This window comes from Mesobacillus selenatarsenatis SF-1 (genome assembly GCF_000813125.1).
Lineage (GTDB): Bacteria > Bacillota > Bacilli > Bacillales > Cytobacillaceae > Mesobacillus > Mesobacillus selenatarsenatis.
The window spans coordinates 1-44,355 of sequence record NZ_BASE01000081.1 but is presented as its reverse complement, the minus strand read 5'-3'; the positions used below and the strand labels follow the sequence as shown (position 1 = coordinate 44,355).

Here is a 44,355-nt window from a genome sequence, read left to right as displayed (position 1 = left end):
GGCTTTTCTTGACAGCTTTTCCGTTTTCACCGCCAAACCTGTCACAATTCCGGGCTTTTCTTGACAGCTTTTCCGCTTTCACCGCCAAACCTGTCACGATTCTGGGCTTTTCTTGACAGCTTTTCCGCTTTCTCAGGCAAACCTGTCTTAAATCCGGACGATCCAAAACATCTTTGCCGTCCAAACCAGTCTGGGACCCCTTGATTGCGACCGCTTCCCCTCTTTTCCTTTAATAACCAGCCCAATCATCCTGGGCAACTAAAAAAGAGACAAGCCGCTAAGCTTGCCTCTCCACACAGGAAAACATCCGTTTTTATTTTATGGTTATGTATAAGGCCTGCTGGCAGGCCAGGTGTTCGGTTACAAAAAAACGCTCTTTAAAGAGCGTGCTGTTCATTTAGAATTCGATAAGACCTAAACTTACCTGAAGGGCTTCATCCACTTTTTCCATCATTTCGTCATCGAGATGGGTAATTTTATCGGTTAGGCGCTGTTTGTCAATTGTGCGTATTTGCTCCAATAAGATGACCGAGTCTCGTTCAAAACCGTACCGCTTCGCATCAATTTCTACATGTGTTGGAAGCTTGGCTTTTTGGATCTGTGCTGTGATCGCTGCGATAATGACTGTGGGACTAAACCGATTCCCGATGTCGTTTTGGATGACCAGGACAGGGCGAACTCCGCCTTGTTCTGAACCAACAACTGGGGATAGGTCCGCAAAATAGACGTCACCACGTTTGACAATCAAAGGATTATCCTCCGCTGACTAGACGTTCAACTGTGTGTTCTGCCTCGTATTCTGCTTGAAATGCTTCAGATGCAATGGTCAGATTAATTTTGGCCATTTCCATATAGCCACGTCTCATGGATTCACGAATTTGTCTCTTTTTCTTCTCACGCAAGAACATTTTTGTTGCCTGATAAATAAATTCGCTGCGGTTTACGTTCTCTTGCTTAACAAATCCATCTAGTTCACTTAAAAGATGCTGCGGTAACTTTACCAAAATCTCCGTTGTTGCGCTGGATTCAGACACAAACATACACCTCCACCATCATCACTACATACCATTATTAAGTTCGTTATCTCTCTACCATTTCTAATCTTATCACTATTTATGCAAGATGCAAAGATAAATCCGCAATTCTTCAGTATTATCCGCCCAAAAAATAGTGTTTTATTCAGGTTTTTAGCCAAATTGAACAGCTTTGTTAATTATTGGATTTTTATTATAACAGCGAATTGTTTAAATCGACTACTTTGCCGTCCTGCCTGTACAGACGCGGGACTCTTGAAGATATGATGCACGGAACTTCGTAGTTGATTGTTTCTAGCTTGCTGGCAATCTCATTGATTGAGATTGACTCTTCTCCCTGGCTGCCGATCAGGGTAGCGATTGTCCCGACTGGAACTTCATTCGGAAGCTTCACCATGCATTGGTCCATGCAAATACGCCCTATGATGGGGGATCTTTTGCCATCGACCAGTACTTCCTGTCCCTGAAGTCTGCGTATCCATCCATCAGCATACCCAATTGGAAGCGTCCCTACCCAAATTTCTTCTGGTGCTTCATAGGTTGCGCCGTAGCTGACCTTTTCTCCTTTTTCCAGCCTCTTTACGTGCACAAGCCTCGAATGGAGCGTGAATGCCTCCTGCAAATCCACCGGTAACTCGGGTGCGATCTCCATCGAGGGCGCTAGTCCATACATGGCGATTCCTACTCTTACAGCGTTAAACTGTGCATCTCTGTGCATCAGGGCTGCTGCACTATTGCTGCTGTGGACGACCGGGGGCAGCTTTTTCATTGAGCTCAGCATTTCCCTGAACAAGTCGAGCTGCTTGTTAAAATACACATCATCCAATTCATCAGCTGTCGCGTAGTGGGTGTAAATCCCGTGAAGCTGTAATCTCGCATCTTCTTCAATCAGTCTTTCTACTGCCTTCAATTCCTCAATTGACCGAATCCCGATCCGGCCCATTCCTGTATCTATTTTTATATGAAGCATAAGGGTTGAATCCTTTTTCAATACACCCTGCGCTTTTGCCAGCCATTCCTCCTGGAAAACGGTCAGAATAATCCCTTCTTCAGCGGCGATATTCACATCCTCTGGTCTACTTGCACCAAGTACAAGAATCGGAGCAGTAATCCGTTTTTTTCTTAACGCAAGCGCCTCATCCATGAATGCCACCGCAAGCATTGATGCTCCCGCTTCCAACGCCGCCTCTGCCACTTGGGAATCCCCGTGGCCATAGGCATTAGCTTTCACAACTGCAATAAATTCAACATCTTCAGGCAGATGACCCTTGATCTCTTTTACATTCATCTTGACTCGATCCAGGTCAACTTCCGCCCATGTATCACGGTAAAAAAATCCTTGCTCCTCCAACGAAAACTCCACTTCCTTCAACCCGAACGTTATTTATATTGTTTTATTATCAAACCGAAAGAACTCAATGTCAAATGGATATTATATACGAATTTTTTGAACAGGAAGTTCGTTCGTGGGGGAGAAACGCGGATTTGAGCTGCGATACCCGGGAAGTTTCTTTAAGCCTTAAAACCTGGTCGTTAATATTCATTTAGTTTTAGCCCTTAATCCATAAAAAAACAGGCCCAGGTTACACTGAGCCTGCATTTGGAATCTTATTTTTCCATATCAGCCAAGACCGATTTAGCTACCATTTCCAATTCTTCTGGTGATAGGTCTGTTGAAGCCAGCATATAATCGACTCCGAGGTGTGTCCAGGAAACCGAGGTTTCGTTCATAGCACCGATTGTGAATCCGAGGTCGACAGGCTTTCCCGTCATGTTGATCGCAGAGGACATTGCAGGCATTGCGTCTGCTTTCTCCTGGATCAGCGTGAATGATTTTTCGCCGTCATATGTGAGTACCACACGCTTTCCGTTCTCTGTCGTGATTTCTTTTTCATCAATTAACGTCACGCCAGGGATTTCAGCGACTGGATATTTTACAGTGAATTCCTTGTCTTCTACATCCGCCATAACCGGCACCTCAAGCTGTGCACCTGTCATATTTTTCTTCATATCAAACGCATCTTTGTCGAAGCTTGCGTCGAATTTCACATCCGAGAACTCAACCGTAACCAATGAATTCCGGTCTGGGTCCATCACCTTAACGCTGACCGGCGCCAGGTTCTTTTTGTTCAGCTTGATTTCCTGGATCGGAAGCATTTTGTTGTTCTGGTATCTTGTTTTCGTTTCGAACACATAATGTTCCTTGGTTGCCGAGAATTTCGCTTGCTTATCCTCGAGAATATCCATGATTAAAGATTCGTAAAGGTACGCCTGGCTGCTGTTTTTCGGCCAGTCGCTCTGGAATTTGAAGCTTTTGTTAAGGGCAGGCGTCAAAACAAATACCCCTTCTTCATTTCGCAGAATCATCTGGCTCTGGTCCTTCTGGGCATTCTTTAGGTTCACACGGTAAAATGACGGATCTTTATGCCAAATCTCCACATCGTACACTTGCGGCTCGGTACCCATTTGCAATGTCATCTTTGCCTTAGCCTTGTAGCTCTTCAGATCTTCGAGCGTTCCATCCAACTCCTTAACCACAGATTCCTGTGATTTTGTACCGCAGGCAGCCAGAGCAAAAATAACCATGAGCCCGGCGAGAAGCAACAATAACCTTTTCTTCATTCTTCCAACCCCTTTTAGTCTCATTTAAACGTGTAAAGGGAAAGAAAGGACAGGAATAAGACACTGGCTGCAAAATTGCTTGAGTAGTCTTCGTGCAGCCTTGTTCTCGCCGCCCTAGCCTTGTCTCCCTTACTGCATTATGAATATATGAGACAACCTGGGCGAATATGCCCCCGGGACCCGACAAGCATTTAAATTTTTTCGATTACCACTTGCGCAATAGCGTATTGTTCACTGTGTGAAATGGAGAGGTGAACTCCCTCCATATAAGGCTTCGTGACAAGTGGACGGCCATGCGGATCGGATTCTATTTCGATATCCATGAAGGACAATTCCTTTCCGATGCCAGTCCCATTTGCTTTTGAAAAAGCCTCCTTCGCCGCCCATCGTCCGGCAAGAAATTCAATTCCTCTCCGTTCATTATATTGTCTGTAAACTTCCCTTTCTTTTTCCGTTAAAACTCTTTCTGGAAAACGCGGCTGCGATTCCACAAGCTTGCGGATCCGGCCAATTTCCACGATATCGATTCCCGTTCCAATGATCATTTTTCCAGCTCCCTTCTAAAAAAGATGAATGCCGCATAGAAAATAGTGTACAACTTTCGCCGATTAGGGCTATCCTTAAAATTAGGACTTTTACGCATAACGAACTCATTATTTAAAAATATCCGATCCTCACGATAATGAGGACCGAGGAGGTTCCAATGTTTACAAGAACTGAAAGCTTGCGTGACTTCATCAGGCTTTACCCGGTTATTTCAATCATCATTACCATCCATATCTTATTATACTTGCTGACGGCATTGCCAATTTTCCCGAGTAAATACCTGTTTGGACTTTTAGCAGGTGTGAACCTGTACGTTGTGAACGGTGAGTACTGGCGGCTTGTCACACCGATTTTCATGCATGCAGGTTTTGCACATATGCTGTTCAACAGTTTTTCACTCGTCCTGTTCGCCCCGGCACTCGAGCAACTGCTTGGCAAAACTAAATTCATCTTGCTTTATCTTTTTACAGGCATCGCCGCAAACATCGCTACACTGATTCTCGAGCCGCTGACATACACACATGTCGGCTCAAGCGGGGCAATCTTCGGGCTGTTCGGTTTCTATATTTCTATCATTATGTTCCGAAAAGCCATGATGTCGCGTGAAAACTCCCAGACAATCATGACCATCGCCATCATTGCCGTGATCATGACATTCGTCCAGTCGAATATCAATATTACCGCCCATATTTTCGGCATGCTCGCAGGCTTCCTGACGGGTGCCGCGATTTATCGAAGATAATTTAATTTTAAAAAGCGCCTCATGGGCGCTTTTTTCGTTATGGATAAATACATGTAATGTTTTCTCAGCACCAAAGCTTTTTCCTCGTCACTCAACTGTTTCATGTGAATACCAATGATACATCGTGTCCACATGCTTTTTCTCAAGGTCAATGACTTTGCCGCCAGCCCCGCCATGCCCGGACTTGACAATTGCCTCGATGGTGGCCAGCTTCTTTTTCCGCTGAAAAAAGCTTTCTTTGACACTGAAAGACTGGACCTTATTTTTCCTCATATACACTGTGTTCTTGACAATATTTCGGTATCGGAAGGTAAGCATCCCCTGGTCGAGACTCCAGCCTGCATCTTTATAATTAAAGTAAGACCATAATGCCGAGACTGGAAGCAAGAGCAGTGCGCCAAAGCCCCATGGTCTCAACAACCAGATGGCCCCAATGATGATCGGCAGCGTGAACAGCCAGCTCTTCAATAAATATCTGCTGTATGCCCGTTTTGGTGCTGGTGATATGTTGACACGGAAGTGGTACTCCGTCAGATGAGGCTCAAGTAGGCCGGGTATTTTTCTTTTTTTCACGATCGGCAGGATAAGGACCTTTGAACTTTCCTGGTCAAGCGCCGAGCCTCCTGCGCTTTCTACATATGCCGAAGCATAACCTAGCGGCTGCCTGATGAGGTTCTCACTGATGCGGACAGCCTGGATCCGATTAAGTGGAATTGTGAACTGGCGTTTTTCCAGCAATCCACGTGTTATGACAAGATCATTATCCACTTTTCTCACGGTAAAATTAGCGTATTTCAGCATCGTGCCAAACAGCGCGATCATCCACGCAAGCAGGAACCCGAGAAATACCACGACACTGATAAAAACAACACCGTTTTGGACAAAGTGCTCGACCCCATCAAAAATCTGTTCATAAGGAATGAATTCTTCAAATTGGAAAACGAACGCAAACACCGCGGAAATGACAACGCCGACTCCGCCAGATGTAGTCGCAAGCATCAATAACTCTGAAACCGACATTTTATATAGAAGGTCATCGGATGATTCTGGCTCTTCTTCTCCTTGCAGTATCTGCCCCGACTTTTTGATGGATACCAAATAGTCATGGATTTCCTGTGCATCTTGCTTGGTGATCGCCGTCAGGACCGCCTCGCCATCCTGCAGACCCATCCCGCCAGAACCGGCTGTCTCGACCTTCACCTTCACAAGACCGAACAGCCGCTGTAAAATTCCTTCTGACAGATCAAGGCTTTGGATCCGGTCGAACGGAATAAATCGCTTTTTCCTGACAATCAATCCGTATTCAATTCGCAGTTCACCTTGCTCGATGCGATATGTAAATCTGTACCATGACAAAACTCCATAAACTAATACCAGCACTACAACACCAATCGAGCCAAAGAAGTAAAACAGATCCCAATCCGTTCCCCTGCTCCCGAAAACGACAAAAATCAGGAAAGGGATGATCATTTCCTTCAGCTGGCGCAGCGCATTGACGACAGCGGCAATCGGATGAAGCCTTTTCGGATCAGACATCCTCATCCGCCACCCTTGCAAGTCTTGAAATGGAAATCCTCAAGTTTTCGGCTTCCTCCATATCAAGCGCAGGTATTTCATGGACAGTCGCAGCGGTCGAAACCGTCACCGTCGATAAACTGTATTTCCGGAGTAAGGGACCTTGTTGTGTATCAACATGCTGGACACGGATCATCGGAATGAGCGTCCTTTTTATGATAAATACACCGTATTGAAGCTCAATTTCCTGTTCCCTCACTTCATAACGCCAGCGTTTCCATCGCAAGGTCGGCAATAAAAAGATAAATAAATAGCTATATACAGCAGCCACAGCTATGGCTGCAGCGATAATCCATTTAGGAAAATCAAATAATATCGTAATGGCGATCAGACCGCCCGCTAATACCCATACCACCAGGGAATGAAGGCTTGCGGCAATTTTCCAGACAGTCAATGCCTGCTCGGAAATCCGCTTTTGCGGCTCAGAAATCGTCATAAAGTCTCCTCCCATTTTTCCAATTAATAGCACCTTCTAAGTATACAACAACAACACGCAAGTATGGCACTAAATTGGGAGGAATATGAGAGACCCGATTATTTTACTAGGAAGCTGCTGCCGTCAATGGCTTCTACTTCAGGCATTTGATTTAGATCCTCAACCAGCTTGAACAGGGCAAGATCCTTCTTTTTCGCTTCAATCATGCAGTGTATTTCCGGTATGGAACCTTTTATGCCGTTAAGAAAATCCATGAACATGTACGCATCCACATATTCAGCGTGCGCCCGGAACTCTTTTTCCGAACGCGGACTTGAAATATGCATTTTCACCGGCAACTTCGAGTTCTCCCATGTCCCGACAATCCGCCCCCATTGCTCCTGCCAGTTTATGTTTTCATGATGGGCCAGGTGATGGTGATAATCGAAAACCAGAGGAATCCCAAGCTTTTCACAAAGGTAAAGCGTATCGTGTAGCGTGAACGATGTATCATCATTTTCAAGGATGATCATGTCTTGCAGCCTTGTTGAAACCAGTCCCCAATTATGGATGAATTGCTCCAGCGCTTTTTCCCGATTCTCATAAACGCCGCCAACATGGAGGACACATCGATGCTCGGGGTCGATTTCCATCCCCTTCAATAATGCATGATGCATCGCAAGCGTCTTGATTGAATTGTTCAACGTCTCAGTTTTCAACGTATTCAGCAGGACAAAATGATCCGGGTGAAAATCAACACGCATCGGATTTTCCTGTAAAAAATCCGCTATATCCTTTAAAGGTTCTTTTAACGCACGCATATACTTCCAGTCTGAAAGCTCTTCATGATTTGCAAGAGGAATCAACCTCGAGCTCAGCCGGAAAAAGTGAATCTCGTTCGCTTTGCTGTGCCTTAAAAGGCGCAGGCAGTTCTCAAGATTGGACACCGCGATTCTCTCCAGCTTATTAATGGCCGCATCCCTGTCTTTGATTCCCTGGAATTGCTTAAACGTCATCGTTTGAGACGGAGAAGCATTCTTCAGTTCCTCGCTCATCGCCACATAACCAAGCCTGACGATTGTCATTTCAGCCACCCCCCCGTTTTTATTGGTAGTATGCCCAGTTTCGAGGGATGGAGACTGGCAAAATTACTGCTCAAATGGAGTTGGTCGATATATTGTTAAATGCGGTCGATATATTCGAAAAAGTGGTCGATATATCCCGATTGATGGTCGATAAATTCAAAAAAGTGATCGATATCCTGACATGTGGTCGATAAATTTTGGAATATGGTCGAATTATCTTGGAATGTGGTCGAATTATCCTGGAATGTGGTCGAATTATTTCGGAATGTGGTCGAATAATCCTGAAATGTGGTCGAATTATCCCAAATAACAGCTGCGTATTCACCATTCGGTTGATGCGAAGCCGCTATGACAGCTAAATTTAGTGATTTTGGATGAAAAATGATTCATTTAAATGCTTAATGCATGTAAGAAGTTCAGCTTTCAGTAAAAAATCCCATAAAAAAACCCCGGTTTTGTTAAAAACCGGGGGGGGGGTGGTTTATTTTAGCGTGATGATCTTGATTTGTAGCTGCCGCCTTCTCTGCTGCCGCCACCGCCGCCTGTGCGTTTCGTTCCAGAGCGTGGCTTGTAAGGCTTTTTATTGCGTCCATCGCTGCCTCTGTTATCGAATCTTCTGCGGTCTCCTTGAGGTTTCTTGTCTCTTCTGTTTGGAAGAGGCTTTTCCTCAGTAAGCTTAACAGGAGTTGTATCAGGCTCTTTAGTCAGCATTTTCAATACTGAAGCAACGACTGTTTGAGCATCATGGTTTTTCAATAGCTCATCCGCTGCCTGGCGGTAGTATTGAAGGTTATTTGACTCGATTGTTTGAGTAATCTTGTCAACAACTGCTCTTTGCTGGCCTTCAAGCGCTTGGTCAACGGTTGGAGCAGTCATTTTTTCCATGCGGCGTTTAGTCGTTTTTTCCACTACATGAAGGTAAGAAGTCTCTCTCTGTGTGACAAACGTGATTGCCATACCCTCTTTACCTGCACGGCCAGTACGCCCGATACGGTGTACATAGCTTTCAGGGTCTTGTGGGATATCGAAGTTATAAACGTGAGTTACACCAGAAATATCAAGTCCACGAGCCGCCACGTCTGTCGCAACTAGCACGTCGATTGAACCTTCCTTGAACTTTCTTAAAACAGACATACGCTTTGCCTGAGTAAGGTCGCCGTGGATTCCTTCAGCAGTGTAGCCGCGAAGGTTCAATGCTTCAGCAAGCTCATCAACACGGCGCTTCGTGCGTCCGAAGATGATTGCCAATTCTGGAGATTGGATATCAAGAAGTCGTGTAAGAACATCGAACTTGTTCTTCTCCTGTACTTCAACATAGTATTGCTCGATTAAAGGAACTGTCATTTCCTTCGCTTTGACACGAACAACTTCCGGATCCTTCATGAAGCGCTCAGCGATCTTGCGGATCGGTCCTGGCATTGTTGCCGAGAACAATAATGTCTGGCGTTCGCTAGGGATTTTTGCAAGGATTGCTTCGATATCTTCGATGAAGCCCATGTTCAGCATTTCATCTGCTTCGTCAAGGATGACTGTCTCTACAGTATCAAGACGGATTGTTTTTCTGTTGATATGGTCAAGAAGTCGTCCTGGAGTTCCGACGATGATGTGAGGCCCTTTTTTCAATGCACGGATTTGGCGATTGATATCCTGGCCACCGTAGATTGCAAGAACGCCCAGTCTCTTGCCAGCACCGATTTTATATAATTCCTCGGAAACCTGGATTGCTAATTCACGAGTTGGCGCGATGATGATTCCTTGAATGTTATGGTTTTCTTTCTTGATTTTTTCCACTAAAGGAATACCGAAAGCAGCAGTCTTACCTGTACCTGTCTGCGCCTGGCCAATCACATCTTTATTCAAAAGGCTGATTGGAATCGTCTCTGCTTGAATTGGAGTTGCTTCCTCAAAACCCATATTCTTTACAGCTTTTAATGTTGCGGGGCTAATGCCCATGTCTTGAAACATTGTCAACTTTGCTCATTCTCCTTTATATTCACATTTATCCCGCACCGGTTCTTTCGATGCATCGTTTATTTAAGTGGCTGTTTAAGGATCCAAACCATTTCTGATTCTGGTTAGTTTGTCGTACCTTTACGGCGAAATAGGTGTTCGCACCTTGTGTTTTAAGCAGGGCTGAATCAGCAATTACAACACGCTGAAGCACAGAACCTGAAATATTAGACAAAAAAAGACATTCTCCATCACGGGAGTATGTCCGCTTAAAGGATTTTCTCAGTTAGACACTCAATATTCATGATACCATCTTTAGGAAGGAAAAGCAATTTTGAATAATTGCTTCAGCTTCTGATTTCTTCTATCGGTTTAGAAGTCAAGAAATCATATACCTCGTTAAATAAGTGTTCTTTTTCATCACAATGACAGATCAGATGTTTGGAGTTCTTATAAAAAATCAGCCGTTTTTCTTCAGCGCCAATATTTTCATATAAGTAATGGGCGCTTTTCGGAGGGACGATGCCGTCACTCTCGCCTTGTGCGATCAATGTAGGCACTTTCACATCGTTGAGAATAGGCTTGGTTTTGCTCACAAGCCTGCGAAACTGCAAGGTAGCGGTCATGGGTGTTTCTTTGATTTTTCTTGTGTAACGCTTGAATAACTCATTTTCTTTTAATTTTCCTTTTACCGTGTCCCTCATCATTTCCTTGATGTCAGAAGCAAGCTGTTTTGGATTTACATAATAAGCAGCCGCACTAAGCAGGACAAGCTTGTCAACCCGATAATTCGAGGCGAGATAGCTGGCAATCAGCCCGCCCATCGAGAATCCGACAACATACACGGTGTCACACTCTTTCAATAGCGCCTTAAGTTCATTCTCGGCATGGTCGAGCCATTCATTATGCTTAATTCCCTTCAATCTGAGCTCATCGCCATGGCCAGGCAGTGTTGGAACAACTATTTTCCAATCGGCCCTCTTCCTCAAGGACTGGGCAAGTGGTTCCACTTCGAACGGTGAACCGGTAAAACCATGTATTAACAGACAACCTATCATAACCAATCACCCATTAGTTTTTCTCGTATTTAATCTTTCCCCATTTTAAATCATTTAACCCGATTTTTCCTGAATATAGCCTTTTGTAATCATACTGTTAAATGCAACAAGATGCCCTTGCTTGCAGGACATCTTGTTGCGGTCTTTTATTTCTGCAATGCATGGACGACTTCTTCAAGCGCCATGCCACGAGAACCTTTTACAAGGACGATTGTTTCACCTGTTACGTATTTCTTCAGTTCATTGCTCAGCTGCTGTTTATCCTGGAAGGAAAATGCTCTGTCGTCGCCCAGAACTTCTATTGCCCCTTTGGTGATGGCTTCGCTCAGCTTGCCAAATGTGAATACATAATCAATTTTTCCGGCATCGATGGAAGAGCCAAGCTTGTAATGATACTCTTCCTCCAGGGGCCCAAGCTCAAGCATGTCACCGAGCACAAGAATTTTGCGATTGTAGCCTGACAGATTGGCTACGAGGTCGATTGCCGCTTTCATGGATGTCGGACTCGCATTGTAGGCATCATTTATGATCTTTTCACCATGAGCGCCTTCAGAAATCTCCATTCTCATATTCGTCAGCTTTAGGCTCGCCAAGCCGGCATTCATTTTTTCAAAAGGAACGCCCAGGAACTCAGCCGCAAGCATCGCTGCCAGTGCATTCAGAATATTATGGTTGCCAAGTACCGGCAGATAGAAGGTTTCATCACCGGCATTCGTCTTGAATTTGTTACCATTTTCGACCGACTCGATGCTGACCGGATAAAGGTCATTATCCTTGCTTGCCCCAAAGGTTTTCAGCTGACCATTACCTGTATAATCCTTCAGTCGTTCTAGCAAAAGCGGCTCGTCCCCATGGAATATAATCAGTCCGTTTTCCTGAAGACCTTCGATGATTTCAAGCTTAGCATCAGCAATCGCTTCCCTTGAACCAAGATCAAGCAGATGAGATTCACCGATATTCGTGATGATCACGGCATCTGGCCGGCCCATTTTCGTTAAAAATTCAATCTCACCTTTGCTGCTCATACCCATTTCAAGCACGGCAACCTCTGTATCTTCACGCAAGCGAAGAAGCGTCAGCGGAAGGCCCAGGTGGTTATTGAAGTTCCCCTCGGTCTTTTGCACCTTGTACTTTTGCGCAAGCAAGTTTGCTGTCATGTCTTTCGTCGTCGTTTTCCCATTGCTGCCTGTAATGCCGACAACCTTGATATCCAGCGAGTTGCGGTAGCTTCTTGCCAGCTCCTGCAAGGCGGTTGTTGTGTCTTCGACAATGATGATCGGCAAATCCTCCGGCGGATTCGGAACATCCTTTTGCCATAATGCTGCCGAAGCTCCGCCATTCTGGATGACATCAGCCACAAAGTTATGTCCATCTGTCCGCTCGCCCTTAAAAGGAACAAACAAATTCCCTGCTTCAATTTTACGAGTGTCGATTGAAACGCCCTTGACGATTACATCAGCAAATTTGCTTACATCATTCAACGCACTTGCCATTTGGGCGATCTCTGATAAAGGTTTTTGAATCATGCTAATATCCTCCCGAAATAAAGGGACACGGCCATGCCTATGGCTGCCGTGTCTCCCTGGATGATTTATATTTTAGAAAGTATACTTGATCTTCTGTTTTTCAGCGTGGCGCTGTATTCCAAGGTTCACCAGCTTTTCGATTAACTGCGGATATTCTACGCCGGTATGCTTCCACAATAGCGGAAACATGCTGAATGGCGTGAAGCCAGGCATTGTATTAACTTCATTGATCAGCAGCTGGCCATCCTTTGTGAGGAAGAAATCTGCACGGACGAGACCTGAACAATCCAGTGCCTTGAAAGCAGTAATTGCCATTTCTTTTAGATCAGCATATTGCTGATCTGTGATTTCAGCAGGGATGATCATTGCTGTATCGCCATCTTCATACTTCGCTTTGTAATCATAGAAATCCTTCTTAGGGACGATCTCGCCAACTACCGAGCATTCTGGTTCATCGTTGCCCAGTACGCCGATTTCGATCTCACGTGCGACGACACCCTGTTCAATGATAATTTTACGGTCGAATTGGAAGGCCTCTTTGAACGCTTCCTCAAGCTCCTGCTTGTTGGAAGCCTTGCTGATTCCTACGCTGGATCCAAGATTTGCAGGCTTTACAAAGCAAGGGTAGCCAAGTCTTTCTTCTACTTGGGCGTAAACTTTTTCACTGTCCTTTTCCCATTCGGTTCTAAGCGCGGACACATAGTCAACCTGAGGTAGGCCCGCCTGTGCGAACACATTTTTCATGACGATTTTATCCATGCCTGCTGCTGAGGCAAGAACGCCATTGCCGACATATGGGAGGTTCAATAATTCAAGCAAGCCTTGTACTGTTCCATCCTCGCCGTTCGGTCCGTGAAGCAATGGGAAGATGACATCAAGAGTCTTCCCGGATTCTGCACCGCCCGCCTGGAATAATGCCGGTGTAAATGAAGGAGTAGGCAGGTTCGAGTTATCGGAAAACTCAAGTGCCTTTACATTCTCTGCAGGAGCACCCAGCTGAGGACCCTTGACCCACTCTCCCTCCTCCGTTATGTATATAGGATAAATCTCGAATTTTTCAAAATCCAATGCCTTCGTCACAGCCAATGCTGTCTGCATCGATACTTTATGTTCAGCCGATTTGCCGCCGTACAGCAGCCCGATTCTTGTCTTCATAAAAATAGACCTCCAATAAAATTCAATCCGTTTATTATTTTACCACTTTATTTTTTAATTAAGGAATTGTTATAAATATTTAATATTTGCTCTCCAGCTATACTATTTCCTGTTTTAACAGCATGAAACCTGCTTGGAGTTAAAAGTTGGCATCTGCTGAATAATTTCTCTTTCAAAAGCCTTCTATAGGCAATCAACCCAATTTCAGCGCCTAATTTACCATATGAATTAATTTATAATTCTGTGAATAAGTGAGTCTGTTAAAAAATAATGCCTGGCTGAGCGCCCGGTTTTTAAACTGGGAAAAATCGAGATTTATTTCCAATTCGCTATTATATTTGGATTTTCGCTATAATAAGTATTTTTTCGCTATAATATCTGGATTTTCGCTATAAAAATAAATTTTCGCTATAAAATTTAAAATTTCGCTATAAAAAATTTCCCGCGCCAGGATTTAACCAATAGTTCCACTCAAATTTTATCTTTAAACATTTTTTACAGGCAAATTATACTGCTTTCCGAAGTAATCAGCCGAAAAAAAGCAGTCAAATCATTGAAATGATCTGACTGCTGATTATACGACTTATAGTTAGCTATCTTATTTTACAATTAGAACAGGTGCTTTTACTCGCTTAGCGACTTTATGGCTGACGCTGCCAAGAACCATTTCCTGCAGGCCATTCAACCCCCGGCTTCCGAGGACGACGACATCAAATTGATTTTTGTTGGCATAGTCGACAATTGACGGTCCTGGTTCACCGAGCAATTTTTCATACCTGAAGTTCAAGCTTGCCTCTTCAAGCATGTTTGTAACCGGTTGGAGCCTGATTTTTCTTTTCTCTTCGACCACTGTTCGGTCTGTATTGTGAAGGACATCTTCCTTGGATGTCTGTCCATCGACAACATAAACTACTGTTATTTCACTATCGCCGGTAAGCTTCGCTAATTCTACTGCTTTTTTTGCCGCGCGCACTGAATGGTCAGAACCATCAGAAGCTAACAAGATCCTCTTAAACATCAAATTCCCCCTACATTTATTTCCATTATCTAATTATATAAAGAAAGCACGCTGATTCGTCAACGTGCTTTCCCAAAATATATTTTACGTTTTAATGTCCGGACAGCTTGGCACCTTCCTGTTTGTGGACGGCTAGCTTGTCAATCAAGTGTGAACTTGGTTCATTCAGGCCGTGCAAGCGGACCAATGTTCCATTCTCTCTTAATTTAATGACGATTTTATCAATTGCCGCAACGGCTGAGTCATCCCAAACATGGGCATGTGTCAGGTCGATTACGACTTCTTTGGCTGATTCTTTCAAATCGAAGGATTCAACCAAATCCGTTACTGAAGCGAAGAATACTTGTCCAGTTACAAAATACGTACGGCGACTCATTGCTACATCGAATGTTGATGTGATTTTAACCTTGGAGATTTTCGCTACGAAGAAAATCGCGCTCAAGATGATTCCGGCAAATACACCTTTTGATAGGTCATGGGTGAAAACTGTTGTTACCGTTGTGACAACCATGACAATTGAATCTGTAACAGGAGTCTTTGCCATGCCTTTGATTGATGACCAATCAAATGTTCCAATCGATACCATGATCATGACCCCAACCAGGGCAGCCATTGGGATTTGGACAACAATATTACCTAAAACAATAATCAGGAACATCAAGAAAGTACCTGCGACAAGAGCAGACAATCTGCCTCGGCCGCCAGATTTAACGTTAATTACAGACTGTCCAATCATTGCGCAGCCTGCCATACCGCCGAATAATCCAGCAACGATATTCGCAATACCCTGGCCGCGGCTTTCTTTGTTTTTATCACTAGAAGTATCAGTCATATCATCGACGATCGAAGCGGTCAGCAATGATTCAAGCAAGCCGACAATCGCCAAAGCCAATGAGTAAGGGAAAATAATTTTTAACGTTTCAAGGTTAAAAGGTACATTTGGAATCAAAAATGTTGGCAATGCTGAAGTCAGATTCCCCATATCGCCAACTGTTCTTACATCACTCTTTGTCATAAGTGCTAACACCGTAATGACGATAATCGCCACAAGCGGGGACGGAACAGCCTTAGTAATACGCGGGAAGAGATAAATGATCGCAAGCGCGCCTGCTACCATTGCATACATTACCCATGTTGCGTCTACAAACTGCTCAAGCTGTGCCATGAAAATCAAAATTGCAAGTGCGTTAACGAAGCCAATCATAACGGAACGCGGAATGAACTTCATGAACCTCGCTAATTTAAACACACCAAACAGAATCTGCAGGAGACCTGTCAAAATCGTAGCTGCCATTAAATATTGCAAACCATGATCAGCAACAAGCGTCACCATCAGCAGCGCCATCGCACCGGTCGCTGCTGAAATCATGCCAGGACGGCCGCCGACAATCGCGATTGTCACAGCAATAGCGAATGATGCGTAAAGTCCTACCATTGGGTCAACACCAGCAATAATCGAAAAGGCGATTGCTTCAGGAATCAAAGCAAGCGCAACGACGATTCCTGCAAGGATATCTCCTTTGACGTTGCCAAACCATTGTTCTTTAATTGTATTAGTATTCAAGTAAACACCCCTTAATAGTTTTTGTGGCTTCCTACTCTCAAGCAAGCCGGGTCCGATAAAAACAGGATTTATCATAACATATTTATCAAAATGAGCAACCAGCATTGTAAGCGCTGTATTTCATGTTTTTCTCCAGATATCGATTGATATCTACGTTTTTCATATAGGTACAATAGAAACCTTATAATGTAAAGTCACTATTTCTGCCCTGCGTCTTGTAAGCTTTTAAAAGCATAATTTTGTTATGATGGTTTGGGAGGTTTTCACATGAATACATCAGGTTCTTCAGCACCATTTAAGACGAATTTCTACTACGGCTGGGTCATCGTTTTCATCGCTGGAATGGGTGTGTTTTTTTCAGGACCAGGACAAACGTACTCGGTATCCGTCTTTATTGACTCTTACATAAAAGATTTCGGCTGGAGCCGCTCGCATGTATCGGCGGTCTATTCACTTGCGACCCTCGCTGCCGGGATTTGCATGTTCTTTGTCGGCCGCTTCGTTGATAAATGGGGACAAAGAAAAATGTCAGTTATTGTTGGCATCGGGCTGGCGCTGGCCAGCTTCTGGAACAGTATGGTCGTTAACACCGCGATGCTGTTCATCGGCTTTTTCCTGATAAGGGTCCTAGGCCAGGGATCGATGAGCCTGATACCAAACACCTTAGTCCCACAATGGTTCATCACAAAACGAGGGAAGGCGATGAGCCTGATGGCCATCGGCGGATTTGCCAGCTCAGCTGCACTACCGCCATTAAATGCCTGGCTTGTTGCGACGTGGGGCTGGAGTTTTTCTTGGAAGGTATGGGGAGTCCTGCTTCTCGTCGTTTTTGTTCCGCTGGCCTATTTTTTAATTAGAAACAAACCGGAGGATATCGGCGAATATCCTGATGGAGTGAAGCCTGATTGGGCAAACGATCCTGCTGATCCTAACAGAACAATCAAGCCTTTTGAAGAGGTGAATTGGACGGTCCAGGAGGCAGTTAAAACACGAGCCTACTGGCTGTTGCTGTTTTGTGTCGGAATTCCGTCCCTCGTCAACACTGGGCTGACTTTCCACCTAATCTCTATTTTTAAAACAAACGGGATTTCTCCTGCGATTGCCGCACTTGTGTTAAGTTTGATGGCTTTAATCGGTTTTCCGGTAACTCTGATTGCAGGACCATTACTTGACCGCGTAAAAGTGCAATACGTGCTCGCAGGGATTTTTACAGGGGAGATCATTTTCATACTCGTGCTGCTGGCAGCTGATCAAACAGCCATCGCGATTGCATTCGGGGTATTATGGGGAATCAGCGGCGGATTTGAAAGGATTACCTTGAACTACGTCTGGCCGAGCTTCTTCGGACGAAAATCGCTTGGCAGTATCAAAGGTTCGGCGATGACCGTCACCGTGCTTGGTTCAGCGTTGGGGCCATTGCCATTCGGGCTCGCCTACGATTATTTCGGCGGGTATGAAGAAATTCTGCTGATGTCCATTGTGCTTCCAGTGTTGGGGATGATAGCCTCACTACTTGCGAAGAAACCGGTGAAGGAAGCAGCTTAGTTATGTTTTGAGCTTGACCCAGGATTGTGTACAGGAGAAAGAGCTTCTATGGAACCTTTTCGGTGCTTGAAACCTCTTTTGGGCTCATAGAATCTTTCTATAAGACCTTTTCGGCAGTTGAAACCTCATTCGGGCTTATAGAGCTTTTCTATAGGACCTTTTCGAGGGTTTTAACCTCCTTTGGGCATATAGAATCTTTCTATAGGACCTTTTCAGCGATTCCTACCTCATTTAAGGCTTACATGGAACCTTTTCTGGGGTTTCAGTTTCTTCCCGGCATAAAGAGATCAATTACAAACAAAGTCCTGCAAGCTCAATAAGCTGCAGGACTTTGTTTTACCCAATCGGAGTACAGATTTCTATGTAGTGCCCATCTGGATCAGCTGCGTAGGCAACAACCTGGCCCCATGGTTTCTCTGTTGGCTCGAGCAGGATCGGGACACCTGCTGAACGCAGTTTTTCCACTGTGCCTGCAACATCCTCTGTTACGAATCCGAGCTCAAAGGTTTGCTCATTCCTGACTTCATCTGGAATCGGCAGGTTTGTAATCTCGCGGCCGCTTTCTCGTGTGTTCATCGACAGCACCGTGTTACCGGTTTCGTACTCAATATAGGTGCCAAATTCATTACGAAGTTTCAGGCCAAGCAACTCACCGTAAAAATGCTTTGTTTTTTCCAAATCAGCGACATATAAAATGACATACCCCATTTTCAATTCCATCATCATCACCTCTTAAACAAGAATTCGAGACTAAACGATGTAATTCCTTCATTTAATGCTTGAATGCTGCTTTACTGGATCTATACTTCAATATCGCTTCCTTCGTGCAAGTATAAATTCCTTCACTGATCAGCTTGCCGAGCGGGGTGGCAGTGCCGGCATAAGCAATCGACTCCCCCTGCTGGATTGCGGCGATGCATATGCTGTCTGTCGAAATGCCAGCTGACTGTCCAGCGCTTCCAGCCCCGCTTCCCTCAAGCTCATTCAAAACGCTTATTTTCGCTTCTGCCGCAGTCATTGCGCTCTGGATAAAAGCCTCCTCGGAAATCTTGCCATTAATGAATAGCCATGTATTGATATTCCGCGGTCTGTCACGATGAGTATTCCCGGCAGAGACAATGATAAAAATGGAAAGGTCGCCATCCTCAAACAGCTGGTATGATGCTGTCTCTGCAGGAACAGCTGTCATCATCCCAACCGTCTCGCTTGGCAGGAAGCCATTCTCCTGCAAATACTCAGCCATTTCCGCCTTATGGTCGCTGCAGTCATATTCCATCGGTACAACTCTGTGCACGAACGAACTATGCCAGCCAATCCCGGCACCGGTGATTCCGGAAGACATCGTCCTCAAGTTCATCGGTGACTGCAGGACAATCCTGTCCTGTCCTACATCAAGAAATCTGGCATCTATTTTAAAATCAGCATCATGACCGCCGTCCGCTTCGGGAACCAGCAGCAATTGCGGCTTGGCAATTTCCGGGTGCGGATGGTTTTTGATCTGAGTTTTATAGACTTTTTTAATTCTTTCTTCCTTTAATACCTCTGCAGGAGTGTCAACTATCAAAACTTCACCATTTTCCATCAACAGCAGCCTGTCACAATATAATGAAGCCAGATTCAAGTCATGAAAAATCGAGACAACCGTCAATTCCTCTTCCGCTGCCCACTTTTTCAGTAGGTCGAGCAGTTCCTTTTGGAAACTGAGGTCAAGGTGGTTCGTCGGCTCATCAAGCAAGAGGATCCTGGGCTGCTGAGCCAGCGCCTGCGCGAGAAATACCCGCTGTTTTTCACCGCCGGACAATTCCACGATCGATTTATCCTGAAGGCGAGTTATCCCTGTCTGTTCCATCACCTTCTGGACAATCTGTTCATCCTCATCATGCCAGCTATTGAACCAGCCTTTCTGGTGTGCATAGCGCCCGAGTGAAACGGTTTCTTTTACCGAATAAGGAAAGGCCTGTTCACCGTGCTGAGGCAGGACAGCCATCATCCTTGCAAGCTGCTTTGGCGAGTATTGTGTCAACGGACGCCCTTCCACGTCGATAGAACCTTCTCTGAAATTCAGAGCTCCGCTGATCATTTTTAAAAGCGTTGTTTTTCCGCTGCCATTGGGGCCAAGGATTCCAAATAACTCCCCCTCGCAAACCTCAAAGGAGATTCCCTTCAACACCTCTCCGCCTGCATATCCGCCTGTCAAATTCTTCACTGTAATCATTGGCCAGCACTTCTTTCCTTACGATTTCTCATTAAAATCAATGCAAAAATCGGAGCTCCGATCAAGGCTGTGATCACGCCGATCGGTAATTCTGATGGCGCGATAATTGTCCTCGATACAAGGTCGGCAAGAATCAGGAAGCCGCTGCCAATCAAAACGGATAGCGGCAGCAAATGTCGATGATCCGGTCCCCAGACGGTCCTTGTCAGATGCGGGATGACGAGGCCGACAAAGCCGATTGTCCCTGATACCGCGACCGCTGAACCTGTTAAAAGAGACCCAGACAATAAAATCAGCAGCTTGCGGCGTTCGACATTGACACCAAGGTGCTGCGCCCGTTCCTCACCGAAGGACATTGCATTTAACTCCCTGGTATTTGCTAGTAAAATCACCAAACCAATAATAAAGAAAGGGAAAATAATTTTGATGTATTCCCATCCGCGCATCGAGACACTGCCAAGCAGCCAGCCAATGATTTGCCGCAGTTCCTCGCCAGATAGGGCGATCATCAATGAAATGAATGATCCAAGAAATGAACTTAAAATGATTCCAGTCAATATAATCGTCTCAACCCTGAGCAGCCTGTCGACTCTCCGGGCAAAAAATAGAACAAACAGCACGGTTGCGAATGCGAACAAAATGCTCAGCACCGGCAAGGTGAATGCCCCAACTAACGGCAATGAGATTCCAAAAAACAACGTGATGACTGCGCCGATTGAGGCCCCTGAAGAAATCCCCAGTGTATATGGGTCAGCCAGTGGGTTACGGAGCAGTCCCTGGAACGCCGCACCGGCAATTGCCAGGGACGCACCGACGAGTCCTGCCAGCAAAACGCGCGGCAGCCTGATATCCATAACTATGCTTTCATGCATCGAATCGATTCCCTGTCCCTGAAAGCGGAAAATCTCAGCACCAATAATTTCAATAATAGCGGGTACAGGGATGGAAACCGTTCCGATCGATATGCCCAACAGCATTGAAATGATCAAAAATGCTGTCGAAATGATATATGCTAATCCTTTATTATTTAAAAACGTCCGGATAAATGGCTTTTGCAAGCTCCTCTGCTCCTTCAGCGAGCCTTGGGCCAGAACGGGTTACGAGGTCAGAGTGGACATCGAATACCTGCTGGTCCTTGACCGCTTTTACATTATTCCAGCCTTGCCGCGCAAGAACCTGCTCGATCGGCTTTTCTGTGTAGTAACCATAGGTTGTCACAATAACATCGGGATTACGCTCGACGATTGCTTCTGGGTCAACCTTTAGCCAGCCATCCATATCGCCGGCAGCATTCTTGGCGCCAATCAACTCCAGCATCTCATTAATGAAAGTATTTTTGCCTGCTGTGTAGATTTCCGGTGCAGGAGAGACCTCGACAAATACTGACTTCTGCTCTTCTGGTTTAATTGCCTCTGCTTTCTTCTTCAGTTCCGCAAAACTGTTTTTCATATTTTCAATAAGTTCATCTGCCTTTTCCTGCTCGCCAATTGCCTGGCCAATCATTTCGATTGATTGATACACTTCTTCAAATGACTGCGCATCGTTCACAACAACAACATCAATTCCTGCGTCCTTCAATTGCTGAAGACCTTCTTTTACAGTGTCCACTGTTGATCCAGGAGCAAGAACGAGGTCTGGCTTCAGAGAAATTATTTTCTCTATATTGAATTCCATCCCGCCGATTTTTTCCTTCGACATTGCTTCCTCTGGGTAATTGTCGAAATCTGTGACGCCGACAATCGCATCACCGCTGTCAAGTGCGTATATAATCTCCGTGTTGCTCGGAATCAGGGAAATGATCTTTTCTGGCTTTTCTTCAATGACAACTTCTTCATCAAGCGCATCTGTTACAGTGACCGGGAAACCCGACTTTTGCTCCTGCGCGGTTTTTTCGCCTGCATTCTTTTCAGGTTGTGCCTCAGTACCGCAGCCTACCAGGATCATGGCTGCGGCCATTATCAACAATAATATTTTTTTCATTTGCTTCTCCTCCATATTTTCAATAAAAAACAAAAAACATCTCCACCTGAAGGGGAGATGTCCGAGTAAGCAAATGTACTTTATCATAAAAAAGACATAGAGCCTGTCGGCACCTCCCTATCCTCGTAGGTTTGTTGGTGCAATGGACAGGCAGGTCTCCTGGCTCATGGTCAATGCTCGCTGCGCCTTCCCATACATTTGTACAGTGGCCGTTGCAGCTTGCTCCCATTTACAGTGGCGGGACCGCGTTGGATTTTCACCAACTTCCCTATTAAGTCTTGTTTAAAAAGACACCCGTTCATTTCGATATGTAATTTTCCGCTAAATCCAATTATACACGATTTGCCAAAAATTGCTCCAAAAATTTTGCTTTTTCGACTTTATTGGAAGCTCTTTTCTCAAACTTTGTTGCTATTGACTACAGAATAGGATTAAATGACCATGTTTCTTCATAAAGATTTTAGCCTATTATGAGAAAAGAGCTTGCACACTTAATACCGACCTACAAACTGAGTATTTATTACGTTAAAATCGGTTTTAGGATTTTAACAACAATCTTTCCGAAAACAGCTTTATTTGGCAAGCAGACTCCATTCTTTCACTTTTTTATCAAAGACAAGCCTGCCATCCGGATTGCTGCGACTTGCTTCTTTATATTCATCATGCATATCATCCATGTTGGCAAAATCTCCGATAATCCAAATCGGTATTTCAATTCTGTTGCGGTTTTGCTGGATATTTTTCAGCGAAAAAACCGCACCTTCCTTCATCGCAGGTGTCAATGATTTCAGAATCTCCTTGCTGACGGCTGGATAGGACTTCTTTTTCCTGATCCCCAGCAGAGTTTTTTCTGGTTTCATTTCCCCTAGCTTGCCAGAAAGAACCGTTCCAAGCATCCGGAAAAAATCATTGAAGTTGCGGTAATATATTTTGTTGAACCAGCCATCCTCATGGGAAAGGTAAACAAAGCGATTATTGAGCTGGTTATAAAATGGTTGCTTCAAATGATGCTTGATGTGGCCAAGATAAAGTAGCTCGGCAATCTCCTGGGCCGTCATCACATTCAGTGCTTCCACTTCCTCAAAATCGATCCAGCAAAAATCCCCGTATGCATGGACATTTGCGGCGACCAACTTTTCGACGCTGTCTTCAGGTACATATTCAAATAAGGTATGTCTATTGAACTCCCCATCCTCATAGCGATGCTTCAACAGCAGCAGATGGTTAAGCGAATCAGACAATGACCTCGCGAATTCATGGAATTCCATACCATGCGAGAGCACGTACTGGTCCCGTTCGTTCAAATGGACATATAGTAAATCCCTGCTATAAGGATGGTTCTTTTTCAAAGGCACAACCTCCCGGAATATTCTCAGCTGCATGATCGCCAGCGAACTCTGACTCCGTACAAATAACACTCCTTCTATTCTAACAAAAACACATGAAAATATCTTATTCTGACTCTTCAAAAACATAATTATTATTTGTACCAACACGTTAAAAGAATCCCTATTACAGCAGAAACTATTCTCCCTTTTCAATCGTCTATTACTTGCATAGGAAAATGTTACCTGAGTAGGGATTGTAAGGATAATTCAACTCTGCTAGCATAATATTGTAAAAACGGATTGAGACAGGGTGTAGCAAATGGAGAAGCCTATTAAAAAATTTGATCGGTTTGATTGGACATTGACGCTCCTTTTATTGTTGTTCTTTCTGACAAGCTGCTTCGCGATTTACAGCGCACAGAGAACAGGCCAATATGTTGGACAGAACTTTTTATACAAACAAATCTTTTGGTACGTGGTTGGGTCGGGGATCATTGGAGTTGTGATGATGTTCGACAGCGAACAGTATCGCAAGCTCAGCTGGTATTTGTACGGTTTCGGAGTCTTCCTGCTCATCTTCCTGTTTTTCGCTCCTTCCAGCATAGCCGAGGAAAGGAATGGCGCAAAAAGCTGGTTTTTCATCGAGCCATTCGGTTCGATTCAGCCTTCAGAATTCATGAAAGTCTTTCTGATTCTTGCCCTTAGCAGCACGATCTATGCCCACCATAAAAGGCATACAAGAAAAACACTTCAGACTGACTTCCTGCTTTTCATCAAGCTTGGCTTCATAACCGCCTTGCCACTTGGAATGATCATGCTCCAGCCAGACCTGGGAACCTCTCTCGTCGTGCTTGCGATTTTCACCGGAATCATCCTTGTATCAGGTATCACCTGGAAAATCATCCTGCCCCTTTATGGCGGAGGTGCGGCACTTGGAGCAGGCATATTGTATCTCGTGATCTGGAAACCGGAAATCCTAAAAGAATACCTAGGTGTAAAAACGTATCAGTTCGGGCGCATTTATGCCTGGCTTGACCCAGAGAGCTACCCTGAATATGGCTACCATCTGCAAAAATCCCTCAGTGCCATTGGTTCCGGTATGCTTACAGGGAAAGGCCTGAAGGGCAGTGAAGTCTACATTCCCGAAAGCCATACGGACTTCATCTTCAGTGTGATCGGCGAGGAATTTGGCTTTGCGGGCGGCAGCTTTGTCATCGGCATTTACTTCCTGTTAATCTACCATTTGACAAAAACCGCCCTGGATACGAATGACCCCTTCAATACTTACATTAGCGCGGGCGTCATCAGCATGATCACCTTTCACGTCTTCCAGAATATCGGGATGACGATCCAGCTGCTGCCGATTACCGGGATTCCGCTGCCATTCATCAGTTACGGCGGCAGCTCGCTTATGGGCAATATGCTCGCGATGGGGTTGATCTACGGAATCCGGTTCCATCATAAAACATACATGTTTGCTTCGAAAGACAGGAGTTTTGATATATGAAGCTAGTAAGCGATTACCGTCAGAGTGAAGCTTTGAGGAATAGTTTTATCCAGCTAGCGGCTGACATTTTCGGACTGAATTTTAAAAGCTGGCATGAACATGGATATTGGGACGAACGATATATCCCTTTCTCCTATGCCGATGGCGACATGATCGTTGCCAATGTCTCTGTAAACGAGCTCGATTTTATTATTGAAGGAAAAAGCTATAAAGCACTGCAGATTGGCACCGTTATGACTCATCCTGAATATCGGAACAAAGGCCTGTCAGCAAGTCTGATGAACCATGTTTTGGACGTGTATCAGGGAAAGTATGATTTTATGTACCTGTTCGCGAATGATCGTGTGCTCGACTTTTATCCGAAATTCGGATTTGAAGAGGTTGAGGAGTATCAGTATGCCGCAAAGATATCTGCTGGCCAAGGCGGGTTCGAACTTAGGAAACTCGAGTTGGCAGATGACCTGGACCTCATTGAAAAAACAGTTTACGAACGAGTGCCGGTTTCAAAAACCTTTTCGACTGCCAATTCGTCCGGGATTACGATGTACCATATCCTGAATGTTTTTCCTGATCATCTCTACTACCATGCAGAAGAAGACGCAGTTGTAATTTTCACAATGGAAAACCGCGTTGTCCAGCTGTACGATGTTATCAGTACAGCAACTATTAATATCAAAAACATTGTTGCTGGCTTTGGGGAAACAGACTGTATCGAATTCCACTTCACACCTGATTACAGAGACCTCCAGTTTCAGCGGTGTCCTTTTAAAAGAGATGGAGCTTTATTTGTAAAAACGAGACCAGGAATGGAGCTTCCTAGATTCATAAAACATCCATTCACCTCGGAGGCTTAAAGAACAAAAAGCGCAAGCGCCCCGTTCAGCCCCGACAAGCGCTGCCCGCCTAATAACGCCACGTCCTGTGGCTGGCGGGTCTAGCACATCGTGTGCCACGGAGGGCCGAGCGGTGAAGTCGTTCTTTGACTTCATTGGCAGGACCGAAGCGTCTCGAGGAATTAGGAGCCGCAGCTGGACAAGCGTCTCGAGGAGTTAGGAGCCGCAGCTGGACAAGCGACTCGAGGTGCTAGGCGCTGGAGCTGGATTAAAAAAACTACATGGAGTTATTCACAACTCAATAATTTTATAAATTCCTGGTTAACCAGAAAAAAGGCTGAGCTGCTCAGCCTTTTTTCATTACCCTGGTTTTAAGTAATGACTTTACAAAAAAATACACTATGAATATACCCATGATCCAAAGGCCCATTTTATTCAGATCAAACAGCTTCAGAACTGCTCCTGCCAGTGTGACAAGATAAAGGATACCTAGCATTCCGTTCATTTCCCTGTTTTCAAAATAACCAGTCATTCTTGCTCCGAAATGGGAGCCGAATAGCGTACCGGCAATCAGCATCAGACCGATTAAATAATTGATATCCGTATTGATCGCATATGAGATGAACCCTACTGAGACGATCAACAGTACAGCAAAAAGACTCGTTCCGACTGCCTTTTTCGGATTGAAGCCCAGCGAAGTAATGATAAGCGGTACGATGATGAACCCGCCGCCTACTCCCAGTGTTGCCGAGACAAAACCGCCGACAAAGCCCACGGCCATTAACTTTGGCACCGAAAAAGAAGTTGGGGTAAGAATCCCGTCGTCTGACTTCTTGCCCTGGCGAATCATTTTTATTGCAAAATAAGTGAGCAGTATTATATAGAGGAACGGAATGACGAATTCATCCCACCCACGCGCTTCAAGAGCATACACAAGCGGTCTCGCCAGCTGCGTCGCGACAATACCACTTGCTCCCATGATCAATCCCTCTTTCCAGAGGATATTCTTTAGGCGGATATGTGCTGTAATTCCCGAAATGGATGTACCCACTGTGAAAAACAAACTTGTCGTGATTGCTTCAAGCGGCGAAAATCCTATCAACAGTAATATGGGCGTCAGGATAAACCCACCGCCCACCCCGAAAAATCCAGAGAGGACACTGATTAAGCCGCCGAGCAGCAAATAGATTATGTATTCCATAGACAACTCCCTCTTTTAATCGAGTTCGTTAATAGATTACCACTTTTAGCCTAAAAATAAATAATCGTGACTTTTCATTTATCTGCGGCCTCTGATAACCGCCGGCAAATGCGATCAGCTCATTGCTGAAATAGTTGGCTCTAGCAGAATTAAACATGGTATACTTTTTACTAGGCTCATTTTGCGGCCTTCCTATAACAACTTAAAGGAGATACTGTTTCATGTCTGAATGGATACATGCGTTTGAAGAATGGCTGCTTGAATTTGGTTCCTGGGGACTATTCTTCGTGTCTTTCCTGGAATCTTCCTTTTTCCCGATCCCACCTGATGTCTTGATGATCCCAATGGGTATCGCCAATCCCGACAAGGCACTCTGGTATGCATTCATCACAACAACAGGTTCCGTACTCGGTGCCCTGCTTGGCTGGTACATCGGTAAAAAAGTTGGCCGACCAATTCTGCGTTATTTTATAAAAGAAGAGAAAATCGCCCTAGTTGAAGGGTACTTCGAAAAGTACGGCGCGATGGCGATTTTAATAGCTGGATTCACTCCAATCCCATACAAAGTGTTCACGATTTTTTCCGGAATCTCCAATGTGAAGATTCCAACACTAATCATCTGGTCCATCATCGGACGAGGTCTGCGCTTCTTCCTTGAAGCAGCGATCATCGTTGCTCTAGGTGATAAAGCAATGCCATTCATTGAAGAAAACTTCGCGATGCTCACGATCATTTTAGGTGTCGTCGTGATTTTCGGATACCTGATTTACGCATATTTAAAAAGATCAAAAAAAGCATAACAATGAAAACCGGGCTGATTGCCCGGTTTTTTATTATTTATAGCCACTCTTAAATCAATCACACAAAATCGAAGACTTCTTTAAAATCTGTACAGCCCTTCCCTCTTCTCTTTTTTTATATCAATTGTCTCTAAACTCAACACTCCCATTAGACGATGTTCCTTACTTTGTTTACATAGACATTAATTGGGTAGATTAAAGTAAGCTTGCTTGCTAGCTAACTAAGGACTTTTTTCATAGGTTGATGCCGCACTAGCTCTTGTTCTTATCCATACACATCCGCAGCACGGCTAGAAAGTCCAATTAAAATAAGGAGTGAGAAGTTTGAATAATAATTTTTACAATGGCTGGGACAGCATCCTTGGCAAACTGCCAAATGTGCTAATCGCGCTTGCAGTCCTTCTTGTCGGATGGCTTGTCGCAAAATTGATTGAAAAAGCAGTATACAAGGGGCTGCAGAAAACTAGTCTCGATAACAAGCTTTTTTCTAATGTGAACAATAAAAAGTACTCAGCTGAGAAAATCATAAGTAAGATTGTCTATATTTTAATTCTAGTATTTGTCTTCATCATGTTCCTGAATATTTTAGATTTATATGTTTTAACGGAGCCGCTCGTCGGAATGTTCTCCACTATTGCTGCAGCGATTCCGAACATCCTGAAAGCTGGATTGATTCTATTATTTGCCTGGCTGATTGCCTCAGCCTTGAAGTTCCTGATCCAGAAAGGCGGCAAGACGCTAGGTGTCCATGAAAAGTTAAGCAAATATAAGCTTACGGATGACAATCAGCAGACTACGAACGCAGTTGATAAAGTCGCAAACATCGTCTTCTATCTTGTCTTGCTGATGGCATTGCCGGCCGTACTGTCCGCACTGAACCTGCATGGTGTTTCAGAGCCTTTCGAAAACATGATCGAGGGAATCCTTTCCTTCATCCCTAAACTATTCGCGGCAGCGCTGATTCTTTTAGTCGGTTACTTTGTTGCTAAAATCGTTCGTGATATCCTGACGAACTTTTTACAAAGCATTGGCACTGAAACCTTAGTCCAGCGTTTCGGACTTTCTCGCTTATTTGAAGGCACTAGCCTTTCACGCGTGATCGGCACTGTTGCTTTCGTCTTGATATTAATCCCGACAGTCATCGCTGCTCTCGAGCGCCTTGATGTAGAAGGAATATCTGAACCAGCAATCGCGATGCTGAATGACATCCTGACGATGATTCCAAATATCATCGTGGCCATCATTCTTGTCATGATCGGCCTGTGGCTTGGTAAATGGCTGAAGAAATTCACAACTGATTTATTAAGAAGAATTGGTTTCGACTCATATTTTAAAGGAGTAACTGTAGGTAGCGCTGCCAAGCGTCCTAACTCTTTAAGCTTATCGGAAATTATCGGCTATATCGTCCAGGTCATCGTTGTCCTGCTATTTGTAGCTGAAGCATTGAATGTAGTCAATCTTGATTTCTTCGTTGACCTTGCACGAGGCGTGATTGCTTATCTCCCTCATGTGATCGCGGCGATTGTCATCCTTGGTGTCGGCCTATGGCTCGGCAGCCTTGCAAAGAAAGTACTCAGCAGCATACTGCAAGGGGATTCTTCCAATGTGCTGGCAACTGTCGCAAAATATGCGATCATCACAATTGCTGTCTTCATGGCCCTTGACCAGCTTGGAGTAGCACCAGCAATCGTGAACGCAGCGTTCATCCTGACACTTGGAGGACTTGCTCTCGCATTCGGCTTGGCATTCGGTCTAGGCGGCAAAAACTTCGCATCGAAATACCTGACCAAGTTAGATGAGAAAATCGAAAAAACCAGCATTGATCAGGCCGCGGTCCAACAGCAGAAAATGAAAAAGAACAACCCTGTCAATCCGAACCCGGCAACACCGCCAAACTTGAATAACCAGAACCAGAACCCTAGAACTGGTCCAAACTTGAACAATCCGAACCAGAATCCTGGAACTGGGCCAAACTTGAACAATCCGAACCAGAACAGAAACAATAACCCTATGGACCCTCATAACGATAACAACCCGATGAATCCATAAAAACAAAACACAGCTGCCAACCACGGCAGCTGTGTTTTTATGTATTTAGCTAAAATTATCAATGAAAAAAACAACGAGAAACACGATGAAGGCATAAAAACTAAGATGCAGAATCACAGTAGTGAAAAATTCCTTCAGTTTATCAAATGAAAAAGGTTCACTCTTCCTTGTCCTCGCTCTCATAGCCAGCCTGTCCCCCTCTAGTAAAACTATCCAATCAGTCCATTTTTTTCTTTTAATAATCATAGCATAATCTAGTTACTTTGTGATTCACTTTTATGAAATATAGATGAAAGGTTGAATCGGTAGGATTTTATATGTTTCGGTTTAATACTATCTACTTTATATGTCCGCTAAAAAGAAAAACCCTCAAATTAGAGGGTCATCTCTGGCCGTAACTTTCGAATTTCTTTGACAGGCGTGCCATTTCTTCTTCAGTAAGTTCTGTTGGCTCGCCAATCGCTTTCGCCTGGTAATAAATCTGGGCGCTGAACTCGATTTCCTCAGCGACTGTAAATGCTGTTTCGATGTTATGGGCACCGGCAATCATACCGTGGTTCGCCAACAGCACAGCTCTTCTATCCACCATGCCTTCAAATGCCTTTTCGGCGAGCTCCTTCGTTCCGAATGTTGCATATGGAGCGCACCTTACATTCGGACCGGCAAACGCCACCAAATAAGTGATCGGCGGAATGTCCCAACCAAGTGTCGCAATCGTTTTTGCATAGGGAGAGTGGGTGTGGACAAGCGCGTTTAAATCTTCGCGGCGCTGGTAAAAAATCAAATGCATGTCAAGCTCACTCGAAGGCTTTTTGCTGCCATCCACGATTTCGCCATCCAAATTAATGATCACAATATCTTCAGGCTTCGTCTCGAAATAATCGATCCCGCTCGGACTGATGGCAACCAGCTGCTTTTCCCGATTGAAAATGCTGATATTTCCACCAGTCCCTTTAGTCAGTCCGCTAGAAATGATTTTCTTGCCGTATTCTACGACTTTCATCCGTTCTTCCAGAAGCAACATATGATGCGCCTCTCTTTCTCTAAAAATCTAGATAGGGAACGTCCTATTATCGCATATTATGGCTTGAAGCTGAATCCTTTAATACTTTTAAAAATTGTTCGCCCGTTTTGTAGCTGGCTGATTTCAAAATGAATTGCTTCGCCGCTGACAGGCAGATTCTTTCTGCTGCCACACGTTGCTTCTCATCCTCAATTGAAGTCATATCCTTGACCTTCGCAAGGCCGGCAATACGGCGAATCATCTCCATGCCTGTTACCGATGCAGTATCCTGTAGAACAGAATCCAGATACCAGCGGTCGAATCCCTTCTCCTTCGCCATGATATCAGTGACATTATCCTTCCAGCTTGCCAGGAATTTTTCCACAAAAAGATTTACCGTATCTTCAATCGTTTCCTCAAGCCAGGAAACATACTTCTCATCCGCATTAGTTACATGTGCGCGTGACCACGCGAACATCAGGTTAGCAACTACGTTTCCAACGTCATAGCCCATCGGACCGTAAAACGCGAATTCAGGATCAATTACTTTTGTTGATTCTTCTTTTACAAAAACAGAACCTGAATGCAAATCACCATGTACAAGTGCCTGGGCATTGGTCATGAAGGCAAACTTCAGCTTCGCAGCTTCAAAGCGCAATTTATCATCACCATATATATTTTCTTCTATCCATTCCTTGTTTGCCGGGAACAATTCATTTCGGTTGTTATGGTCAGTGAAAGGTTCAGAGTATACAAGGTCCTCGGAAATTTCGCACAATTCCGGGTTGATATAATCCTGGACAAGCGCCTTTTTTGCCTTATGCTCCATGACCACATCCGAAGTGAGCAGAAGCGTATTGACCATGAAAGTAGTCAGGTCATCCGCAAGCTTCGGAAAAATCCGGCCTTCATTAAGCGCTGTACGGAGGATTGTATGATCAGATAAATCTTCCATCACGCAGCAATTCATCACATCATCAAACAGGTAGACATCCGGGACCAGACCTGGTGCCAGCTCACCTTCAAGCCTAAGCACATTGGATTCAATCCTGATCCGGTTTGTGGAAAGCTTGAATTCGTCAGAAATCCTCGCAGTATCACCAGCCTGTTTGACAATCAATGACTTTCCCGATTGCTCATCAATCACCCGGAATACATAATTTAAATTGCCATCCCCAATTTCGGTACAGCTCAATTCAGCATCTTTATCAAAAAAATCGGTCTTTTCTTTTACATATAAAATGACCTCATCAGCATTCATCAAAAAATAAGTATTAAAATCAGCCATGATTTACTTCCCCTTTCCCGTAAAACAATTATGGAAATCTTTTAAAAATTATTATAGCTTAAGATTGTATTTCGACGCACTAAAAATCATCTCCAACATAGAAAACCGGAGGCGACTGCTCAACTTTGGTTTTGCGATTGTTCTAATCCCATCTATAAAAAAGAAGACCGTTATCTACCTTCTTTTTCATTTACAATCTCGTTTTCTGGTTTCCGTTTGTACGGCAGGTTCTTCTATCGGACACTTTCTCGCGCTTTCGCCTTTCGTTTGGCCGATAGAACCCTTCTATCGGACATTTTCCAGCGCTTTACGCCTTCCGTTTGGCCGATAGAGCCCTTCTACAAGGAACGTATTCCATTACTCACATGGCAGCAGAATCGTGAATGTTGTGCCTTTTCCTTCTGCACTTTCGACATTGATTCGGCCTCTCATTCTTTGGATAATATCAAAGGAAATCATCATGCCGAGGCCTGTGCCTTTTTCCTTCGTGGAGTAATAAGGGTGACCGAGTCTGTCGAGTTGCTCTTTATTCATGCCGACTCCTTCATCCCGGAACTGGATTCTTACATTATTTTTGTCGACCTTGGCGATGATGTAGATGCTTCCGCCAGAAGGCATAGCTTCGATGCCATTTTTCAGGATATTGATAAAAACTTGTCTTATTTCATGGGCATCACCATTGATGCAAAGGTTCTTATCGATTGCCTCGACCAATTCCGTATTGGCGAGATGCGAATAGGATCTCATGAAGTCAATCGTTTCTTTTAAAAGTTCGCTCAGGTCAATTTTTGCCATGCTGCCTGTATTTGGTTTTGCCAGAGAGAGGAAATTATCAATGATTGTCTGGGTACGGTCCAGCTCTTGAAGGGATATCGTGATGAAGAGATTCTGGTTATCATTCAGATTCTTTTCTCCTTGGAGAACCTGCATAAAGCCTCTGATCGTGGTCATTGGGTTCCGGATTTCATGGGCAACGGATGCTGCGAGCTGGCTGATTGCTGAAAACTTCTCAGCTTTGTGAAGCTCATGCATCAATTTAAGCTGCAAGTTAGTCATTTCAATGATATAAATGGTTACCGATAGCGCAACGAAAGAGACGAGTGAAAATACAAGCAAATACAAATAGCCCTCCGCTTTGTCGGCGTTGATCATTGCTGCAAGTCTTGTCGTTGTGATCATGCCGTACACAAAAAGGCCAAGAGCGATTTTCTTGTTAACAGTTGTATTTTTATATAATTTTTCAATCGAAAAAAATAAAATCAGTATGACCAGATAATTGACGGCCGTGACGGGGAGCTTGTCAATTCCTACAAAGCCCTGCAATAACAACAGGACAGCCACAAGCAAAAAGCTATCGGTCCTGCTTAGATAAAAAAAGGCAATGAAGACTGGAACCAGCTTCAAGTCGAATTCCATCCCACCATGGAATCTTACAGGCAATGCCATTGTCATCAATAGCGCCGCTAAAATGGCCATTTTAAAGACTTGTTTCTTATATACCGAACGCTTCTGCATCCATAGAAAGTTATACATGAAGCCGAGCGATAATATAATTGAAAAATGCAAGATCAAATCTTTTATAAACTCTACCATTGTATCCCCCAGGATTCTCCAGAATATGAATATATGCCTACATAATTATTATCTACTCCCCATATGGATACTTCAATGGAAAATTCAGATATTTTTAATAAAATTGCATTATTTTGTCTATTCAAAAGGGTGGCTATCGAATTTTGGAAGTGCACCTTCCCGGTCTCAGGAATTTAGGGGGAACCAATTGGGGAGAAATGATGTGCAGGCAACCAACAAAGTTTGCAATCCGAAAAACTTTTTTTACAGTGTCTGTAAAACTTATGCTATAATAAGAACAACCATTGCTTTACCGCATTAAACCCCACTCAATTGGAGTGGGGTTTTTTTATTTGTATATTAAAAGTTTTAAAAAAAGAACAAAAAGCGCAAGCGCCTTGTTCAGCCCCGACAAGCGCTGGAGGGCCGCCCAATGAAGTCGTTCTTTGACTTCAATGGGCGGAACGAAGCGACTCGAGGGGCTAGGCGCAGGAGCTGGATTAAGAAAACCACATGCAGTTATCCACACCTAAATAATTTTATAATTTCCTTAACAAATAAAAAAACAAGCTCTGATGACTCAGAGCTTGTTTGTATGGGCTAATCCGTTATTATAGTTTTGTAACGTTAGCTGCTTGTGGTCCACGAGCGCCTTGCTCAACGTCGAAAGAAACTTCTTGGCCTTCTTCAAGAGACTTGAAGCCTTCGCCTTGGATAGCTGAGAAGTGTACGAATACGTCTTCTCCACCTTCACGTTCGATGAATCCGAAACCTTTTTCTGCGTTAAACCATTTTACTTTACCGTTTTCCATTTTTGTTGCCTCCTAGTGTGATATCCACACAATTTGTTACTATTCTTGTCTCAGTGATATCCAGGCGAATCAAGCAGTGCATGTTCTTTCCTTGCATACCGAACAAAAATAATTCTTCCTAAGAATAACAGAATTAAAAGGATAGTGCAAGCATTAAGGGATTTTCCATAAACAGGATTTTATAAAATATCATTCAAAAGCCCATAATGGATTAATAAAAGTGAATCAGAAAATGTGGTATAATTAAAAGAACATGAAAGGGCGTGGCTAATTGAAAAGCGCAAGCAACATTTATAAAACAGGTCAATCGGTCAATATCAAGGAAACCGGCGAAACAGTGACAATCATGAAATCCCAATACGTAAAAAACATGAAAAGATATTCATACACTGTGAAGGAATATCCAAGCACATTTTACTTTGAGGAAGAACTAGAGAGAAATTAATAACCCCACTAAAAAGCGTGCCACAGCTGAGCACGCTTTTTTTGTTTCTATTTTACTTTTTGCGGCCAAAGGCTGTATTTTCCCAGCTTGACCATAATCGCTGGTACAAGAATTGTTCGAATAAGGAATGTATCAATCAAGACACCGATCGCGACGGTGAACCCGAACATGAACAGCTCCATGATCGGCTGGGTGATCAGGACGGCGAATGTTGCGGCAAGAATGACTCCTGCTGATGAAATGACTCCACCTGTATGGGATATGCCGAGACTGATCGCCTCTTTAATCGGATGGTTCCTTGCTTCCTCTTTTATCCTTGAAATGAGCATGATGTTATAGTCCACTCCAAGTGCCACCAGGAAGATGAACGTGTATAACGGAATCCGGTAACTGATTTCAGAATAGCCGAAGAACTGGTCAAAGATGAAGAAGCCGGCTCCTAGCGCTGTAAAATACGACAGGATGATCGTTGCCATCATATAGATGGGAGCAATCAGGGATTTTGTCTGCATGCCAAGCAGGACCATGATGACAACGGTCGTTAACAGGACGACCACCCAAGTATCGCGGTCATTCACTTCGCGGACTTCTGCTTGCTTCGCGGTTTCGCCAGCATAGTAGAAGTTTGCTCCTTCAAGGCCAGCACCTTGCTTCAGCTCTCCTCCCTGAATACGGATTTCATTCAACTGATCGAATGTCTTTTGGTCATAAGGATTGCCGGCAAAAACGATCTCCAGCTTTGCTGCATTTTTATCTTTGGAAAAATATGAATCAGTGTGCAGGGCAAAATCAGGATTCACGTGTTCAACTCCATCAAAATCTGGATTCACCTGTTCCACTCCATCGATATCAAGGAGCTCACTCCTTAAGGCTTGCAGCTCTTCTTTTCCTATTTCACTGTCACTTTCAACGATCAGGGTTGTCGGTGCCAGTTCACCCGGCGAGAAGTTCTTCTCCAGGATCTCATATCCCTGCCTTGACTGGATGTCATCAGGGAAAGATTTGATAAGATTGAATGAGTACGTGATATTGACCGTATTCAAGGCAATGGCCACCAGCGGGATAAGCACGAAGACTCCGCTCTTTACTGGATTTTTCACTACCATATTTCCAAGCCTGGACCAGATGGCCGATTTAGCAAGTGCCTGGTGGTCCACTTTCGGAAGTGACGGCCAGAACGCTTTCCTGCCAAATAGCACATACAAAGCCGGCAGCAACGTCAATCCGCCAAGGAGAATCAACACTAATGCAATCGAGAAAACCGGCGCAAAATTGCGATATGGCTCATAAATGGCAGCGAACAACACAAGCATGGCCGCGAGTACGGTCCCGCCGCTGAAGAGAATCGGTTCAGTGACTTCCTCCATCGCCCGCTTCATCGCGGTATATTTATTTTCTACCTTTTTCAGTTCTTCTTTGAAACGCGCCACAATGAACAGCGAATAATCAGTCAGTGCTGCAAATAACAGGATTGACATGATCGAGGTCGACTGTGTCTCAATTTCCATCCCTGCAGAGCCAAATATTCCAATACTTTTATTGACCACTTCATAAACAAGTCCTGCTCCCAATAATGGCACCAGCGCCAACAGCGGCGAACGGTAAATCAGGATTAACAGGATAAAGATCAGTCCGACTGTGCCCAGCAATAACACGATATCCGCCCGGGCGAATATGCCGATCATATCGGCGACAATCCCAGCCGGACCGGTGATGGCCAGCTTGACCTCCTCCTGTCCTTTCAACTCTTTTTTGGCAAGCTGCCCAATCTTTTTAATATTGTCATTGATTGTGCTGCGTTCGAGATTTTCTTTCAGTGAAACTGGCAAAATAAGTGTCGAATTGTTTTCCGATAAAAACGATGCTTTTGCTTCAGGTGGCATCAGGTGGAACTGCACTACCTCTTTTACACCCTCTAGTTCCGCCTCCGTCAGCTTTTTGCTGATCTGGTCAATGATCGCAAAATTATCCTCGGTGAATTCTCCCTTTTTATTAAAAACGAGCAGTGCGGGAATCCCCTCGTCATCCGGGAAATGCTCATTGATTTTCTCATCTGCTTTCAGTGAAACGGAATCTTCAGGAAGCCCGGACTCATTAATGCTTGTCGCATAATCACTTGCACTTGGAGCAAGCCAGCCTAGCAACAATGCTGCTAGGACCCAAAGGGCCACGATTCCTTTCGAGCCTTTTTGGCTGCCCGAAAAAGCCGTTAATTTCCTTGCCCACTTCATTCTTCCCTCTCCCCCTCTTTAACGTCTTTCGATAAAAAATGTCGACACCAGGAAGAGGATAAAGCTGACAAGCAATGTCACCCCTCCGCCAATATAAAGGATGAGTGAAAAAGCCTCTGGAATACCAAACGGCTTCAGGTTATGAACCCACATACCTGCTGTCAATCCTGTCGTGCCAATAATCGCTGTCCCTGTATGCCACGATGCCAATTTTTCCGACGTGATCGTGAATACCTCATAATAAACTGCCCAGGCAAACAACGTCAGCCACCCGACAACCAGGATATGGGCATGGATTGGCCGGAACGCATACGAACCCGCACCCGCCATATGAGCCCCAAGCATCGCCCCGATTACTGAAAACACTGCTGAAAATCGAAGCAGCGCCAAATTTTTCTCCTTCATACAAACTCCTCCTCCGTAAGAAAAGCGCAAACGCCTTGGTCAGCCCCGATAAGCGCTGGAGGGCCGACCAGTGAAGTCGTTCTTTGACTTCATTGGGCGGACCGAAGCGACTCGAGGGGCTAGGCGTTGTAGCTAGACAATTCTCGAAGTGAATTTTATACATTCTGTATAAAAAAACCTTCTGATTACTTACGATTCTCATTATAAGAATCGAAAGTGAACAGAAGGTGAACTGGATATTACAAATGAGGAGGTGTTTTAGGCAGCGTCACAACAAACTCTGAACCTTTATCAGGTTCGCTGGTCACGGCAATACTTCCATCGTGCAATTTTATAATCCTGTCTACAATAGACAGACCGAGGCCTGTGCCCTCGATTTCCTTTGATCTCGATGGATCAGCACGGTAAAAACGGTCGAATATCCGCTCGTTCTCTTCCGGGGACATGCCGATTCCGGTGTCCTTAAAGATGATTTTTACCAGGTCGGCTTCTTCATGAAGGGTAATTTCGATCTCTCCGTTTTCCTTATTGTATTTGATTGCGTTTGACAAAAGATTCTCCCAGGCATTATGAAGGAGATTTCCATCGCCATGGAAGATGACGTCCGGCAAATGAAAGGTGAGGGCAATCCCCTTCTCATCAAGCTGCCATACATATTTTTGGATGAGTTCCTTCATTTGGGTTCCTAAATTAACAGCAGCCGGCTTGAAGATAAACTCTTCTTTTTCCAGGGAGGTCAGTAAAAGCAGCTGCTTTGTCATTAATGACAGCCGATTTGTTTCCTGTTGGATAACCTGGATATAATGTGCCTTTTCTTCCTGCTTCAAATTTTCTTTGCCCAGCAGCCGGGTGTAGCCCTGGATATTTAGTAACGGAGATTGGAAGTCATGCGATACATTTGAGACGAATTCTCTCCTCATCTGATCAAGCTGGCTAAGCCTCAAGCTCATTTCCTCAAAGCTTCTTGCCAGGACACCAAGTTCATCCTGCCGGCTGATGTCCAGCTTGATATCAAATTTCCCTGTCTGGATTTCTTTTGTTGCGGATGTCAGCTTTGTGATTGGCTTAACAAGGTACTTCGAGGCAATCAGCACAAGAAAGACACTGATGATGAACATGATCAGGATCATCCAGCCCATCAGCACATGGACTTCACTGAACAAAAGCTTGATGTCAGGCCTGATGAATAGCGCATATTGTTCATTTTCATAGGTGAATGGAACACCTACCGTATTTCGGAGCTCATTGGCGAAAAAGCCAGTGACGAACGTTTCCATCGGATAGTCCCTCATGCCATGGTAGATCTCCCCGCTCAGTACCGAATCTACGGCTCCCTTCTGAAGGTTTGGGTTTTTGAAAGGTGCGCCAAAGTACTGTTCGTAGCCACTTGCATTGACTGCGAAAATTTGGTATCCCATCGATGCGGCACTTTCGAGATAGTTTTCAAGCTCGATATTCTCCTGGCTCTCTATGTAGCTTGAAAGATTCTGCGCCACACTGACATTCTTCTCGTCGTTCAATGGCTTCACCAGCTGATGATAGTAGGTATTGGCTATCAAAAATCCAAGCAGAGTGCTCGTCAGGATAATGGCTATGGTCGCTATCACAAATTTTGAATAGATGGATTTCATTTGCTTTGTACCTCAACCAAATAACCGACGCCGCGGATTGTTTTAATCGCGAAGTCATCGGTCAATTCAGAGAACCGGTCTCGAAGCCTTTTGACATGGACGTTCAGCGTACGTTCATCCCCTGAAAAATCAAGGCCCCAGATTTCCTCGATCAGCTGGTTTCTCGTAAACACCTGGTTCGGCTTCGCTGCCATGTATGAAAGAAGCTCAAACTCTTTCAGAGGCAAAATCAGCGTCTTATCACCCACCTGGACCTCGAAGTTTTGCTGGTTGATCGTTACATTGCCAATTGTAATCAGCATATTGCTCCGCTTCTGATAGCGCCGGAATAAAGCGTTGATCCTGAAAATCAGCTCCTTTGGGTCAAATGGCTTTACGATATAGTCATCCGTGCCTGAAAGGAATCCCTGCTCCTTGTCCTCAATCTGCCCCTTCGCCGTCAGCATGATCACCGGGATATCGTGCAGTTCCCGGATTTGCTTCGTTAGCTCATATCCGTCCATTCCGGGCATCATCACATCCACTACCGCCAAATCGATGACAGTTTCATTCAGCGTTTTCAAAGCACCTGTTCCATCCTGTGCCTGGTATACAACATGTCCTGCTCCCTGAAGCTGGCTTTTTACCAAAAATAAAATATTAGGATCATCATCGACAATTAAGATTGATGCCATCTCTATGCCTCCTTACTCAGTTCTAGTTATGTTTATTATAGCGATTCCTGCTTACTTCGCCTAACTAATTACTTTTTGCCTATTAAACCCCATTTTCACTCTTTTAAACTCTATCATTTTTACTTATTTCGAAGCTCGAAATTTGTCAGAAAAATAGGTACCATACTCTATTAAATGTTTTTTGAAAAATCAGTAACATGTATAGTGAATCTAGTTTATAGGAGGAATGACGATGAATATGAAAAAGAAGGTTCTATCGGTTTCTTTATCAAGCATGATGGCTCTTGGCACTGTAACTGCGGTGGCCCTGCCTGCAGGTGCTGTCGGGAATGGACCGAGTGCCGGAAATGGATCCGTACAAACATCGATTTTGCATACATATGAAAGTTTAGTAGATTATCTGAAGACTCAGGATGCCAAACAGGAGGCAATGGAGCTGGAAGTGATCGGCCAGACCGTCAAAGGCCGTGATATTCACATGGCTAAGTATATCTCCAACCCGGATAATCCAACCGTATTGTTCCTGACCCAGCAGCATGGAAACGAGCAGCTGACAACTGAGGGTGCACTTGAATTCATCAAGCATTTGGGCACTGGTAAAACTAGTGATGTACTTGATAATGTGAACATCCTTGTAATTCCGATGCTGAATGCGGACGGAGCAATGGGCGATGTCGACTTCTCACTTGAAGATTACCACGCTGATGGTGACCGCCACCTTACTCGCTATAATGCAAATTACGTAGATTTAAATCGTGAGCACGCAAAGGCAACTAGCGAGATGGAACCAGAGGCACGCGCACTACACGAGAATGTTTTTGAAAAATATGAAATCGATTACATGATCGACCTTCATCACCAAGGCACGCTCAGCGAAACAGAAGGTGAACTTGTTTCTGGATCGATTCTTTACCCGACCAACCCTGACGTGAAAGCAGAGGTACTCGAAGGCTCCAAGAAGCTTGGTGCAGTCGTATACAATGCGCTTGAAGAAAAAGGATGGGGCCATATTGGCAAATACCGCGGCGGGGAAGGTGCAAATATTGGCCGTAACGGCGCAGCTGTCCGCTATGACATTTCGACTCTGTTATTCGAAATGCGCGGCATGTCTGACCATTTTTACGAGTCTTATGCGTTAGGCCAGAAGAGCAACGGCTACCTGATCAAGCAGACCATCACCACTTTGGATGCTACAGTAAGAGCGATTGCAGATGACTCTATCGAAAAGATGGATACCAGCTTCTGGGATACTCTCCCATATCAATCAAACAGGCAAAGTGAAGAAGCAGACGAATAAGATTTTTACAGTGTGATTCCCGTGGTGGATCACACTGTTTTATTTTCGTTGATTTTAAGAACACGACATTTATCGTATATAAGTGCCCAGGTGATTTACGTAAGATTAAATTAAAACCCCCTTACAGGAGGCTTGCTGATGAAGTTATTTTTTAATATTCCACTTACTTTTTTACTCATCTTCAGCCTGTTCTCGGGGCTTGGTTCCTCCCAGGCTTCCGCTTCAGGTCATGAATGGGAAGACACGATCTATGACCGTCCAGAACATCATTCAAACTATACTACGGAAAAAGATGTTTTCATTACGATGAGGGATGGCGTGATTTTAGCAGCCGATGTACACCTGCCTGATGGCCAGGGACCGTTCCCTGTCATCCTCACACAAACACCTTATAACAAGAACGTAAGCAGCACCGAGAATCTAAATGAGTATTTTATTAAACGCGGCTATGCCCATGTGGTAGTCGATGTCCGTGGAACGGGCGCCTCACAGGGGGCATGGGATTCCTTTGGTGAAGCAGAACAGCGCGATGGCAAGGAGGTCGTTGAATGGGCAGCAAGCCAGTCATGGAGCACTGGCAAGGTTGGTTTATATGGCTCTTCCTATCGGGCCATCAACCAGCTTTTAACCGCAGCCCAACAGCCTGAAGGGCTGGAAGCCATTTTTCCAATCGTGCCGATGGGTGACATGTACCGCGACATCCTTATGTCTGGAGGATTGGTGAACACAGGATTCATCCCGCTCTGGCTCGGACTTGTGACAGGCAGCGGTCTGCTCCCCCCTTCCTACACTCTGTCAGATCCAATCATGGGCACGACAGTTTTGTTAAACCATACAGGACAATTGCTCGGCTTTCCAGTCAGTACCCTAAGCTCTGCGATTACAGGAGGCGACTTCGCCTATGATGGACCAGCCGCACAGCTGCGCTCCCCACTGGCAGTGGCCGATCAAATTGAAGTTCCCGCATTTTTCACCGGCGGACTTCATGACCTTTTTCAGCGAGGCACACCGCTTCTTTATGAAAAATTAAAAGCGAATGGCGTACAGACAAAGCTGTTGATGGGAAACTGGACGCACGGAAACTATGGCAGCGGCTTGCCTGCCGACAATGTCCCTGCCCTTGACCAGCTGGCGTTGCGATGGTTCGACCAATATTTGATGGGAATCAACACGAACATCAATAAAATTCCTGATGTCACTCAATATGTGCTTGGTGAGGAACGCTTCGAGGTCCAGCCAGGTTGGCCTCATAAGAATGTGAATGCCGAGAAGTTTTACCTGCGCAGCGGTAAACAGTTGACGAAGGATACACCTTCCTCTTTAGAGCCGTCGCGCACGATGCTCCAGCAGCCGCTGAACGGCATCTGCTCAGGCAGCACGAACCAGTGGATGGCCGGAATTCCGGATGCCCTGCCATGTACAAAAGATAATCGCCTGACAGAATTGGGCGAGCTCACCTATACGACGGCACCTGTGAATTCAGAACTCCGTGTATCCGGGCCGATCGCCGCAAAGGTTTTTGCCAAAACAACCGCGCGCGAACTAGTTCTGTCTGTTCGAGTAACCGATGTCGCACCGGACGGGACTTCTTCCGAAATTACCGCAGGCTGGCTTGCTGCCTCACACCGGGCAGTCGATGAAAGCAAGAGCCGCTTCCTCGATGGAGAAAACATCCAGCCATGGCACCCATTTACGAGAGCTGCCGTGCAGGAAGTTAAACCATATGAAGTAATGGAACTGGACGTCGAAATCTTCCCGACCAACTTCGTCATCAAAGAAGGCCACAGGCTCCGCGTTGCTATCGGGCCAAGCGACTTCCCACACTCCATGTCGCCGGCCCCGCAGCTTTTGAATCAATTCGGTGGGGTCGCTACCATCTTAAATAATTCAAAATATCCATCCTCTATTGTGCTGCCCGTTGTTGAGAATTAGTTCTGAATCTAGCCTGCCGAGTTTTCGGCAGGCTATTTGTCTTGAAATGTTCACTGGCTATTTATTCTCTTTTGCTTAAAAATGGAGGAGAAAGGATGTGGAGTATGATTATAAAAAAACGGGTTAAATCGAATGAGTTGAAAATGTTGGATTGGTTAGCACCTCGGATGGAATTTACTGAGAAAGAGAAACAACGGCACTATAGTCTCAGGAAAGGATTTGAAGGAGAAATCAAGTTTGATATATGGATGGAAGCCCTTGAAATTGAACATCTGACACTGAATGACCTGCTCTTAGAAGTAGGAGGAACAACCTTCCAGATTGATTCTCTTATCATTATTCAAGATGCAATCCTTGTTTTCGAGGTAAAGTACTATGAAGGTGACTACTACTACGAAGGTGAACGCCTCAAAAAAATCAACGGAAGTGAAATCAAAGATCCCCTGCTCCAATTGCAACGGAGTATCTCCCTGCTTCGACAACTATTTGAAAGCTTAGGCTTTCGCCTTGTGATTGAATCCTCCGTTGTCTTCATCAACCCTGAATTTACTCTATACCAGTCCCCTAAGGATGCAACCATTATATTTCCAAGCCAGTTAAATCGTTATATGAAAAAGCTAAACAAGAGACAATCCAAACTGACCAATCTTCATAGAAAAATTGCAGAGAAGCTTTTACAATTACACCAAACTGACTCCCCTTATAAGCGAGTTCCAAGGTACGATTATGATCAATTGGCGAAAGGGCTTATGTGTGAAGAATGTCATCACCCTATGAATAGGACCGAAAAAAAGGAATTCGTGTGCAGCCACTGTGGAACACATGAAAAGATTGATGCCGCTGTCATGCGAAGTATCGAGGAAATTAGGTTACTTTTTCCGGAGAGGAAGTTAACTACAGCTTTGATTTTTGATTGGTGTAATGGAGTACTGCCTATCAAAGCAGTTAGAAGAGTTTTAAATAAACATTGTAGTCCGGTTGGAGACAGGCATATGCGCTATTACAAGTAATATTCAATAATACAACTTTAATCTTTTTACATCCGGGGATTTCTGAAGGACTTTCCTTTTACCCTTTTTACTTCTCTCCAGCATTTTCGGGCAATGCAGAGGCTTTCCTTTTACCCTTTTTACTTCTCTCCAGCATTTTCGGGTAATGCAAAGCCTTTCCTTTTACCCTTTTTGCTTCTCCCCGGCATTTTCAGGTAATGCAGAGCCTTTCCTTTTACCCTTTTTACTTCTCTCCAGCATTTTCGGGTAATGCAAAGCCTTTCCTTTTACCCTTTTTACTTTTTCCTGACATTTTCGGGTAATGCAG

Annotated in this window: 41 protein-coding genes and 1 riboswitch; of the genes, 11 read left to right on the top strand and 30 right to left on the bottom strand. The window is 44.6% G+C overall.

The window, feature by feature from the left end; translation table 11 throughout:
- From TY49_RS25060 to acpS, 6 genes are all read right to left on the bottom strand, one after another.
- A partial coding sequence (locus TY49_RS25060; RefSeq protein ID WP_232310474.1) for a hypothetical protein occupies positions 1-184 on the bottom strand: 184 nt, incomplete at its 3' end.
- 213 nt (positions 185-397) lie between these two features.
- A complete protein-coding gene (gene ndoA / locus TY49_RS16760; RefSeq protein ID WP_041967053.1) occupies positions 398-748 on the bottom strand; it encodes a type II toxin-antitoxin system endoribonuclease NdoA in 351 nt (116 codons plus the stop codon).
- A gap of 4 nt (positions 749-752) precedes the next feature.
- On the bottom strand, positions 753-1,034 hold the full coding sequence (locus TY49_RS16755; protein ID WP_031308192.1) for a CopG family ribbon-helix-helix protein: 282 nt from the start codon (positions 1,032-1,034) through the stop codon (positions 753-755).
- 193 nt (positions 1,035-1,227) lie between these two features.
- Entirely contained in the window at positions 1,228-2,385 is a 1,158-nt protein-coding gene (alr, locus tag TY49_RS16750; RefSeq protein WP_041967052.1) for an alanine racemase, read from the bottom strand.
- Between the two features lie 257 nt (positions 2,386-2,642).
- Complete coding sequence (locus TY49_RS16745; RefSeq protein WP_041967051.1) at positions 2,643-3,656, bottom strand: LolA family protein; 1,014 nt, start codon at positions 3,654-3,656, stop codon at positions 2,643-2,645.
- 191 nt (positions 3,657-3,847) lie between these two features.
- Positions 3,848-4,201 (bottom strand): holo-ACP synthase, encoded by a 354-nt coding sequence (acpS, locus tag TY49_RS16740; protein WP_041967050.1) that lies wholly within the window; start codon positions 4,199-4,201, stop codon positions 3,848-3,850.
- Between the two features lie 158 nt (positions 4,202-4,359).
- Here acpS and TY49_RS16735 point away from each other — a divergent pair, with 158 nt between their 5' ends.
- Entirely contained in the window at positions 4,360-4,944 is a 585-nt protein-coding gene (locus tag TY49_RS16735) for a rhomboid family intramembrane serine protease (protein WP_041967049.1), read from the top strand.
- Between the two features lie 87 nt (positions 4,945-5,031).
- On the opposite strand, the gene TY49_RS16730 is transcribed toward TY49_RS16735, so the two are convergent.
- From TY49_RS16730 to uvsE, 3 genes are all read right to left on the bottom strand, one after another.
- Positions 5,032-6,480: a PH domain-containing protein gene (locus TY49_RS16730; protein WP_041967048.1), complete on the bottom strand. Its 1,449-nt coding sequence runs from the start codon at positions 6,478-6,480 to the stop codon at positions 5,032-5,034.
- On the bottom strand, positions 6,473-6,955 hold the full coding sequence (locus tag TY49_RS16725) for a PH domain-containing protein (RefSeq protein ID WP_041967047.1): 483 nt from the start codon (positions 6,953-6,955) through the stop codon (positions 6,473-6,475). The genes TY49_RS16730 and TY49_RS16725 overlap by 8 nt, the downstream gene beginning before the upstream one ends.
- Before the next feature lie 98 nt (positions 6,956-7,053).
- Positions 7,054-8,019: a UV DNA damage repair endonuclease UvsE gene (uvsE, locus tag TY49_RS16720; protein ID WP_041967046.1), complete on the bottom strand. Its 966-nt coding sequence runs from the start codon at positions 8,017-8,019 to the stop codon at positions 7,054-7,056.
- A 47-nt stretch (positions 8,020-8,066) separates the two neighbouring features.
- On the opposite strand from uvsE, the gene TY49_RS24750 reads away from it, so the two are divergent.
- Complete coding sequence (locus TY49_RS24750; RefSeq protein ID WP_156972711.1) at positions 8,067-8,213, top strand: hypothetical protein; 147 nt, start codon at positions 8,067-8,069, stop codon at positions 8,211-8,213.
- Between the two features lie 292 nt (positions 8,214-8,505).
- Here the strand turns inward: TY49_RS24750 and cshA are convergent, their stop codons facing one another.
- The 7 genes from cshA to TY49_RS16690 all read right to left on the bottom strand — a co-directional run bounded on the left by cshA (position 8,506) and on the right by TY49_RS16690 (position 16,290).
- Entirely contained in the window at positions 8,506-9,990 is a 1,485-nt protein-coding gene (gene cshA, locus TY49_RS16715) for a degradosome RNA helicase CshA (protein WP_041967045.1), read from the bottom strand.
- A gap of 28 nt (positions 9,991-10,018) precedes the next feature.
- Positions 10,019-10,204: a hypothetical protein gene (locus TY49_RS24745; protein ID WP_156972710.1), complete on the bottom strand. Its 186-nt coding sequence runs from the start codon at positions 10,202-10,204 to the stop codon at positions 10,019-10,021.
- A 112-nt stretch (positions 10,205-10,316) separates the two neighbouring features.
- On the bottom strand, positions 10,317-11,027 hold the full coding sequence (locus tag TY49_RS16710; protein WP_041967044.1) for an alpha/beta hydrolase: 711 nt from the start codon (positions 11,025-11,027) through the stop codon (positions 10,317-10,319).
- A 146-nt stretch (positions 11,028-11,173) separates the two neighbouring features.
- On the bottom strand, positions 11,174-12,553 hold the full coding sequence (locus tag TY49_RS16705) for a UDP-N-acetylmuramoyl-tripeptide--D-alanyl-D-alanine ligase (protein ID WP_041967043.1): 1,380 nt from the start codon (positions 12,551-12,553) through the stop codon (positions 11,174-11,176).
- Positions 12,554-12,625: 72 nt separating this feature from the next.
- Positions 12,626-13,708: a D-alanine--D-alanine ligase gene (locus TY49_RS16700; RefSeq protein ID WP_041967042.1), complete on the bottom strand. Its 1,083-nt coding sequence runs from the start codon at positions 13,706-13,708 to the stop codon at positions 12,626-12,628.
- A 598-nt stretch (positions 13,709-14,306) separates the two neighbouring features.
- Positions 14,307-14,726 carry a universal stress protein gene (locus tag TY49_RS16695; protein WP_041967041.1) on the bottom strand — a complete coding sequence of 140 codons (420 nt, stop codon included), beginning with the start codon at positions 14,724-14,726 and terminating at the stop codon, positions 14,307-14,309.
- Positions 14,727-14,817: 91 nt separating this feature from the next.
- Entirely contained in the window at positions 14,818-16,290 is a 1,473-nt protein-coding gene (locus TY49_RS16690) for a SulP family inorganic anion transporter (RefSeq protein WP_041967060.1), read from the bottom strand.
- 267 nt (positions 16,291-16,557) lie between these two features.
- On the opposite strand from TY49_RS16690, the gene TY49_RS16685 reads away from it, so the two are divergent.
- Entirely contained in the window at positions 16,558-17,835 is a 1,278-nt protein-coding gene (locus TY49_RS16685) for an MFS transporter (protein ID WP_041967040.1), read from the top strand.
- Positions 17,836-18,171: 336 nt separating this feature from the next.
- On the opposite strand, the gene TY49_RS16680 is transcribed toward TY49_RS16685, so the two are convergent.
- The 5 genes from TY49_RS16680 to TY49_RS16660 all read right to left on the bottom strand — a co-directional run bounded on the left by TY49_RS16680 (position 18,172) and on the right by TY49_RS16660 (position 23,385).
- On the bottom strand, positions 18,172-18,555 hold the full coding sequence (locus TY49_RS16680; protein ID WP_041967039.1) for a VOC family protein: 384 nt from the start codon (positions 18,553-18,555) through the stop codon (positions 18,172-18,174).
- Between the two features lie 52 nt (positions 18,556-18,607).
- Positions 18,608-20,050, bottom strand: a complete 1,443-nt coding sequence (locus TY49_RS16675; protein WP_041967038.1) for a heme ABC transporter ATP-binding protein — start codon at positions 20,048-20,050, stop codon at positions 18,608-18,610.
- The gene (locus TY49_RS16670) at positions 20,047-21,108 is read right to left on the bottom strand and encodes a FecCD family ABC transporter permease (RefSeq protein ID WP_041967037.1); all 1,062 of its coding nucleotides are present in this window, start codon (positions 21,106-21,108) and stop codon (positions 20,047-20,049) included. The genes TY49_RS16675 and TY49_RS16670 overlap by 4 nt, the downstream gene beginning before the upstream one ends.
- The gene (locus tag TY49_RS16665; RefSeq protein ID WP_041967059.1) at positions 21,074-22,030 is read right to left on the bottom strand and encodes an ABC transporter substrate-binding protein; all 957 of its coding nucleotides are present in this window, start codon (positions 22,028-22,030) and stop codon (positions 21,074-21,076) included. Before TY49_RS16665 ends, TY49_RS16670 begins: the two co-directional genes overlap by 35 nt.
- A gap of 132 nt (positions 22,031-22,162) precedes the next feature.
- A riboswitch (cobalamin riboswitch) is annotated at positions 22,163-22,343 on the bottom strand.
- A 259-nt stretch (positions 22,344-22,602) separates the two neighbouring features.
- On the bottom strand, positions 22,603-23,385 hold the full coding sequence (locus TY49_RS16660; protein WP_369390265.1) for a hypothetical protein: 783 nt from the start codon (positions 23,383-23,385) through the stop codon (positions 22,603-22,605).
- Between the two features lie 292 nt (positions 23,386-23,677).
- On the opposite strand from TY49_RS16660, the gene TY49_RS16655 reads away from it, so the two are divergent.
- Complete coding sequence (locus tag TY49_RS16655) at positions 23,678-24,865, top strand: FtsW/RodA/SpoVE family cell cycle protein (RefSeq protein ID WP_041967035.1); 1,188 nt, start codon at positions 23,678-23,680, stop codon at positions 24,863-24,865.
- A complete protein-coding gene (locus TY49_RS16650) occupies positions 24,862-25,719 on the top strand; it encodes a GNAT family N-acetyltransferase (protein WP_041967034.1) in 858 nt (285 codons plus the stop codon). The genes TY49_RS16655 and TY49_RS16650 overlap by 4 nt, the downstream gene beginning before the upstream one ends.
- Before the next feature lie 325 nt (positions 25,720-26,044).
- On the opposite strand, the gene TY49_RS16645 is transcribed toward TY49_RS16650, so the two are convergent.
- Positions 26,045-26,899: a sulfite exporter TauE/SafE family protein gene (locus tag TY49_RS16645; RefSeq protein WP_041967033.1), complete on the bottom strand. Its 855-nt coding sequence runs from the start codon at positions 26,897-26,899 to the stop codon at positions 26,045-26,047.
- Between the two features lie 221 nt (positions 26,900-27,120).
- On the opposite strand from TY49_RS16645, the gene TY49_RS16640 reads away from it, so the two are divergent.
- Both TY49_RS16640 and TY49_RS16635 read left to right on the top strand, forming a co-directional pair.
- Positions 27,121-27,699 (top strand): YqaA family protein, encoded by a 579-nt coding sequence (locus TY49_RS16640; protein WP_041967032.1) that lies wholly within the window; start codon positions 27,121-27,123, stop codon positions 27,697-27,699.
- A 324-nt stretch (positions 27,700-28,023) separates the two neighbouring features.
- Complete coding sequence (locus tag TY49_RS16635) at positions 28,024-29,748, top strand: mechanosensitive ion channel (protein WP_084135521.1); 1,725 nt, start codon at positions 28,024-28,026, stop codon at positions 29,746-29,748.
- A gap of 382 nt (positions 29,749-30,130) precedes the next feature.
- Here TY49_RS16635 and TY49_RS16630 read toward each other — a convergent pair whose 3' ends face one another.
- The 4 genes from TY49_RS16630 to TY49_RS16615 all read right to left on the bottom strand — a co-directional run bounded on the left by TY49_RS16630 (position 30,131) and on the right by TY49_RS16615 (position 34,423).
- On the bottom strand, positions 30,131-30,772 hold the full coding sequence (locus tag TY49_RS16630; protein ID WP_041967031.1) for an L-fuculose-phosphate aldolase: 642 nt from the start codon (positions 30,770-30,772) through the stop codon (positions 30,131-30,133).
- 46 nt (positions 30,773-30,818) lie between these two features.
- Positions 30,819-32,039 (bottom strand): S-methyl-5-thioribose kinase, encoded by a 1,221-nt coding sequence (mtnK, locus tag TY49_RS16625; protein WP_041967030.1) that lies wholly within the window; start codon positions 32,037-32,039, stop codon positions 30,819-30,821.
- A gap of 357 nt (positions 32,040-32,396) precedes the next feature.
- On the bottom strand, positions 32,397-33,632 hold the full coding sequence (locus tag TY49_RS16620; RefSeq protein ID WP_052442216.1) for an ATP-binding protein: 1,236 nt from the start codon (positions 33,630-33,632) through the stop codon (positions 32,397-32,399).
- Between the two features lie 590 nt (positions 33,633-34,222).
- Positions 34,223-34,423 carry a cold-shock protein gene (locus TY49_RS16615; protein ID WP_041967029.1) on the bottom strand — a complete coding sequence of 67 codons (201 nt, stop codon included), beginning with the start codon at positions 34,421-34,423 and terminating at the stop codon, positions 34,223-34,225.
- 271 nt (positions 34,424-34,694) lie between these two features.
- Here TY49_RS16615 and TY49_RS25055 point away from each other — a divergent pair, with 271 nt between their 5' ends.
- A complete protein-coding gene (locus TY49_RS25055) occupies positions 34,695-34,868 on the top strand; it encodes a hypothetical protein (RefSeq protein WP_023626357.1) in 174 nt (57 codons plus the stop codon).
- 47 nt (positions 34,869-34,915) lie between these two features.
- Here TY49_RS25055 and TY49_RS16610 read toward each other — a convergent pair whose 3' ends face one another.
- The 4 genes from TY49_RS16610 to TY49_RS16595 form a co-directional block, all read right to left on the bottom strand.
- Entirely contained in the window at positions 34,916-37,099 is a 2,184-nt protein-coding gene (locus tag TY49_RS16610; RefSeq protein ID WP_041967028.1) for an MMPL family transporter, read from the bottom strand.
- 18 nt (positions 37,100-37,117) lie between these two features.
- Complete coding sequence (locus TY49_RS16605) at positions 37,118-37,504, bottom strand: hypothetical protein (protein WP_041967027.1); 387 nt, start codon at positions 37,502-37,504, stop codon at positions 37,118-37,120.
- Positions 37,505-37,743: 239 nt separating this feature from the next.
- Entirely contained in the window at positions 37,744-39,135 is a 1,392-nt protein-coding gene (locus TY49_RS16600) for a sensor histidine kinase (protein WP_041967026.1), read from the bottom strand.
- Positions 39,132-39,809 carry a response regulator transcription factor gene (locus TY49_RS16595; protein WP_041967025.1) on the bottom strand — a complete coding sequence of 226 codons (678 nt, stop codon included), beginning with the start codon at positions 39,807-39,809 and terminating at the stop codon, positions 39,132-39,134. Before TY49_RS16595 ends, TY49_RS16600 begins: the two co-directional genes overlap by 4 nt.
- Before the next feature lie 238 nt (positions 39,810-40,047).
- On the opposite strand from TY49_RS16595, the gene TY49_RS16590 reads away from it, so the two are divergent.
- The 3 genes from TY49_RS16590 to TY49_RS16580 all read left to right on the top strand — a co-directional run bounded on the left by TY49_RS16590 (position 40,048) and on the right by TY49_RS16580 (position 44,048).
- A complete protein-coding gene (locus TY49_RS16590) occupies positions 40,048-41,106 on the top strand; it encodes a M14 family zinc carboxypeptidase (RefSeq protein ID WP_198135639.1) in 1,059 nt (352 codons plus the stop codon).
- A 138-nt stretch (positions 41,107-41,244) separates the two neighbouring features.
- Positions 41,245-43,038 carry a CocE/NonD family hydrolase gene (locus TY49_RS16585; RefSeq protein ID WP_052442215.1) on the top strand — a complete coding sequence of 598 codons (1,794 nt, stop codon included), beginning with the start codon at positions 41,245-41,247 and terminating at the stop codon, positions 43,036-43,038.
- Between the two features lie 95 nt (positions 43,039-43,133).
- On the top strand, positions 43,134-44,048 hold the full coding sequence (locus tag TY49_RS16580; RefSeq protein WP_232310473.1) for an NERD domain-containing protein: 915 nt from the start codon (positions 43,134-43,136) through the stop codon (positions 44,046-44,048).
- The last annotated feature ends 307 nt before the right edge of the window (positions 44,049-44,355 follow it).

What these genes read in the sequence shown, in the direction of transcription:
- TY49_RS16615 (WP_041967029.1), bottom strand. Translation starts at nt 34,423, where the DNA reads ATGGAAAACGGTAAAGTAAAATGGTTTAACGCAGAAAAAGGTTTCGGA.
- TY49_RS16730 (WP_041967048.1), bottom strand. Translation starts at nt 6,480, where the DNA reads ATGTCTGATCCGAAAAGGCTTCATCCGATTGCCGCTGTCGTCAATGCG.
- TY49_RS16685 (WP_041967040.1), top strand. Translation starts at nt 16,558, where the DNA reads ATGAATACATCAGGTTCTTCAGCACCATTTAAGACGAATTTCTACTAC.
- TY49_RS16595 (WP_041967025.1), bottom strand. Translation starts at nt 39,809, where the DNA reads ATGGCATCAATCTTAATTGTCGATGATGATCCTAATATTTTATTTTTG.
- TY49_RS16675 (WP_041967038.1), bottom strand. Translation starts at nt 20,050, where the DNA reads ATGATTACAGTGAAGAATTTGACAGGCGGATATGCAGGCGGAGAGGTG.
- TY49_RS16590 (WP_198135639.1), top strand. Translation starts at nt 40,048, where the DNA reads ATGAAAAAGAAGGTTCTATCGGTTTCTTTATCAAGCATGATGGCTCTT.
- TY49_RS16655 (WP_041967035.1), top strand. Translation starts at nt 23,678, where the DNA reads ATGGAGAAGCCTATTAAAAAATTTGATCGGTTTGATTGGACATTGACG.
- TY49_RS16630 (WP_041967031.1), bottom strand. Translation starts at nt 30,772, where the DNA reads ATGTTGCTTCTGGAAGAACGGATGAAAGTCGTAGAATACGGCAAGAAA.
- TY49_RS16610 (WP_041967028.1), bottom strand. Translation starts at nt 37,099, where the DNA reads ATGAAGTGGGCAAGGAAATTAACGGCTTTTTCGGGCAGCCAAAAAGGC.
- TY49_RS16745 (WP_041967051.1), bottom strand. Translation starts at nt 3,656, where the DNA reads ATGAAGAAAAGGTTATTGTTGCTTCTCGCCGGGCTCATGGTTATTTTT.
- TY49_RS16700 (WP_041967042.1), bottom strand. Translation starts at nt 13,708, where the DNA reads ATGAAGACAAGAATCGGGCTGCTGTACGGCGGCAAATCGGCTGAACAT.
- uvsE (WP_041967046.1), bottom strand. Translation starts at nt 8,019, where the DNA reads ATGACAATCGTCAGGCTTGGTTATGTGGCGATGAGCGAGGAACTGAAG.
- mtnK (WP_041967030.1), bottom strand. Translation starts at nt 32,039, where the DNA reads ATGGCTGATTTTAATACTTATTTTTTGATGAATGCTGATGAGGTCATT.
- TY49_RS16620 (WP_052442216.1), bottom strand. Translation starts at nt 33,632, where the DNA reads ATGGTAGAGTTTATAAAAGATTTGATCTTGCATTTTTCAATTATATTA.
- acpS (WP_041967050.1), bottom strand. Translation starts at nt 4,201, where the DNA reads ATGATCATTGGAACGGGAATCGATATCGTGGAAATTGGCCGGATCCGC.
- TY49_RS16580 (WP_232310473.1), top strand. Translation starts at nt 43,134, where the DNA reads ATGTGGAGTATGATTATAAAAAAACGGGTTAAATCGAATGAGTTGAAA.
- TY49_RS16695 (WP_041967041.1), bottom strand. Translation starts at nt 14,726, where the DNA reads ATGTTTAAGAGGATCTTGTTAGCTTCTGATGGTTCTGACCATTCAGTG.
- TY49_RS16705 (WP_041967043.1), bottom strand. Translation starts at nt 12,553, where the DNA reads ATGATTCAAAAACCTTTATCAGAGATCGCCCAAATGGCAAGTGCGTTG.
- TY49_RS24750 (WP_156972711.1), top strand. Translation starts at nt 8,067, where the DNA reads ATGGAGACTGGCAAAATTACTGCTCAAATGGAGTTGGTCGATATATTG.
- TY49_RS16585 (WP_052442215.1), top strand. Translation starts at nt 41,245, where the DNA reads ATGAAGTTATTTTTTAATATTCCACTTACTTTTTTACTCATCTTCAGC.
- TY49_RS16680 (WP_041967039.1), bottom strand. Translation starts at nt 18,555, where the DNA reads ATGGAATTGAAAATGGGGTATGTCATTTTATATGTCGCTGATTTGGAA.
- TY49_RS16725 (WP_041967047.1), bottom strand. Translation starts at nt 6,955, where the DNA reads ATGACGATTTCTGAGCCGCAAAAGCGGATTTCCGAGCAGGCATTGACT.
- TY49_RS16735 (WP_041967049.1), top strand. Translation starts at nt 4,360, where the DNA reads ATGTTTACAAGAACTGAAAGCTTGCGTGACTTCATCAGGCTTTACCCG.
- TY49_RS16665 (WP_041967059.1), bottom strand. Translation starts at nt 22,030, where the DNA reads ATGAAAAAAATATTATTGTTGATAATGGCCGCAGCCATGATCCTGGTA.
- TY49_RS16600 (WP_041967026.1), bottom strand. Translation starts at nt 39,135, where the DNA reads ATGAAATCCATCTATTCAAAATTTGTGATAGCGACCATAGCCATTATC.
- TY49_RS16605 (WP_041967027.1), bottom strand. Translation starts at nt 37,504, where the DNA reads ATGAAGGAGAAAAATTTGGCGCTGCTTCGATTTTCAGCAGTGTTTTCA.
- TY49_RS16645 (WP_041967033.1), bottom strand. Translation starts at nt 26,899, where the DNA reads ATGGAATACATAATCTATTTGCTGCTCGGCGGCTTAATCAGTGTCCTC.
- TY49_RS16640 (WP_041967032.1), top strand. Translation starts at nt 27,121, where the DNA reads ATGTCTGAATGGATACATGCGTTTGAAGAATGGCTGCTTGAATTTGGT.
- TY49_RS16710 (WP_041967044.1), bottom strand. Translation starts at nt 11,027, where the DNA reads ATGATAGGTTGTCTGTTAATACATGGTTTTACCGGTTCACCGTTCGAA.
- TY49_RS16650 (WP_041967034.1), top strand. Translation starts at nt 24,862, where the DNA reads ATGAAGCTAGTAAGCGATTACCGTCAGAGTGAAGCTTTGAGGAATAGT.